The following is a 57671-nucleotide window of genomic DNA, read 5'->3' as shown; positions in this document are numbered from 1 at the left end:
GGCGATTGGGGTGATTGGCGGCGCGCTGGCCGTGGTGTGCTACCTGTTTGTCGGCATTGCCATGCACCGCAAGCCGGATAACACCACGCGTTTCCTGGACTACAGCGTGCTGGTGCCGCGCGCCGTGCCCGGTCTGCTGGCGGGTCTGGCCTTCCTGTGGGTGTTCCTGTTCCTGCCGATGTGGCTGGATAACTCGCTGAAATCCGGCTGGCTTTCCGGGTTTGCCTGGACCGACTGGATGCGTGAAAACGTCATCGTCTGGCTACGCTCGCTGCGCAGCACCATTTTCAGCGTCTGGCTGGCCTATACCGTGGTGTGGATGGCTTACGGGCTGAGGCTTATCTCTTCCACGCTGCTGCAGGTAGGGCCGGAGCTTGAAGAAGCCGCGCGCAGCACCGGGGCGACGCGCGGGCAGATCACCCGCCACGTCACCATTCCGCTCTCTCGCTACGGTCTTATCGGTTCGTGGCTGCTGATGTTCCTGATCTTTGAGCGCGAATATTCAACGGGTGTGTATCTGCTTTCGCCCGGCACGGAGACCATCGGCTCGATGCTGGTTTCCCTCTGGGCCGCGGGTGCCATCGATATCGTGGCGGCGCTCTCTTTCATTAACATCCTGCTTGTCGTGGTAGGTCTGGGCATTGCCCTTCGTTTCGGAGTGAAAATACATGATTGAATTAGCGGTTGACGATCTGCACTTAACCTACGGCGACAATCCTGTTTTAAAAGGTGTCTCCATGAACCTGAAGCGCGGCGAAGTGGTCTCCCTGTTAGGCCCCTCCGGCAGCGGCAAAACCACCCTGCTCCGCGCCGTCGCGGGTCTGGAAAAACCGACCCAGGGGTCGATTGTCATTGGCAACAATAAAGTTTACGACGGCACGCCGCGCAGTGAGGTCCCGGCGGAAGAGCGTAACCTGGGGCTGGTATTCCAGTCCTATGCCCTGTGGCCGCACAAAACCGTGTTTGAGAACGTGGCCTATCCGCTCAAGCTGCGCAAAGTCCCGGCCAAAGAGATCCAGCAGCGCGTGCAGGACGTGCTGGACCAGCTGGGTCTGGGCCATCTTGGCAAACGTCACCCGCACCAGCTCTCCGGTGGGCAGCAGCAGCGCGTGGCGATTGGCCGCGCGCTGGTCTACAACCCGCCGGTGATTTTGCTGGACGAGCCGCTTTCCAACCTCGACGCCAAGCTGCGCGAAGAGGCCCGCGTGTTCCTGCGCGAGCTGATTATCAAGCTCGGGCTATCGGCGCTGATGGTGACGCACGACCAGAACGAAGCGATGTCCATTTCCGACCGCATCCTGCTGCTGAACAACGGCAAAATTGAGCAACAGGGTACGCCGCAGGAGATGTACGGCTCGCCGAAGACGCTGTTTACCGCCGAGTTTATGGGCAGCAACAACCGCCTGCACGGCAAGGTCACCGACGTGCGCGACGGCAGAGCGCGCATCGAAGGAAAAGGCTGGGTGCTGTGGGGCCAGGCGGGCGAAGGGGTACAGAGCGGTAATGACGCCACGGCGGTGATCCGCGTCGAGCGCGTGGCGGTGGTCGAGGGGCCTGGGGAAAATCAGCTTGAGCTGCCGCTGCTCACCAGCATGTACCTCGGCGACCGCTGGGAGTACCTGTTCCGCACGGTGGGAGATGATTTTGTCATTCGTGCGTATGGGCATGAGGTTCGGGATCCGCAGCACTGCCATCTTTCGCTGCCGGAGAAGCATGTTTGGGTGTTCCCGAAAGGGTGATGAGTCAATAATTAATCTGCCATGGCCCGGTTGCGATTCGCTTACCGGGTCTACAAAATAAAGAAATGCGCTGATGCCAGGATTGGTGGCGCTAGTTATTATTGTTAATGCATTCCGACTTAAATATTTACCTGACTCTTCTTTCCATCCCTACGCATAACGGATTAAGGCTCCATATCAAAATGTTATTACAGAGCATATAAAGAAAATTTATGCATCATATCCAGCATTTTTGAAAACTGATTGAACATGCTCCGTCAGTCCAACAAGATCTTCATAGGCGATTGGGCCAAAATCAGGATAATGGTTTTCAATATACTCGTTAACATCTTCCATACCTTCACTGACTCTGAGATTCTTAACAAATGTAGGCAAAATACGATGATTAACACCAGTACCATACTCTTTCGGATGATGGGTCATACACCACTCAACTTTACCTTTATATGATTGAATCGCATCTTCCAGTAAGGCGATAACTTCTGGAACCTCTTTTTCAAAACGAAAACTGGTATAAGGAGGATACTTAGAGCGATCAATTTTTTCAAAATGGTCATTTATCCATTCATCTTCAATACGGCTCTGATAATGTAACCACTCCAGTTTTCCAAGAGAACCAATGAAGTCCAACAAGATTGTTTCTTTCTTACCTATCGGAAACATTATTTTAACCCCTGTAATTTATCAGAGATCGTAACACTTCCCTGATTTATAGATTTGATATGTTTTTCCCAATCTCCTTTAGGAATTGGTTTTAAGGACACTCTTGGATCGTAAACATACTGACCATCGGTATAAACCTGATGAAATGCTTGTTCATGTACAATTTTTCCATTTTCATACACATTTAAGTTGTACGGAGTCGTCGGCCTTGCTTCAATAATTTTCCCGTGCCCGCCAGCTGCATCGAGAAGTTTAGGTGCGATATCTGAGCAATCCGTACAATCTGTATTGCCTATCCAGGCAATAAACTTAGGTTCGTTCATTTTTTCAATAACACTCTGATTGGCTGGATAACCGGGATTTTCAGGGCGAACATTTTCAAGACCGGGGATCTTCTCGTTCTGATAGAAAAGATCATCCAGTGAAGGAGAATCCGGAACCGGCGTAGTTGTCGTCCAGCCATTATTGTTTGACGCTCCATCACCGTTGGTATTACCAGTATGATTTATCCCTCCGGTTGCTACACTATTCTTCCCTGTGTTGGAGGGCACATTTCCAGTTACAGTCTGGTCGCCACCAGTGTTTGATGGTCCCGGGTTGATGACCTGCGTACCACCAGTACTGGTGATCGTCTTACCTGTCAGGGACTCATAGGCCGCTTTCTGAGCATTATTTAACTGACTGAGCTGGGAAGGATCATTGAGCGAGGCCACATAGATCAGATGCAACTGCTCATCTTGTGACAATGTATCCATTGCTGATGTGGATGCACCAATGCCCAGTAAAGCACCCAGACCACTGGCAACCAGGCGATCACGGCAAGCAGAAATTTTCAGACATCCCTGTGCAGCCAGTTTACCGCCCTGTATAACGACACCCAGCGAGTTATTCTCAACCTCCACCTTCGCCGTTTCCGACGCCGTCGCCGCCATGGAGACACTACCATCCGTCACTGCTGCGCCCGCCAGACCACCTGCGATACTCACGAGGCTACTGACCAGCCGTTTCTCCTCTGCTGCCAGGTCACTGGATTTTTTATCGCCATACAGCGCGCTGACCAGATGGTCGGTCATCGCCGAGGCCGTAATGGCACCCATGGCACCGGCCTTCAGACCAGCAGCACTGCTCCCCCCACTCAGCTGCGTCAGCGCCGCAGCCACAATACCGTGCAGCGCGGCACGGGCTGTCGGATCTTTCTGCTCCTTGACCAGGGTCGCCAGAAGAGGGGCCGCCCCCGCTGCCGCACCTGCCTTCAGGTTACCGCCAAGCGCACCTGCCAGTAATCCCGCAGCTGCGCTGCCCTTAGTCCAGAAGGCACTCCCCGGACCGTACTCGGTATTCTGATATCCGGGCTGCGTCTTCAGGAACGCTTCCTGCTCCTGCGGCGTATCGCCCTGCAGTTTTCCTTCTGACGCCAGCTTCGCGCCCAGCGCCGCATTGGGGGTAAACTTAACGGCTGATTAAACGATCCCGGCACAGTGGCCGGGATCTGTGTCATTTAGACAGTGGTTCAAGGCGAAGAAGATGAGACTTTGCCTTCTCTATAAGCTGTAAAAACTCATCGCATTGAAATTCAAGAATATTACTTTCATCTGGATAAATAATAATATTCACTGATTTCCTGTCTTCTGATAGTGAGATTTCACCCCACTGGACTCGATTAAAAGACAATTCAGCATAAAGATCTTCCCGATCAACTGAACTACCTACGCTATATTCCAACATATGAGACCTCTATTTAGTTGGTGGTTCACGGAAGCCAATTAATCTTGAACCATCAGAATTAAATCGTAATGCTCGTCCATCAGGAGCTGTAGCTTCAACAACAGTAATCCTTTGTTTATTTTCAAAAACCACTCGGGATTCAATCTTAGTATTTGGATTGTTTAATATTTCGTTAACTATATTCTGAGCTTCCTGATTAAGAACTGACGCTTTTTGACTGGAATAAGAATATGCGGAACCTTCTCTTCCGCCATGCTTTTGTAGTGCTCGTCCGGCATCAGTCAATCCATTTCTGTTAGATGCTGAAGCGGCCTCATTAAGGCGATCTTTTGATGGGGCAGTAGAAGCCCTGTTATTCCGAGCATTCTCCTCATCCTGCGGCTCCCAGCCCCCCGGCGTGCCTGATCCCGCTCCCCCAGTTCTGCCTTTTCTTCATCCGTCCAATTTGCGCCAGTATTTGGCTGTTCTTTATCATTAGTCAGCGCTTCACCGATTGCTACACCTGCACCAGTGGCGGCAGCAGTCCCGCCTCCTGGCCCAAACCCACCACCTTCCAGCAATGGATTTCTGCATGCCCACGGCTCCTGTGCACACATTGCGCTGTTCAGCGTGTTATTCTCAACAACAACTCTTTCCTGTGCATTCCGGCAGGAACAACACATTTTTCCCTGTTCAGTCAGTGACTTACAGGGTGTTTTTGCTAAGGTACATCTGCTGCTGCAACTTTTTTCGCTGTTAAGCGTTTCAAGGGGTTAAAGGCTGATAAAACGATCCCAGCCATTGAGCTGGGATCGTTTTATCAGTTACTGTTTGTTAAATGCTCGTTTCGCCTCATTTAAATTCGAAGAGTTTGCCCCGCCAGAAAAATCTGGATCAGCCGATTGTACAGGGTCATCTTCCCACCCACATACAGGGCAAATTTCATAACAACCCAGCTCATCAATTGTTTTATTTCCACAGCATGGACAAGGATAAGAGCCATTATTCATCATTGTTTTTTCCAATATTCGAGACCTTTCTCTGGTTTAAACATTGTACGCGGTACACCATTTATATCTTTTGAAGCAAAGACATTAGTCGCAGGATTGTAATACAGCGTGTCTCCGTTAGGGCGAGTTTTAGTTAAGGTACCTTGCGGTGGGGTTGTCATAAAATTATGGGCAGCATCAACATATTGCTTAGCATTCTGATACTCAGGAAATTCTTTCCCATGTTTTGTCCAGTGTCCATAGGCATTACCCACAGGTTTTGCTTTCTTGGTTTCTGTCCAAATCTGAGTATCTTTAGATTTACCACCAATCGGAACAGCCCCAATCCCAAGACCAGCAGTTCCAGGAAGCGGCTTACCATCTTCGTCAAACAACACCCCAGGCCTGGCAATGTTGTAGACTTTTGGGAGGCGGTCGCCGTGCTCTTTCTCAAGCTCTTCCTCATCATGGCCAGGACTCAGCGTGTTATTCTCAACCTCCACCTTCGCCGTTTCCGACGCCGTCGCCGCCATGGAGACACTGCCATCCGTCACTGCTGCGCCCGCCAGACCACCTGCGATACTCACGAGGCTACTGACCAGCCGTTTCTCCTCTGCCGTCAGGTCACTGGATTTTTTATCTCCATACAGCGCGCTGACCAGATGGTCAGTCATCGCCGAGGCCGTAATGGCCCCTATGGCACCAGCCTTCAGGCCATCCGCACTGCTCCCGCCACTCAGCTGCGTCAGCGCCGCAGCCACAATACCGTGCAGCGCGGCACGGGCTGTCGGATCTTTCTGCTCCTTGACCAGGGTCGCCAGCAGAGGGGCCGCCCCCGCTGCCGCACCTGCCTTCAGGTTACCGCCAAGCGCACCTGCCAGTAATCCCGCCGCGGCACTGCCCTTAGTCCAGAAGGCACTCCCCGGACCGTACTCGGTATTCTGATATCCGGGCTGCGTCTTCAGGAACGCTTCCTGCTCCTGCGGCGTATCGCCCTGCAGTTTTCCTTCTGACGCCAGCTTCGCGCCCAGCACCGCATTGGATTCCCGCGCTTTCTGCTCCGCATACTTGCCGTAAGCATCCAGCGCAGAGGTGGCCAGCGCCGCGCCTTCGCTCTGGACCGCCAGGTTATCCCTGACCTTCTGCACATCACCGTTCACGTCCACGCCGTGGTGGGCGTCAGCCGTATCACGGTTCAGGTCAGCAATATCCTGTTTCTGTCCCGCCGGGTTGCGAATGACAATGCTACCGCCACTCACCGCTGATGAGGTCGTGCCGGTGTGGCTCTCTTTTGCCTGGCCCGTACCGATGGCCGGTGCCAGGTTGCGGTTTTCACCGTTCCCGCTGCCGCCCGCGCTGCCGGAAAGCGCCACCGTGTAGCCGTTGCCGCTGGTCTGGCTCTCGTTGTGGAGATTACTGAAACCCAGCGTACCGGTGTCGAGGCTATTTTTATCTGCAGACGCCGTGGATGCAATCACCGCGCCGTCAAGCTGGGTATGATTTCCGGTGGTGACGGCAAAGCCGCCCTTGCCTGCGAATATCCCGCTCTGTTCAGCGACGCTCTTACCATTCTGGGTGATATTCTCACCGATGCACTGACGCTACCGGAAAAGGCACCATAACACAGTGGCGGTATGCACAGACTGAGGGACGCGCCTGACGAAGACTGCTTGCTGTCATAACTGGCTGTATCCTGCACGCTGCTGATGGTGAGATCGCGTCCGCTGTTCACCGTAAGCTGTTCATCAGCATGGACAACGCTGTTCGTATTGCGCTGTGACTGGCTGTTTTCCTTACCCTTATACTGTGACGCTCCCAGCTCCACCGAGATGCCGTTTTGTGCACCAATCAGGCTCACACCGACACCAACGCTGAACTGGCTAACGCTGTTTTTACTCTCAGAGAGGGTTGTGTTCTGGGAGGCAGACAACAGAATATCGCGCCCCGCATCCAGCGCCACGTGTTTACCCGCGATCTGTACCCCCATACCGGCAATGTCATTTCCGGCACGAACAGAGACATTCTCGCCGGCATTAATGGTGGTGCCCTGCGTGTCGGTACTGTGGTAACGACTGTCCTGAGAGGACGTCCCCGCCGTTAAAGACACTTTAGCCTTGACGAGCGACGAGTCCGACATAGTGCCCTGCGCTGCGGGCAGCCGTCTCTGCGGCTTTAGCAGCCTCAACAGCCCAGCCGCCAGCAGATGCCGTCACACCATACTGGGCGCTGCTGCTGTGGTTTTCACCGTCGCGGGTATCCCGGCTCCCCCCCATGAGGTCATTTTCGCCACTGAGTGAGACCGATTTACCGGCACGGATATCCGTACCTGACAGGGAGAGACCGTTACCGGCCTGCGCGACAAGGGTCTGCCGGGTTTTCGGGGAGATTAAGGTCGCACCGGAAAGGGTAATGGTATGAATAGTGAAACAGGGTCCGGCGCCGGTAACAGGCAGCGGTCTGGCGGGCGCGGGGCGAGGAATACTCCGCTCCAGCTCCTCACGCTGTTGCTGGCTCTTTAATAACAGTTCCTCCTGCTGCTGACGCACTGTGTCCCGGTCAGCAGGAGTAAGGGGGGCTGCATGGCTCAGAGAACAAAAATAAAACGAGCAAAAAAAGACGGCTTTGCTGTAATAGCGCATATTAAAGGATAATAGTTTTTGTTTTCCTCAATATGCCAGCTCTGGCGCAATAGGGAATAGTCTCAAAAAGAGGGCTACTATAATTGGTAGTAATATTTGCGTTAAGTTTAAAAAAACCGTTATGACGAAGTGCGTCATATCGGAATTTTTTATTATTGCCTGATTGTTTCTTCTTTCAAAAAATTTTAACCACCCCTTCCAATAGTTAGATATAAACATGAGCTAGCAGCGTAGATTAAATTATCCGTTGCATTCATCGTGCTGCAAATTCTGATGACACCTGATAACTCAGTGCTGAATATGGAGGCATGCGTGATAACTTCGTTGAAGCGATCAAACAACAGCATGACGATACCTGGATGGAAAAGGATGGGCTGGTTAAAAAAATAGACAGAGGAGGATCACATCAAGAAATTCTGGAGCGGGCGAAGGGAATCGAACCCTCGTATAGAGCTTGGGAAGCTCTCGTTCTACCATTGAACTACGCCCGCTTTGAGGTGCGTAAGGCATTATAGACCTTACGCACCTTCATACAAGCCTCTTCACAACTAACCGGCGATTAAATAATCACTTAGCACTTCGGTTTGCTGCCGGGCGCAGGAAGATAGCGCTGCGGATCGATGGCCGTCGCCTTGTAGCGAATCTGGAAATGCAGCTTCACTGAATCCGTACCGGTGCTGCCCATGGTGGCAATCTTCTGCCCGGCTTTGACGTTCTGCCCGTTGTTGACCAGCATCGTGTCGTTGTGCGCATAGGCCGTGATGTAGTCTTCCCCATGCTTAATCATGATCAGGTTACCGTAGCCGCGCAGCTGGTTACCCACGTAAACCACCTTCCCGGCTCCGGAGGCATAAACCGGCGTACCGCGCGCAGCGGCGATATCAATACCCTTGTTGCCACCTTCAGAGAGTGAGTAAGGGGCGACCACTTTACCGCTGGCAGGCCAAATCCAGCAGCGCTGTCCAACCGGCGGCCATGACGATTGCGGCACCTGATAGGACGGCGTCACTTTGGCGGTTTTGCCTTTCGAAGAGGATTTTTTACCGGAGGACGATCCGCCGCTAACCTTCAGCTGCTGCCCCACCTCGATGGTGTAGGGCGGAGAAAGGTTATTCAGCCGCGCCAGATCCTTCACGCTGGTTCCCGTTGCGCGCGAAATCCGGTACAGGGTGTCCCCGCGTTTGACGGTGTAGACCGAACCGGAATAGCTTCCCGTATCCGAAGATTTGCTCCCTGAACAGCCCGCCAGTAATAGCGTCAGCGTCAGGCAAAAAATAGCGGTAAGGGGTTTTCTCGTCAGGCTTCCTGCAAACAAAACAGATCCTCGGTCAGCGTGAATGGCGCACTATGATAACAGCCAAAACGAACAGGGGTCATGCCCTTTTCCGCTCTACGAGCCAAACCGTTCGTATAAGAATGCAGTATAATGCTTCGGCTGATGGTGCTGAACCACTCGGCAATTTGGCACTGGAGCATCAATGAGTATTCAAGAACACGTTATTTTGGTAAACGACCAGGGAATGGTGATTGGCACTCAGGAAAAATATGCCGCACACACGTTACATACCCCGCTGCATCTGGCGTTCTCTTCCTGGCTTTTTAACGCAAAAGGCGAATGTCTGATCACCCGACGCGCCTTAAGCAAAAAAGCCTGGCCCGGCGTCTGGACCAACTCCGTCTGCGGCCACCCGCAGTCGGGCGAAGAGACAGTCCAGGCGATAATCCGCCGCTGCCGCTTCGAAGTGGGCGCAGAACTGACCGATATCACCGCCGTCGCCCCTGAATTTCGCTATCGGGAAACCGACCCGTCCGGGATCGTGGAAAATGAAATTTGCCCGGTATTCGCCGCCCGCATCACCAATGACGTGACGATAAACGAAGATGAAGTGATGGACTATCAGTGGGTTGAGCTTGATGCGCTATTCCGCGCGCTGGACGCGACGCCCTGGGCCTTTAGCCCATGGATGGTCATGGAAGCGACAACCGCCCGCGAAAAACTTAAAGCCTTCGCGGCGCAATAAAAAAGCCCCTTTCGGGGCTTTTTTTACATCTTAACGTCTTACTTGACCGGGCGCATCGCCGGGAACAGGATCACGTCGCGGATGGTGTGGCTGTTGGTGAACAGCATCACCATACGGTCGATACCAATACCCAGACCCGCCGTTGGTGGCAGGCCGTGCTCCAGCGCGGTCACGTAGTCTTCGTCGAAGAACATCGCTTCGTCGTCACCAGCCGCTTTCGCGTCAACCTGATCCTGGAAGCGCTGAGCCTGGTCTTCCGCATCGTTCAGCTCGCTAAAGCCGTTGCCGATTTCACGGCCACCGATGAAGAATTCGAAGCGGTCAGTGATCTCCGGGTTCTCGTCATTACGACGCGCCAGCGGAGAGACTTCCGCCGGGTACTCGGTGATGAAGGTCGGCTGAATCAGGTGCGCTTCGGCCACTTCTTCGAAGATCTCGGTCACGATACGGCCCAGACCCCAGCTCTTCTCAACCTTGATACCGATGCTTTCGGCGATCGCTTTCGCAGAATCGAAGTTATCCAGATCGGCCATATTGGTTTCCGGACGGTACTTCTTGATCGCTTCGCGCATGGTCAGTTTTTCGAACGGCTTGCCGAAGTCGAAGACTTCTTCACCGTAAGGAACCTGCGTGGTGCCCAGAATATCCTGCGCCAGGGTACGGAACAGGGATTCGGTCAGCTCGATCAGATCTTTGTAATCCGCATACGCCATATAGAGTTCCATCATGGTGAACTCTGGGTTATGACGAACGGAGATCCCTTCGTTACGGAAGTTACGGTTGATTTCGAACACGCGGTCAAAACCACCAACCACCAGACGCTTCAGGTACAGTTCCGGCGCGATACGCAGGTACATGTCCAGGTCTAGGGCGTTGTGATGGGTGATGAACGGACGCGCAGACGCGCCGCCAGGGATCACCTGCATCATTGGGGTTTCCACTTCCATAAAGTCGCGGTTCACCATGAACTGGCGGATACCGGCCATGATCTGGGAGCGAATTTTGAAGGTCTTGCGGGATTCATCGTTAGAGATGAGATCCAGGTAGCGCTGACGATAGCGCGCTTCCTGATCCTGCAGGCCGTGGAATTTGTCCGGCAGCGGGCGCAGGGCTTTGGTCAGCAGACGCAGCTCGGTGCAGTGGATAGACAGTTCACCGGTTTTGGTTTTGAACAGTTTACCTTTCGCGCCCAGAATATCGCCCAGGTCCCACTTCTTGAACTGCTCGTTGTAGATGCCTTCCGGCAGATCGTCACGGGACACGTACAGCTGAATGCGGCCGCCAACGTCCTGCAGGGTCACGAAGGAGGCTTTACCCATGATACGACGGGTCATCATGCGGCCCGCAACGGCCACTTCAACGTTCAGCGCTTCCAGCTCTTCGTTCTCTTTCGCGTCGAAGTCAGCGTGCAGTTGGTCTGAGGTGTGGTCACGACGAAAATCGTTCGGGAACGGCACGCCCTGCTCGCGCAGCGCTGCCAGCTTCTCGCGGCGGGTTTTCAGTTCGTTGTTAAGATCGACTACCGCGTCAGCGCCCTGTGCTTGTTGTTCAGACATGTTGGTTCCTCATAACCCTGCTTTCAAACTTGCTTCGATAAATTGGTCCAGGCTGCCGTCCAGCACCGCCTGCGTGTTGCGGGTTTCAACCCCGGTACGCAGGTCTTTGATGCGGGAGTCATCAAGGACGTAAGAACGGATCTGGCTGCCCCAGCCGATGTCAGACTTGTTGTCTTCCATCGCCTGTTTCTCAGCATTTTTCTTCTGCATCTCCAGCTCATAAAGCTTCGCTTTCATCTGCTTCATGGCCTGGTCTTTGTTCTTATGCTGGGAACGGTCGTTCTGGCATTGCGTTACCAGCCCGGTTGGAATGTGGGTAATACGCACCGCAGATTCCGTACGGTTAACGTGCTGGCCGCCCGCGCCGGATGCGCGGTAAACGTCGATACGCAGGTCCGCCGGGTTAATTTCGATATCAATATCTTCATCCACTTCCGGGTAAACAAACGCGGAGCTGAAGGAGGTATGACGACGGCCGCCGGAGTCGAACGGGCTCTTACGCACCAGGCGGTGAACGCCCGTTTCGGTACGCAGCCAGCCGTAGGCGTAATCACCGATGATCTTAATGGTCACGGATTTAATACCGGCCACTTCACCTTCTGACTCTTCGATAATTTCGGTTTTGAAGCCGCGCGCTTCGGCCCAGCGCAGATACATACGCATCAGCATGCTGGCCCAGTCCTGCGCTTCGGTACCGCCGGAACCTGCCTGAATATCGAGATAGCAGTCAGCGCTGTCGTATTCGCCGGAGAACATGCGACGGAATTCAAGCTGCGCCAGCTTCTCTTCCAGCACGTCGAGTTCTGCTACAGCTTCGTTAAAGGTTTCTTCGTCGTCGGCTTCGACGGCCAGCTCCAGCAAACCGGAAACATCTTCCAGCCCCTGGGCCATTTGATCCAGCGTATCTACGATAGCTTCGAGAGAGGAACGCTCTTTACCCAGCGCCTGTGCGCGTTCAGGTTCGTTCCAGACGTCCGGCTGTTCCAGCTCGGCGTTTACTTCTTCAAGACGCTCTTTCTTGGCATCGTAGTCAAAGATACCCCCTAAGAACGTCAGAGCGCTCCGTGAGGTCCTGAATACGGTTTTTTACCGGATTAATTTCAAACATGGTCTGTTTTCTTTTATGGACTTGTCAAAATGCGGTGATAAGAGCGGGATTGTACCGAATCCACGCCCTTTTTTATAGAGATTACTGCCGCTAAATTGGCCAGATATTGTCGATGATGATCTGAAGGGTGCGGTTACCGCGAAACTCGTTGATGTCCAGTTTGTACGCCAGCTCGACCTCGCGCACGCCGTTGTCCGGCCATACCGCCGTGTCAACGTTAAAGGCAATGCCGTCCAGCAGCGGGCCGCCGCCGACCGGCTCAACCATCACCTTCAGATGACGTTCGCCGACGATGCGCTGCTGCAGCAGGCGGAAACGGCCATCGAACAGCGGTTCCGGGAACATCTGCCCCCATGGACCGGCATCGCGGAGCATTTGCGCCACGTCCATCGTCATCTCAAGCGGTGAAAGCTCGCCATCGGACACCACTTCACCCTGCAGCAGGGCCGGGTCAATCCAGTCGGTGACCAGCTCGCCGAACAGGCGCTGAAACTCGTCGAATTTCGCCTCTTCCAGCGACAGGCCTGCCGCCATCGCATGGCCGCCGAACTTGATCATCAGGCCCGGATACAGCGTATCGAGACGCTCCAGCGCGTCGCGCATATGCAGGCCCTGAATCGAGCGGCCAGAGCCTTTCAGCGTGCCGTCGCCCGCGGGGGCGAAGGCGATCACCGGGCGGTGGAAGCGCTCTTTGATGCGCGACGCCAGAATGCCGACCACGCCCTGATGCCACTCGGGATGGTACATTGCCAGGCCGCCCGGCAGCGTATCGCCGCTGCGTTCAAGTTTTTCACACAGGGTCAGCGCTTCGGCCTGCATTCCCTGCTCAATCTCTTTACGTGTCTGGTTCAGGGCGTCCAGCTCGTTGGCCAGCACGCGCGCCTCACCGAGGTTGTCGCACAGCAGCAGCGCGACGCCAACGGACATATCGTCCAGTCTTCCGGCCGCGTTCAGGCGTGGACCGAGGGCAAAGCCCAAATCGCTTGCCGCCAGCTTGAGCGGGTCGCGGTTGGCGATTTCCAGCAGCGCCTTGATCCCCGGACGGCACTTGCCCGCTCGGATACGGCTTAAGCCCTGCCAGGTCAAAATACGGTTATTGGTATCGAGCGGGACCACGTCCGCGACGGTACCCAGCGCCACCAGATCGAGATATTCGGCCAGGTTCGGTGCGGCAATACCGCGGGAGTCGAACCAGCCCTTATCGCGTAATAGGGTACGCAGCGCCAGCATCAGATAAAACGCCACGCCTACGCCCGCGAGGGATTTCGACGGAAAATCACAGTCGCGCAGGTTGGGGTTAATAATCGCGTCGGCGGCAGGCAGCGTTTCACCGGGGAGATGGTGATCGGTAACCAGCACCGGGATCCCCAGCGCGTGGGCATGATCGACCCCCGCATGGGAAGAGATCCCGTTATCGACGGTCATGATCATCTGCGCACCGCGGGCGTGGGCCTGATCGACCACTTCCGGGCTGAGTCCGTAGCCGTCTTCAAAACGGTTCGGCACCAGATACGTGACGTTATCGCAGCCCAGCGCGCGCAGGCTGAGCACGCTCAGCGCGGTGCTGGTTGCGCCGTCGGCGTCGAAATCCCCTACTACCACAATACGCGTGTTCTCACGCAGGGCGTTGTAGAGCATTTCAGTGGCTTTTTCGATGCCGTTCAGCTGCTGCCAGGGCAGCATCCCTTTTACGCTACGTTCAAGATCCTCAGCACGACGCACGCCGCGGCTGGCGTAGAGGCGCTTCAGCAGCGGCGGGAGATCGTCCGGCAAATCAATCGGTTCAACCGCCTCGCGGCGGCGCAATTTTATCGGGGCTTTCACGCGGATTATTTACCACTAACCTGTTTCTGGTGCGCGTCGAGGAACTCTTTCATCTCTTTTGGTCCCTGATAGCCCGGAACGACGTACCCGTTGCTCAGGACAATCGCTGGCGTACCGCTCACGCCAAACTGCACGCCCAGCGCGTAGTGGTTAGCGATATCAATGTCGCAGGAGGCCGGCTTAACGCCTTTGCCGTTCATCGCGTCGTCAAACGCTTTGTTGCGGTCTTTTGCACACCAGATGGCCTTCATGTCCTGCTCCGGCTGGCTCTGCACGCCCGCGCGCGGGAAGGCCAGGTAACGCACGGTAATACCCAGCGCGTTGTAGTCTTTCATCTCTTCATGCAGCTTGTGGCAGTAGCCGCAGGTGATATCGGTGAAGACGGTAATAACGTGTTTTTCCTGCGCCGCCTTATAGACGATCATCTCTTTTTCGAGCGCGTTCAGGTTTTTCATCAGCAGCTGGTTGGTCACGTTGACCGGCTGCGCGCCGCTCACGTCGTACATTGGCCCCTGAATAATGTGTTTACCGTCTTCGGTGACGTACAGCACGCCGCTGTTGGTCAGTACCGTTTTCATCCCGGCGATCGGTGCTGGCTGAATATCGCTGCCGGTGACGCCAAGCTTAGCGAGCGACTGTTTGATAGCGGCGTCGTCAGCATGGGCGAAACCGGTAAAGGAGGCTGCCAGCAGGGTGAATAGCGCGAAACTCTTTTTCATAGTTGATCCTGTTACAATTCGTCGGCACTCACGCACGAGGGTGGTGCTGTTGGTGTAGCTGCCGCAGGCGTTCCGTCGCGACATGGGTGTAAATTTGCGTCGTGGAAAGATCGCTATGTCCCAGCAGCATCTGCACCACGCGTAAATCCGCGCCGTGGTTGAGCAGATGCGTCGCGAAGGCATGACGCAATACGTGCGGCGAAAGCTTTTCACTGTCGATACCGGCCAGTGTGGCGTAATGCTTGATGCGATGCCAGAACGTTTGCCGCGTCATCTGCTGTGCGCGCTGGCTCGGAAACAGAACGTCGATAGACGCGCCGTTGAGCAGCCACGGGCGACCGTGCTCCAGATACGTTTCCAGCCAGTAAACCGCCTCTTCGCCCAGCGGAACCAGCCTTTCCTTGTTTCCTTTACCGATGACGCGCACCACGCCCTGACGCAGGCTGATGTCGCTCATCGTCAGGCCAACCAGCTCCGAAACGCGCAGGCCGGTAGCATACAATAGCTCAAGCATCGCTTTATCGCGTAACTCCAGCGGCAGGTCAACAGCCGGTGACTGTAATAATCTCTCAACTTGTGCTTCGCTGAGATCTTTCGGCAGCCGCTGCGGGAGCTTAGGGGATGCCAGCAGCGCGCTGGGATCGTCTTCGCGGATCTTCTCACGGTAGAGATGCTGGAACAGCCGACGCATGGCGCTGAGCAAGCGTGCAGAGCTGGTGGCTTTGTATCCCCCTTCTACACGTTCACCGAGCAGCGCCTGCAGGTCGTCGCTTTGCGCGCTCGCCAGCGAGAGCTGCCGACGGGCCAGCCACTCCACCAGCATGGTAAGATCGCGCCGGTAGGCGCTGAGCGTATTCTCGGCCAGATTTTTTTCCAGCCACAGCGCGTCGAGAAACTGTTCAACGAGTGCGAGATCCTTTTCCACATCAGCCCCTTTGATTCTGCAGTCAGGCCATTATGCCTGATTGTGACCGGTTTCTGGTACACTACGCGCAAAGTCAAAGCATGAATTGAGATAGTTACGCGATGAATATTGGTCTGTTCTATGGTTCCAGCACCTGCTACACCGAAATGGCGGCAGAGAAAATTCGCGACATCATTGGCCCGGAACTGGTGACGTTGCATAACCTGAAAGATGACGCGGTCGCGCTGATGGAACAGTACGATGTACTGATCCTGGGCATCCCAACCTGGGATTTTGGTGAGATACAGGAAGACTGGGAAGCCATCTGGGATCAACTCGACTCAGTCAATCTCGACGGCAAGATCATTGCCATGTACGGCATGGGAGATCAGCTGGGTTACGGGGAATGGTTCCTGGACGCACTCGGCATGCTGCACGACAAGCTGGCGCCGAAAGGGGTGTCTTTCATCGGCTACTGGCCAACCGAAGGTTACGAGTTCACCAGTAAAAAGCCGATTATTGCCGACGGCGAGCTGTTTGTTGGGCTCGCGCTGGATGAAACCAACCAGTACGATCTTAGCGATGAACGCCTGCAAAACTGGTGCGAGCAGATTCTGGGCGAAATGGCAGAAAAGTTTAGCTAACGCCTATTACCCCTGCGTCGTCTGTTGCAACAGCATCCGGCGCAGGTCTCGCCACTCGGCAGCATCCATACTGTCAGCCGCCAGCCAAAGATGCTGGCAACGCCCGCCGTCCACCTTGCGTAACCGTAACATCATGCCGCAGTTGAGCATCCAGGGCATCCCGAGAATATCCCACTCTTTTCCCTGCCAGCGCAGGCGGGAATCCATCAGTAATTTAATCTCTCCCTGACGGGCATTAATACGACGCTGGCTGCGTACGCTGTCAAAAACGACAAACGACAGTAACAGCAGCCACAGCGGCGTATAGCTCAGCGGCCACGGCATCAGTAACACAAAGGCCGCAACCAGGCCGTGGAGCAATAAAGACATCCACTGCGAGCGCCACGAGACGCGAAGATCAGATTGCCACAGGACCACGTTCCCGATTCCGTGTTTGAATTAATTGCACCATCCGTTGCAACTCGGTGTCGGCGGGTTTGCCGTGGTTCATCAGCCAGTTGAATAAATCCGGATCGTCAGATTCAAGCAGGCGAACAAACAGACGCTTATCGTCGTCGCTTAAGGTGTCATACTCATATTCGAAGAAAGGCATGATGGAAATATCAAGTTCACGCATGCCGCGACGGCACGCCCAGTGAATACGGGCCTTGTTGTTAATATCCATGTTCAGTTTCCTGCATTACGTTTGGCACAGTCGGTACCCCATTCGGTGTTCTTTATTTCTCTACGGGGACACCAGCTAGTGTAACGTGTTTTTGACCGTTTCATTACTGGAATATTGCGATCAACAAGCAGGCTTCCAGAATAATCCCTACAAACACAGCGGATTACACTATTTTGCGTGGCGCTACGCAGAACCGGTTTATGGCACAAATGGCCTGTTGAAAGCGCTTGCATTGCCTGCAGGCTCTTTTACCATTAGGCATTATCAAAGCGTTAAGCAATTCAGGATATCGTTATGGCCTTTACACCATTTTCTCCTCGCCAGCCCGCCGCCTCTGCGCGTCTGCCGCTGACGCTTATTTCTCTTGATGACTGGGCGCTGGCAACGCTCACCGGTGCCGACGCCGAAAAATATCTGCAGGGCCAGGTGACCGCCGACGTCAGCCAGATGACCGAACACCAGCACCTGCTGGCCGCCCATTGCGACCCAAAAGGCAAAATGTGGAGCAACCTGCGTCTGTTCCGCCGTCAGGACGGCTTTGCCTTTATTGAGCGCCGCAGCCTGCGAGACGCCCAGCTCAAAGAGCTGAAAAAATACGCGGTCTTTTCCAAAGTCACCATTGCCGCAGACGACGAACATGTCCTGCTGGGTGTGGCCGGCTTCCAGGCGCGTGCGGCGCTGAAAAACCTGTTCAGCGAACTGCCGGATGCCGAAAAGCCGCTCGTCAGCGAAGGCGCCACCTCAATCCTGTGGTTTGAACACCCGGCGGAGCGTTTCCTGTTAGTCACGGATGCGGCAACTGCCGAACGCGTGACCGAAGCGCTGCGCGGCGAAGCGCAGCTTAACAACAGCCAGCAGTGGCTGGCGCTGAACATCGAAGCGGGTCTGCCGATCATTGACGCTGCAAACAGCGCGCAGTTTATTCCTCAGGCAACGAACTTACAGGCACTGGGCGGCATCAGCTTTAAAAAAGGCTGCTACACCGGCCAGGAGATGGTCGCGCGTGCGAAATTCCGCGGGGCAAACAAACGCGCGCTGTGGACGCTGGCGGGACATGCCAGCCGCGTCCCTGAAGCGGGTGAAGATTTAGAGCTGAAGATGGGTGAAAACTGGCGCCGAACCGGCACCGTATTAGCCGCCGTACAGCTGGATGATGGACGTCTTCTGGTGCAGGCCGTTATGAGCAACGACATGGAAGCTGACAGCGTGTTCCGCGTGCGCGATGATGTGAACACGCTGAGCATCGAGCCGCTGCCGTATTCACTGGAAGAGTGATGCTGTATCGCCCGGTGGCGCTGCGCTTACCGGGCCTACTTATCCCGTAGGTCGGGTAAGGCGAAGCCGCCACCCGACGAAAAATTACACCTGCCCCACGTACAAATAAATCGCCAAAAAGTGGCACACGCTGCCGCCCAGCACAAAGCCGTGCCAGATAGCATGGTTGTACGGAATGCGCTTGCAGACGTAGAAAATGACGCCGAGCGAATACACCACGCCGCCTAAGGCCAGAAGCGTTACGCCCCCTATCGACAGTTTGATTGCCAGCTGGTACACCACGATCAGCGACAGCCAGCCCATGGTCAGATAGGTGACCAGCGACAGCACCTTAAACCGGTGCGCGATGGTGAGCTTAAACAGGATCCCGAGCAGCGCCAGGCTCCAGATAATGATCATCAGCCCGCGCGACAGCGGTGAGTTGAGCCCCACCAGCAGAAACGGCGTATAGGTACCTGCAATGAGAAGATAGATAGCGCAGTGGTCAAATTTCTTGAGCCACATCTTGGCCCGCTGATGCGGGATCGCGTGATACAGCGTCGAGGCCAGAAACAGCAGGATCATGCTCCCGCCATAGAGGCTGTAGCTGGTAATGGCCATTGCGCTGGCATTGGCATCGACCGCCTGCACCAGCAATAACACTAAACCGACAATCCCAAACACCAGGCCAATGCCGTGGCTGATGCTGTTGGCTATTTCCTCAGCCAGCGAATATCCCTGTGCGATTAATGGTCTGCTCACCATACAAAACTCCGGGAAAACAAAAGATGATTATTCATCGCATCACTATGCTAACTGAGAATGATTCCAGTGAACACCTGTTAGCTAAAATAATTTCACTTCAGGATTTATACCTAAAAATCATAGGTATAAATGAATTTTTCACCTAACATTTGTTCACATTAAAATTTAACCATTAAGAATCAAGAGCATAAAAATGGATCCTGCCGTCTGGCCGCATGTTATGATGGATACATGAGGTCTGAATAAGAGTTATGCCATTGTGAGTATGTTCACCCACTCCGCCATTGCCAGTCTCAATAACCTGGAGATGATGGTCTACAACTATGTCATTAAAAACCGTGACAAAGTCATGTACATGACCATCCGCGAGCTGGCGGATGCGGCGGGTGTCTCGACGACCACTATCCTGCGCTTTTGCCGCAAGCTTAACTGCGAAGGCTACTCGGAGTTTCGCGTGCGCTTTAAGCTCTATCTCGAGCAGAATGAACCCCAGCAGGCGAACTTTGGCGCCAGCGAAATTATCAGCTTCTTTAAAAGCGTAAATAATGAAGAGTTCGACGCGTTATTAGATAATGCGGTCGATATTATTTTATCGTCGGAACGCATTATATTTGTCGGCGCAGGAACGTCAGGCTCGCTGGCAAAATATGGCGCACGTTTCTTTTCTAATATCGGAAAATTCAGTAACCATATTGATGACCCTTATTTCCCGGTCACCAATGACATGGCGAAAAATGCGCTGGCGATTGTGCTCTCCGTCTCGGGTGAGACCGAGGAGATCCTGCGCTTCGCCAGCCAGTTTAGCCTGCATCACTGCAAGGTGCTCTCCATTACCAGCCACGAGCACTCGCGTCTCGCAAAACTGGCGGACTTTAATCTCTCCTGGCACGTTCCCCAGACGCGTATTGCAGGCGTCTACGATATCACCACGCAAATTCCCGTCATCTATATTCTGGAATCTCTCGGCCGTAAGCTGGCGAAGAAACTTGCAGAATAAAACATCCTGTTTTTTTGATGTGACAAATCACATTATGCCCAATTTGTTATATCGTGACATTTAATTTCGCTTTGCTAGACTCGATGCCAATAAGCCATTTATTGAGAATAGCAGCGATGAAAAAATTGACCTTACCAAAAGATTTTTTATGGGGTGGCGCGGTTGCCGCTCACCAGGTTGAAGGCGGCTGGAACAAAGGCGGCAAAGGGCCAAGCATTTGCGACGTATTAACCGGCGGCGCACACGGCGTGCCGCGCGAAATCACGCAGGACGTGGTGCCGGGAAAATACTATCCCAACCATGAAGCGATTGATTTTCACGGCCATTACAAGGAAGACATCAAGCTGTTTGCCGAGATGGGCTTCAAGTGTTTCCGCACCTCGATTGCCTGGACGCGTATCTTCCCGAACGGTGACGAAACGCAGCCAAACGAAGAAGGGCTTAAGTTCTACGACGACATGTTCGATGAGCTGCTGAAATACAACATCGAACCGGTGATCACCCTCTCCCACTTCGAAATGCCGCTGCACCTGGTGAAGGAGTACGGCAGCTGGACCAACCGTAAAGTGGTCGATTTCTTTGTGCGCTTCGCGGAAGTGGTCTTTGAGCGCTACAAAAACAAGGTCAAATACTGGATGACCTTCAACGAAATCAACAACCAGCGCAACTGGCGCGCCCCGCTGTTCGGCTACTGCTGCTCGGGCGTGGTCTATACGGAACATGAAAATCCGGAAGAGACCATGTACCAGGTCCTGCACCACCAGTTTGTGGCCAGCGCCCTGGCGGTGAAAGCCGCGCGCCGCATCAACCCGGAGATGAAAGTCGGCTGCATGCTGGCGATGGTGGCGCTCTATCCGTACTCCTGCAAACCGGAAGACGTGATGTTCGCCCAGGAGTCCATGCGCGAGCGCTACGTCTTTACCGACGTCCAGCTGCGCGGCTACTACCCGTCCTACGTGCTGAACGAATGGGAGCGTCGTGGCTTCTCCATCAAAATGGAAGCGGGTGACGAGCAGATCCTGCGCGAAGGCACCTGCGACTACCTGGGCTTCAGCTACTACATGACCAACGCGGTGAAGGCGGAAGGCGGCACCGGCGATGCCATTTCCGGCTTCGAAGGCAGCGTGCCGAACCCGCACGTGAAGGCGTCCGACTGGGGCTGGCAGATTGACCCGGTGGGCCTGCGCTATTCTCTGTGCGAACTGTACGAGCGTTACCAGAAGCCGCTGTTTATCGTTGAAAACGGCTTCGGTGCCTACGACAAGGTGGAAGAAGACGGCAGCATCAACGATGACTACCGCATCGACTACCTGCGTGCCCACGTGGAGGAGATGATCAAAGCCGTCACCCACGATGGCGTCGATCTGATGGGCTATACGCCATGGGGCTGTATCGACTGCGTGTCGTTCACCACCGGCCAGTACAGCAAGCGCTACGGCTTTATCTACGTGAACAAGCACGACGACGGCACGGGCGACATGTCGCGTTCCCGCAAGAAGAGCTTCGAGTGGTATAAAGGCGTGATTGCCAGCAACGGCGAGGCGCTGTGATTTTTTGCCCGGTGGCACTGCGCTTACCGGGCCTACACGAATAGGAGGCCGGGCCGCCACCCGGCTTATTTCCCGCCCGCTAACTCAATAAAACTCCCCGTCACGTACGACGCCTTTTCGCTCAGCAGCCAGACAATCGCCTGGGCGACCTCTTCCGGCTGGCCGCCGCGCTGCATCGGCAGTAACGCTTTCACGCGGTCCACTCGCCCCGGTTCTCCGCCCGAAGCATGAATATCGGTATAGATCAGGCCCGGACGGACGCAGTTGACGCGAATGCCCTGCGCCGCCACCTCCAGCGACAGCCCCGTTGTCAGCGAATCCACCGCCCCCTTGGACGCGGCGTAATCCACATATTCACCCGGTGCGCCCAGGCGGGACGCCGCGGAAGAGACATTCACTATCGCCCCGCCCTTGCCGCCATGTTTGAAGGACATGCGTTTTACCGCTTCCCGGCAGCAGAGGAAGTAGCCCGTAACGTTGGTCGCCAGGACGCGGTTAATACGCTCGGCGGAGAGATTCTCGATGGTGGATTGCTCAAACAGAATCCCCGCATTATTGACCAGCGCGGTCAGCGGCTCGCCTTCACGATCGAGGCTTTCAAACATCGCCAGCACCTGAGCTTCATCACTGATGTCTGCCCGAACGGCAAAGGCTTTACCGCCCGCCTCAACAATCTGGTTGATCACATCCGTTGCGGCCTTAATGTTGTGATGATAGTTCACCGCCACGGTGTAGCCTTCGCGGGCCAGCTGCAGCGCAGTGGCCTTCCCTATGCCCCGGCTGGCGCCGGTCACAAGTGCAATGCCCATTTTCTTCTCCCAATAAAAAAGCCGGGTGGCGGCTTCGCCTTACCCGGCCTACGTTACTACATCAGCAATGTTACTGGTATTCGCTCATCGGCACGCAGGAGCAGAACAGGTTACGGTCGCCGTAGACATCATCAAGACGCTTCACGGTCGGCCAGTATTTGTTCGCCACGCCTGCCGGGAAGACGGCCAGCTCGCGGGAATAGCCGTGGTTCCACTCGGCCACCAGCTCGTGCTGGGTGTGGGGAGCGTTGACCAGCGGGTTATCTTCCAGCGTCCACTCGCCGTCCTGCACGCGGTCAATTTCCATGCGGATGGCCAGCATCGCGTCGATAAAGCGGTCCAGCTCGGCTTTACTTTCGGACTCCGTTGGCTCCACCATCAGCGTGCCCGCAACCGGGAACGACATAGTAGGCGCGTGGAAGCCGTAGTCGATCAGGCGTTTGGCAATGTCCAGCTCGCTAATGCCGGTCTGCTCTTTCAGCGGACGAATATCGAGGATGCACTCGTGCGCCACGCGACCGTCGCGGCCGGTATAGAGCACCGGGTAGGCAGACTTCAGGCGCGTCGCAATGTAGTTGGCGTTCAGAATGGCCACCTGGCTCGCCTGCTTCAGCCCTTCCGCGCCCATCATGCGGATGTACATCCAGCTGATTGGCAGGATAGAGGCGCTACCGAACGGTGCCGCAGAGACCGCGCCCTGACGGGTCAGCATGCCTTCGATCTGAACCACGCTGTGGCCCGGCACAAACGGCGCCAGGTGCGCTTTCACGCCGATTGGCCCCATGCCCGGGCCGCCACCGCCGTGCGGGATGCAGAAGGTTTTGTGCAGGTTAAGGTGCGACACGTCTGCGCCGATAAAGCCCGGAGAGGTAATGCCCACCTGCGCGTTCATGTTCGCGCCATCGAGGTATACCTGACCGCCGAACTGGTGCACCACTTCGCACACTTCACGGATGGTCTCTTCGTACACGCCGTGGGTGGACGGATAGGTCACCATGATGCAGGAGAGCTTGTCGCCCGCCTGTTCGGCTTTCGCGCGCAGGTCAGCCAGGTCGATGTTGCCGTTCTTATCGCACGCGACCACCACGACTTCCATGCCCGCCATCTGGGCTGAAGCCGGGTTGGTGCCGTGAGCGGAGCTTGGGATCAGGCAGATATCGCGATGGCCTTCGTTGCGGCTTTCGTGATAGTGACGGATTGCCAGCAGGCCGGCATATTCACCCTGCGCGCCGGAGTTCGGCTGCATGCAGAGCGCGTCGTAACCGGTCAGCTTCACCAGCCAGTCGGAAAGCTGGTTAATCATCACGTGATAACCTTCCGCCTGCTCCGGCGGGCAGAACGGGTGCAGCTCGGAGAATTCAGGCCAGGTGATCGGGATCATCTCTGCTGCAGCATTCAGCTTCATGGTGCAGGATCCCAGCGGGATCATCGCCTGGTTCAGCGCCAGATCCTTGCGCTCCAGAGAGTGCATGTAACGCATCATCTCGGTCTCGCTGTGGTAGCGATTAAAGACCGGGTGCGTCAGGATGGCGTCGTTACGCTGCATGCTGTCCTGAATGGAGCGGCTGTCGAGCGCAACTTCTTTGTCGAGCGCGTCAATGTCCAGACCGTGCGCGTCACCCAGCAGCACGCTGAACAGGTTCAGGATATCGTCACGGGTGGTGCTTTCATCCAGCGTAATGCCGACGGCGTTGTGGATGTCGCTGCGCAGGTTGATCTTTGCCGCGTCCGCGCGGGCCAGCACGGCCGCTTTGTCCGCCACGTCCACGCACAGCGTGTCGAAATAGTGGGTATGGCGCAGCTTAAGACCTTTTTGCTGCAGGCCGCAGGCCAGAATATCGGCCAGGCGGTGAATGCGGCTGGCAATGCGTTTCAGGCCTGCCGGGCCGTGGAACACGGCGTACAGGCTGGCGATGTTTGCCAGCAGAACCTGCGAGGTACAGATGTTGGAGTTCGCTTTCTCGCGGCGGATATGCTGCTCGCGGGTCTGCATCGCCATGCGCAGCGCGGTATTACCGGCAGCGTCTTTGGAGACGCCGATAATGCGGCCAGGCATGGAGCGTTTGAATTCATCCTTCGCGCCGAAGAACGCCGCGTGCGGGCCGCCGTAGCCCATCGGCACGCCGAAGCGCTGCGCTGAGCCGAATACGATATCCGCGCCCTGTTTGCCCGGGGCCGTCAGCAGCACCAGCGCCATAAAATCGGCGGCAACGCTGACAACAACCTTGCGGGATTTCAGCTCGGCAATCAGCGCGCCGTAGTCGTGCACTTCGCCGGTGGTGCCCACCTGCTGCAGCAGCACGCCGAAGACGTCCTGGTGATCCAGCACTTTGTCAGCGTCATCGACGATCACGTCAAAGCCGAAGGTTTCCGCACGGGTGCGCACCACGTCCAGCGTCTGCGGATGCACGTCCGCCGCCACGAAGAAGCGGTTGGCATTTTTCAGCTTGCTCACGCGCTTCGCCATCGCCATCGCTTCGGCGGCGGCGGTCGCTTCATCCAGCAGAGACGCAGAGGCGATATCCATACCGGTCAGATCCAGCGTTACCTGCTGGAAGTTCAGCAGCGCTTCCAGACGACCCTGGGACACTTCTGGCTGATACGGCGTATAGGCGGTGTACCAGCCCGGGTTTTCCAGCATGTTGCGCAGGATCACCGGCGGCAACTGCACGTTGGTGTAGCCCATGCCAATGTAAGACTTATAGCGCTTGTTCAGGCTGGCGATAGCCTTCAGCTCCGCCAGCGCGGCGAACTCCGTGGTGGCTTCCCCCACCTGAGGCGGCGTGGCTAGCTGGATGTCTTTTGGCACAATCTGGCCGATCAGTGCGTTTAATGAATCCGCGCCAACCGTCTTCAGCATCTCCTGCTGTTGCTGAGCATCCGGCCCAATGTGACGTTCAATGAAGGCGCCACGGTTTTCAAGCTGGCTTAAAGTCTGTGTCATGAGCGATGGTTCCTGAAACGTGCAGTGAATCGTAGTTATCTGTAACGCTGTTGCCCGGTGGCGCTAACGCTTACCGGGCCTACGTTGATCTCCAGGCCGGATAAGCGCAGCGCCATCCGGCACAACGTTATTCGTCTTCCAGTAGTGCTTCGTACGCGGTCGCATCCAGCAGCGCGGCAACCTGGGATTCGTCGCTGGCTTTGATCTTGAAGATCCAGCCGCCTTCATAAGGCTCGCTGTTGACCAGCTCAGGGGAGTCGCTCAGCGCGTCGTTGACCGCAACAATCTCACCGCTTACTGGTGCGTAGATGTCTGATGCCGCTTTTACGGACTCCGCCACGGCGCAGTCGTCGCCCGCGCTCACGGTCGTGCCCACGTCAGGCAGGTCAACAAACACCATGTCGCCCAGCAGCTCCTGCGCGTGCTCGGTGATCCCGACGGTGTAAGTGCCGTCCGCCTCTTTACGCAGCCACTCGTGTTCTTTGCTGTATTTCAGTTCTGCTGGCACATTGCTCATTGAAGTTCTCCTGATAAAAATAGTTAGGCGACCGGCTTACCGGCGCGAACAAAAATCGGTTTGGTCACGTTGACCGGCATTTCGCGGTTGCGGATTTGCACCACCGCCGTTTCGCCAATGCCCGCCGGCACGCGTGCCAGTGCAATACTGTAGCCCAGCGTCGGTGAGAAGGTTCCGCTGGTGATCACGCCTTCGCGAGGATTGCCGTCAGCATCGGTAAAACGTACAGGCAGTTCGCCGCGCAGCACGCCTTTTTCCTTCATCACCAGGCCAACCAGCTGTTCAGTGCCCTTCTCGCGCTGCATCTCCAGCGCTTCACGGCCAATAAAGTCACGCTCAGCCGGTTCCCACGCGATGGTCCAGCCCATGTTGGCGGCCAGCGGAGAGACGCCTTCGTCCATCTCCTGACCGTAGAGGTTCATGCCCGCTTCCAGACGCAGCGTATCGCGCGCGCCCAGGCCCGCAGGCTTCACGCCCGCCTCCACCAGCGCACGCCAGAAATCAGCGGCCTTTTCGTTCGGCATCGCAATTTCGTAGCCCGCTTCACCGGTGTAGCCGGTGGTGGCGATAAACAGATCCCCCGCCTGCACGCCGAAGAACGGCTTCATGCCTTCGGTGGCTTTACGTTGCTCATCGTTGAACAGAGACGCGGCTTTCGCCTGCGCGTTAGGCCCCTGCACGGCGATCAGCGACAGGTCATCACGGACGGTGATGTCGATGGCATACGGTTCGGCGTGTTGGGTGATCCAGGAGAGGTCTTTTTCGCGGGTGGCGGAGTTTACAACGAGGCGGAAGAAATCTTCGGTGAAGTAGTAGACGATAAGGTCATCAATCACGCCGCCCGAGGCATTCAGCATGCCGGTATAGAGCGCTTTACCCGGCGTCTTCAGTTTGGCGACGTCGTTTGCCAGCAGATAACGCAAAAACTCCCGGGTGCGGCTACCGCGCAGATCGACAATCGTCATGTGGGACACGTCGAACATACCGGCATCGGTGCGCACCGCGTGGTGCTCATCAATCTGCGAGCCGTAGTGCAGCGGCATCATCCAGCCGTGGAAGTCCACCATGCGGGCGCCGCACAACACGTGTTGTTCGTACAAAGGAGTCTGTTGAGCCATCTTGTCCTCGTTGAAAAATTCACCGTGAAACCCGGTATCGGCCCCGCGTTCGGGCACCGACGCAAACGTTCTCTTTTACCTGAACTTACCACCGAAAACGGCGGTTAACCATAAGGCAAAACAGGTCATCACATTAGCTTATGACCAAAAAACGCTGAAAAGCCTACAGAGTTATCCACTGGAAAAATGCGATTAACCCCGCACAAAATTAACAATGATCTAACAGGATTTAGCACATGGTGATATTTCGTGCGGAAAAACGGGCCGAATTTCCGTAACGAGAAAAACACGACATTAGATTATCTAATGCGAAAAATGACGTGAAATTAGAATATTTCAAACGAGGGAATTTCCCCGGCGCAGAGGCCGGGAAAAGAAAGTGTGACAGGGGTCTACATTAACGCAGCCAGTCCGGGAGGTCGTTCAGACCCATCGCCTGACGGAGGAGTTGGGGTTTAACACCCGGAAGGGTGTCAGCAAGCTTAAGGCCGATGTCGCGCAGCAATTTCTTCGCCGGATTTGACCCGGCAAACAGCTCGCGGAAGCCCTGCATACCCGCCAGCATCATTGCCGCGCTGTGCTTGCGGCTGCGCTCGTAGCGACGCAGGTAGAGATGCTGGCCGATATCTTTGCCTTCACGATGCAGGCGACGCAGCTCTTCTACCAGCTCCGCCGCGTCCATAAAACCAAGGTTGACGCCCTGCCCGGCCAGCGGATGGATGGTATGCGCCGCATCGCCCACCAGCGCCAGACGGTGCGCCGCAAACTGGCGCGCGTAGCGGCCGGTTAACGGGAATACCTGATGCTCGCTTTCAAGCGTGCACAGGCCAAGGCGGTTATCAAAGGCCACGCACAGCGCCTGGTTAAAGGCCTCCGGCGTCGCCTCATGCATCTGCTGGGCTTTTTCCGGCACCAGGGACCAGACAATTGAGCACAGGTGCGGATCGGGAAGCGGCAGGAACGCCAGTATGCCATCGTTGTGGAAAATCTGGCGCGCGACGCCGCCGTGCGGCTCTTCGGTACGGATCGTCGCGACCAGAGCATGATGGCGGTAATCCCAGTACGTCAGCGGGATATCGGCTTTATTACGCAGCCAGGAGTTGGCACCGTCAGCACCGACCACCAGACGCGCGGTCAACATGTCGCCACTCTGCAGGGTGATAAACGCCTCGTTTTCGCCCCACGCCACCTGCTGGATCTGCGCAGGCGCAATCAGCGTCACGTCGCTGCACTGCTGTGCTTTCTGCCAAAGCGCGTGGTGGATCACCGCGTTTTCAACGATGTGCCCCAGATGGCTATAGCCCATGCTTTCATCATCAAAAGCAATATGACCAAAGCTGTCTTTATCCCACACTTCCATGCCGTGATAGCAGCTGGCACGGTGTGCCACAATATCTGACCAGACGCCAAGGTGCGTCAGCAGCTTTTCGCTGGCCGCATTGATCGCCGAGACGCGGAGTTCAGGCGGCGCATCCGATGCAACGGGCTGAGGCTGCTTTTGCTCCAGCACCGCCACGCGCAGGCCGCTGCCCTGTAATCCGCAGGCCAATGCCAGTCCAACCATTCCGCCGCCAACGATGGCGACATCAACATTTTGCACGGTGATAACTCCTTAACGCGCGACCCAACCCAGGGTCCGCTGCGCCAGCACGTCACGTGCCGGAATGAATAATTCCATCGCCATCAGCCCAAGGTTGCGACCCGCAACCAGCGGTGCCCAACGATTGGCAAAAAGATGGACCAGACCATCGGTCACACCGATGGTGGCCTCTTTATCCGCCTGTCGGCGCGTCTGGTAATGACTCAGCACCGAATACGCCCCACAGTCTTTTTGCTCGCCCCACGCCTGCGCCAGAGATTCGGCCAGGCTCATGACATCGCGTAAGCCAAGGTTGAAACCTTGCCCCGCGATGGGGTGCAGCGTCTGCGCAGCGTTACCGACAAGCGCCAGACGATGGGAGATAGACTGAGAGGCTGTCGTCAGCGAAAGCGGGTAGACCGTCCGCTTGCCGGCATGGGTAATACGCCCCAGCCGCCAGCCAAAGGCTTTCTGCAGCTCGGTACAAAAACGTTCGTCGGACCAGGCCTTAACCTCTTCCGCCTTATCCTGCGGGTGACACCAGACCAGGGAACAGCGCCCGTCCGACATCGGCAGCATCGCCAGCGGGCCATGCTGCGTAAAGCGCTCAAAGGCCCTGCCGTTGTGGTCAGCTGCGGTAGCGACGTTCGCAATGACCGCCACCTGCCCGTAAGGCTGCTGGCGCCACTCCACGCCACACTGGGTGCCGAGCGACGAGCGCGAACCGTCCGCAGCGACCAGAAGCTGGCCTTCAAGGACGGTACCGCTTTCCAGGGTCACGCTGACCGACGCGTCACTCCGACTCACGCTGGCCACGCGCGCGGGACAATGCAGCGTGACGCCCGGCGCGTCCTGGAGCAGGCGGAACAGACGTAATCCGACGTCGTGCAGCTCAACAACCTGACCCAGGGCATCAATCCGGTAATCCTGCGCGTCCAGCGTGACAAAGCCTGCATGGCCGCGATCGCTGACGTGAACGGTCCCGATCGCCGTAGCACGGTCGGCAATCGCCTGCCAGATCCCAATGCGGGAAAGCTGCTGGCAGGTGCCCTGCGCCAGCGCAATGGCGCGGGCATCAAAACCGGGGTGGTTCGACGCCTCTGGCGCAACGGCTTCTACCAGGTGCACCGGAAGCTGGCCCTGCGTCATATGCGAAATGGCCAGCGCCAGCGTGGCCCCGGTCATGCCGCCGCCCACGATAATCACGCTCATGCGCGCGCCGCTGCCATCAGCGCCTCGATATCGTCAGCGTTTTTCACGACGCTGGCGGTCAGGTTTTCGTTACCGGTTTCGGTAATCACGATATCGTCTTCAATACGAATGCCAATCCCGCGGTATTCTTCTGGCACGTCGGCATCCGGCGCGATGTAGAGACCCGGCTCCACGGTTAACACCATGCCCGGCTCCAGCACGCGCGAACGGTCGGTGCCGTATGCGCCAACGTCATGCACGTCCAGCCCCAGCCAGTGGCTCAGGCCGTGCATGAAATACGGTCGGTGCGCATTTTCAGCAATCAGGGTGTCGACATCCCCTTTCAGGATCCCGAGCCTGACCAGACCGGTAATCATGATGCGCACCACTTCGCCGGTCACTTCCTGCATGGAAGTCCCCGGACGATACAGTTTGAGCGCTGTCTCAAGGGATTCGAGAACAATGTCGTAAATCGCGCGCTGTGCCGGCGAGAATTTACCGTTTACCGGAAAGGTACGGGTGATGTCCCCCGCATAGCCCTGATATTCGCAACCGGCGTCAATCAGCACCAGATCGCCGTCGCGCAGCGCACTTTCGTTTTCGGTGTAGTGCAGAATGCAGCCGTTTTCCCCGCCGCCGACAATGGTGTTGTAGGAGGGATAGCGCGCGCCGTGGCGGTTAAATTCGTGGTGAATTTCGCCTTCCAGCTGGTATTCGAACATCCCGGGACGGCATTTCTGCATGGCGCGGGTGTGTGCCAGCGCGCTGATTTCGCCCGCGCGGCGCATCACATTTAGCTCTTCCTCAGACTTGAACAGGCGCATCTCATGCACCACCGGACGCCAGTCCGTCAGCGTGGCCGGTGCGGACAGGTTCTGGCGCGAGCCTTTGCGCAGCTTATCCAGCGCGGTGAAGACAATCTCATCGGCGTAGGCATATTCGCCCTGCGCGTGATAGAGCACGTCGAGGCCGTTAAGCAGCTGGTAGAGTTGCTGGTTGATTTCGCTAAACGCCAGCGCACGGTCAACGCCCAGCTTCGCCGGCGCGGCCTCCTGGCCCAGGCGGCGGCCAAACCAGATTTCGGCCGTCAGGTCGCGCACGCGGTTGAATATCACGCTGTGGTTGTGGGTGTCATTGCTTTTAATCAGCACCAGTACCGCTTCCGGCTCGTTAAAGCCGGTGAAGTACCAGAAATCGCTGCTCTGGCGATAGGGATATTCGCTGTCAGCGCTGCGCGTCACTTCAGGCGCAGCAAAAATTAGCGCGGCGCTGCCCGGCTGCATTTTCGCCAGCAGCGCCTGACGGCGGCGCGAATACTCTTGACTCGAGATAACCATGACACCCTCCTGTGCGTTATTTTTCTTAATGTAAGGTTGGCTTACGAACTTCCGGTGCGGTCGGCTGTGAGCGCGTAAAGTTGTCGTGGCACAGCAGTGCCGCCACGCGCACGTACTCGATGATCTCTTCGAGAGACATTTCCAGCTCTTCCTGGTCTTCGTCTTCATCGTAGCCAAGCTGGGCAATGTTGCGCAGGTCGTCGATCGCTTCACCCGCTTCGCCGGTCACTTTATCCAGTTTAGGCTGCGTGACGCCCAGCCCCAGCAGATAGTGGTTTACCCAGCCGGCCAGCGCATCGGCGCGATCGAACACGCTGACGTCGTCGCCGTCAGGCAGATAAAGCTGAAAAAGGAAGCCATCGTCTTCCAGCGAATCGCTGATGGCGGCGTGCATTTTACGCAGCGCTTCCGCCAGCTCGTGACCAAACGCCAGCCCTTCATTCGTGAGGTCGTGGATCAGCGGCTGCCAGGAGCTGTCGCTGTTTCCGCCGCACAGCATGCCACTGATCAGACCGTGCATTTCGGCAGGGGTTAAACCGACTCCCTGCTGGTTCAGTAACTGGTTTAAATCCTTGTAACCAGGCATTTCGTTCTGTATAGACATGCGCATTCGTCATCATTGGGGGGAAGTTTCATGATATGCTACCACTTTGGACCCTGGTGATACCAGAAAAGGGCTTGTATCTTCACATCAGGGTAGCTATAGTGTCGCCCCTTCGCAGCCCCCGGGGCCGTAAGCGAAGGCAGCGCAGTCAATCAGCAGGAAGGTGGCATGTCTGCACAACCCGTCGATCTCCAGATTTTTGGCCGTTCACTGCGAGTGAATTGTCCGCCTGAACAAAGGGATGCTTTGAATCAGGCTGCGGACGATTTGAATCAGCGGTTGCAAGATCTAAAAGAACGCACTAGAGTCACAAATACTGAGCAGCTGGTTTTCATCGCCGCGTTGAACATCAGCTATGAACTGACTCAGGAAAAAGCGAAGACCCGCGACTACGCGGCAAGCATGGAGCAGCGCATAAAAATGCTCCAGCAGACCATAGAACAAGCATTGCTTGATCAAGGTCGCAATCCCGAAAGACCGGGACCCAAGTTTGAATAACACTTCTCAGTTGACTATGGTAGAGTAACTGTGAAGACAAAATTTCTCTGAGATGTTCGCAAGCGGGCCAGTCCCCTGAGCCGATATTTCATACCACAAGAATGTGGCGCTCCATGGTTGGTGAGCATGCTCGGTTCGTCCGAGAAGCCTTAAAACTATGACGACACATTCACCTTGAACCAAGGGTTCAAGGGTTACAGCCTGCGGCGGCATCTCGGAGATTCCCTCTTTCTTCTTCTACCGACTACCATGACTCAATTCCCTGAAGTTTCGCCTTCACGCCAGGACATCCGTCAGCTCATTCGCCAGCGCCGTCGTGCGTTAACTCCAGAACAGCAAGCGCATTTTGCCCAGCAGGCCGCCGCCCGTATGATGGCGTATCCCCCTGTCGTGATGGCGCGCACGGTTGCCCTGTTTCTGTCATTCGATGGCGAACTGGACACCCAACCGCTGATAGAGCAGCTCTGGCGCGCCGGAAAAAAGGTGTACCTGCCGGTGCTGCACCCGTTCAGCGAAGGCAACCTGCTATTTTTGCACTATCACCCGCACAGCGAGCTGGTGATGAATCGTCTGAAAATCACCGAGCCGAAACTCGACGTGCGCGACGTGCTCCCGCTGTCACAGCTGGACGTGCTGATTACGCCGCTGGTGGCGTTTGATGAGCAGGGACAGCGCTTAGGTATGGGCGGCGGTTTTTACGACCGGACGCTGCAAAACTGGCAGCAGTATGGGTTGCAGCCGGTAGGCTACGCGCATGATTGCCAGGGCGTGGAGGCGTTGCCGGTGGAGAAATGGGATGTGCCGTTACCGGCGGTGGTGACGCCCAGCAAAATCTGGGTCTGGTAGGATAAAGCCGGGTGGCGGCTGCGCCTTACCCGGCCTACATAAATCCTCAAACATTGTAGGTCGGGTAAGCGTAAGCTCCCCCCGACACCACAGACCGCACCATCAGTAAAGCAGACGCGCGCGAATCGTCCCTGGAATGGCCTTCATGCTCAGCAACGCTTTCTCGGCCACATCGTCATCCGCTTCGATATCAATGACCACATAGCCCATCTGCGAGTTGGTCTGCAGATACTGCGCGGCAATGTTGACGCCCTGCTCGGCAAAGATCTGGTTGATCGCGGTGAGCACGCCTGGACGGTTTTCGTGGATGTGCAGCAGACGACGACCGCCGTGCAGCGGCAGAGACACTTCCGGGAAGTTCACCGCAGAGAGCGTAGAACCGTTGTCGGAGTATTTGCTCAGCTTACCTGCCACTTCCAGACCGATATTCTCCTGCGCTTCCTGCGTAGACCCGCCGATGTGTGGCGTCAGGATCACGTTGTCGAACTCGCACAGCGGAGAGGTGAACGGATCGCTGTTGGTGGCGGGCTCCGTTGGGAAAACGTCGATGGCCGCCCCTGCCAGATGCTTACGCTTCAGCGCATCGCACAGCGCAGGGATATCGACCACCGTGCCACGCGCGGCGTTAATCAGCAGTGAGCCCGGCTTCATCAGCGCCAGCTCTTCTGCGCCCATCATGTTTTTGGTGGACGCATTTTCCGGCACGTGCAGACTTACCACGTCACTCATGTTCAGCAGGTCAGACAGGTGTTGAACCTGGGTGGCATTGCCCAGCGGCAGCTTGCTTTCGATATCGTAAAAATAGACATGCATACCGAGAGATTCCGCCAGAATCCCCAGTTGGGTACCGATGTGGCCATAGCCGATGATACCCAGTTTTTTCCCACGGGCTTCGTAGGAGCCCGCAGCCAGTTTGTTCCAGACGCCGCGGTGTGCTTTGGCGTTAGCCTCCGGAATGCCGCGCAGGAGCAGCAGCAGTTCGCCAATCACCAGCTCCGCCACGGAACGGGTGTTGGAGAACGGGGCGTTGAAGACAGGAATACCGCGTTTCGCAGCAGCATTCAGGTCAACCTGGTTGGTACCGATGCAGAAGCAGCCGATAGCCACCAGCTTTTCCGCCGCGGCAATCACATCTTCAGTCAGGTGAGTACGGGATCGCAGGCCAATGAAGTGGGCATCACGGATGGACGCTTTCAGCTCTTCGGTATCGAGCGCGCCTTTGTGAAATTCGATGTTGGTGTAACCTGCCGCACGAAGGCTATCGATTGCTTTTTGATGCACGCCCTCGACCAGCAGGAATTTAATCTTGTCTTTCTCCAGTGATACCTTTGCCATTTACCCGACCCTGTTTTTGTCTGAACTGATGTTGTGCTGGATATAAATCCGCTGTAGCCAACATATCAAAAAAAACTATTGCAGCAATATGAACGTTTGCGTCAGTACGCTGAAGGAAAGTCATACAGCGCAAAATGGCAGAGGAAAATGCTATGGAAATTTACAAACGCGGAAGGATCGGCAAAAGAGGCATAAAAACGTGACACAAGTCACCGAATTTAGCGTTTCAAAAATTTTTTAGCGGGGGGAGGACTCCCCCCGTCAGATCATTTTACGATGGTTTTCACGCCGTCAGCGGTGCCGATCAGCGCCACATCCGCGCCACGGTTGGCGAATAGCCCTACGGTCACTACGCCTGGAATGCCGTTGATGGCGTTTTCCAGCGCAATCGCGTCAAGAATTTCCAGACCGTGAACGTCGAGGATCACGTTGCCGTTGTCGGTCACTACGCCCTGACGATATTCCGGACGACCGCCCAGCTTGACCAGCTGACGGGCAACCGCGCTGCGGGCCATCGGGATCACTTCAACCGGCAGCGGGAAATTACCCAGAATGTCCACCTGCTTGGAGGCGTCGGCGATGCAGATAAACTTGTCCGCAACGGAGGCGATGATTTTTTCGCGCGTCAGCGCCGCGCCGCCGCCTTTGATCATCTGCATGTGGCCGTTGATTTCATCCGCGCCATCAACGTAAATCCCCAGACGATCCACTTCGTTAAGATCGAAAACGGTAATGCCGAGGCTTTTCAGCTTTTCCGTGGAAGCATCAGAGCTGGAAACCGCGCCCTCGATCTGCCCCTTCATCGTGCCCAGCGCATCGATAAAGTGTGCCGCGGTTGATCCCGTACCGACACCGACAATGGTACCCGGCTGTACGTACTGGAGAGCGGCCCATCCTACTGCTTTTTTCAGTTCATCCTGCGTCATGATCGTTTTGCCTGTGGTGTGAAAACTCAGGGCGCATTATAGAACACGTCGAATGGAATTCGTCTGCCACAAAGGGAAAATTGTGTCATAGTGCAGAATAAGCAAAATTAAGGAGCCAGCCAGAGCAATGAAACGTCCGGACTACAGAACACTACAGGCACTTGATGCAGTTATTCGTGAACGAGGCTTTGAGCGCGCGGCGCAAAAGCTTTGCATCACGCAGTCCGCCGTCTCTCAGCGTATCAAACAGCTTGAAAACATGTTCGGCCAGCCGCTGCTGGTGCGTACCGTGCCGCCACGTCCAACAGAGCAAGGGCAAAAGCTCCTCGCTCTGCTGCGTCAGGTTGAACTGCTGGAAGACGAGTGGCTGGGTGACGAACAAACGGGCTCTACGCCGCTGCTGCTCTCTCTGGCGGTCAACGCCGACAGTCTGGCAACCTGGCTGCTGCCGGCCCTGGCACCGGTCCTCGCAGACTCCCCTATCCGCCTGAATTTGCAGGTTGAAGACGAAACCCGCACCCAGGAGCGCCTGCGTCGCGGTGAAGTGGTTGGAGCGGTCAGTATTCAGCCTCAGGCGCTGCCAAGCTGCCTTGTCGATCAGTTAGGCGCCCTGGACTACCTGTTTGTGGGTTCAAAAGCCTTTGCGGAACGCTACTTCCCCAACGGCGTCACCCGCGCGGCGCTGCTGAAAGCCCCTGCCGTGGCCTTCGACCATCTGGACGATATGCATCAGGCGTTCCTGCAGCAAAACTTCGACCTGCCGCCGGGCAGCGTGCCGTGCCATATCGTGAACTCGTCAGAAGCCTTCGTGCAGCTTGCACGCCAGGGCACGACCTGCTGCATGATCCCGCATCTGCAGATTGAGAAAGAGTTGAAAAGCGGTGAGCTGATTGACTTAACGCCGGGGCTGTATCAGCGTCGGATGCTCTACTGGCACCGTTTTGCGCCGGAAAGCCGCATGATGCGCAACGTCACTGACGCGCTGCTGGCGTACGGGCATAAGGTATTGAGACAGGATTAAAAAGAAAAGCCGGGTGGCGGCCACGCCTTACCCGGCCTACAGATTACTGAGCCGGTTTCGGCTGTGCTGCAACAGGTTCAAGCTGGAACACCACATCCACCTGATCGTCGAACTGGATTGTCGGCTGCTCGTAAGTTTCCTGAGCGGATACCGGCGCTGCGTCAGCCTTCATCATACGAACCATTGGGCTTGGCTGGTAGTTAGAGACGTGGTAACGCACGCTGTAAACCGGACCGAGCTTGCTCTTAAAGCCAGAAGCCAGCTGTTCCGCCTGGTGAATGGCATCATCGATCGCCGCTTTACGCGCTTCGTCTTTGTACTTCTCCGGTTGCGCAACGCCCAGCGACACTGAACGGATCTCGTTCAGGCCCGCCTTCAGCGCACCGTCCAGCAGCGAGTTAAGCTTATCCAGCTGACGCACGGTCACTTCAACGGTACGCACCGCACGGTAGCCTTTCAGGATGCTTTTGCCATTCTGGTAGTCATAATCGGGTTGAGTACGCAGGTTCGCAGAGTTGATATCTTTTTTACCGACACCGTTCTGCTCGAGGAAAGAGAGGTATTGCGCAACGCGATCGTCAGCCTGCTTCTTGGCCGTCGCTGCATCTTTCGCCGCCACATTCACCTCAATTGCCAGGGTTGCAACATCGGGTACCGCGTCCACGCTTGCGGTGCCTGACGTGACGATGTGCGGGCCATCCGGCAATTCGCTTGCCTGCACCGACACCGCACCGAAACTCACTAATGCCGCCAGGGCCATCACTTTAAACTTCACTGTCATTCCTCCATGTTGCGAAGAGTGCCCCAATAACAGGGCGCATGCCAGCAAGCTTAGCGGGTCTTATTCAGTTGTCCATAAGACAAGGATTAGTTGAACAATTCCTGGACATGATGAATCCCCTCTTTCGCCAGCTGGAAAGCGATAAACCACATCACCAGGCCGACCAGGGTATTAATGATGCGCTGGGCTTTAGCCGTACGCAGGCGGGGCGCCAGCCATGCCGCCAGAATGGCGAGACCGAAGAACCACAGGAAAGAGGCACTGACCGTACCGAGCGCAAACCAGCGTTTCGGCTCAACGTCCAGTTGACCGCCCAGGCTGCCCAGCACGACGAAGGTGTCGAGATACACATGCGGGTTAAGCCAGGTCACCGCCAGCATGGTGACGATAATCTTCCAGCGCCCCTGCTTCATGACCTCCGCGCTCGCCAGTTCGAGGTTGCTGCTCATTGCCGTTTTCAGCGCGCCGAATCCGTACCAGAGCAGAAACGCCACGCCGCCCCAGGTGACCAGCGCCAGCAGCCACGGAGACTGCATCAGCAGCGCGCTGCCGCCAAAAATCCCGGCACAGATCAGCAGCAAATCGCTTACCGCGCACAGCAGGGCAATCATCAGATGGTACTGGCGGCGGATGCCCTGATTCATCACGAACGCATTTTGCGGGCCGAGGGGAAGGATCATGGCTGCACCTAAGGCAAGCCCTTGAAAATAATAAGATAGCATGATGATTTCTCGCAGAGTTGTTCTGGAAGCTGACTATACTGCGCGAATCACATTAGATGAAATGGATAATATTAATTGGGTATTAGCGGAGCTTATGAAGGTAAAGCCCGGTGGCGCTAGCGCTTACCGGGCCTACAACGTCGGGGGATTACTCGGCGGCTTTCTCGCGTTTAAGATTCACGTCCATCTGCGGATACGGGAAACTGATGCCATTGGCGTCGAAGTCGCGCTTAATGCGTTCCAGCACGTCCCAGTATACGTTTTGCAGATCGCTGCTTTTGCTCCAGATACGCACCACAAAGTTAATGGAGGAAGCGCCGAGTTCATTCAGGCGAACCGTCTGCTCTTTGTCTTTCAGAATGCGATCGTCTGAAGCAATGATATTGGTAATCAGCGACTTCACCTGATCGATGTCGGAGTCGTATGCCACACTGATAATCAGTTCGTTACGACGCACCGGCTCACGGGAGAAGTTGATAATGTTGCCCGCGATAATTTTCCCGTTCGGCACGACCACGATGCGGCCATCGACGGTACGCATAGTCGTTGAGAAAATCTGCACCTGCAGCACGGTTCCGGCAATGCCGCCAAGGTCAACGTATTCGCCGGAGCGGAACGGACGGAAGGTCACCAGCAGCACGCCTGCCGCCAGGTTTGAAAGCGAGCCCTGCAGTGCCAGACCAATGGCCAGACCGGCCGCACCGAGAACGGCAATGACGGAGGCGGTTTGCACCCCCACACGGCCCAGCGCGGCAATCAGCGTGAAGGCGATAATGCCGTAGCGCACCAGTGCGGAGAGGAAGTCTGCCACCGTGGCGTCAATGTGACGGGCCAGCATTACGCGGTTAACCGTATTCGAGACAATACGCGCCACGATCATCCCGACGATGATGATGGCTATCGCCGCGACGATGTTCACGGCATAGCTCAGCAGCAGGGCCTGGTTGCGCACCAGCCAGTTACCGGCGTTATTGATGCTGTCTACAACATCGAGTTGTTCCATTTATTCTTCCTTTTGTTAAACCAAAACACAAAATCCATCCCCCATGGAGACAGGCAGGTCAGTAAAGGGTAAACAAAAAGCACCGGTTTTGCCAAACAGATCACAAAAACAGGGCTGGCAGGGTATTGAAAAAGCATAAAAAAAGGCCCGCATTTGCGGGCCTTCTGATGCTGTTAGCAGCTCAAATTACAGAACGTCGATCGCGTTCAGTTCTTTGAAAGCCTGCTCCAGACGGGTCACCATGGACGTCTGCGCTGCGCGCAGCCATACGCGTGGATCGTAGTATTTCTTGTTCGGCTGGTCTTCGCCTTTCGGGTTGCCCAGCTGGCCCTGCAGGTAAGCTTCGTTCGCTTTGTAGTACTGCAGGATACCGTCCCAGGTTGCCCACTGGGTGTCGGTGTCGATGTTCATTTTCACAACGCCGTAGCTTACGGAGTCTTTGATTTCCTGAGCAGAAGAACCGGAACCGCCGTGGAAGACGAAGTTCAGGCTGTTGTGCGGCAGGTTGTGTTTCTTGGAAACGTATTCCTGAGAATCACGCAGGATGGTTGGGGTCAGAACTACGTTACCTGGTTTGTAAACGCCGTGTACGTTACCGAAGGACGCTGCAATGGTGAAGCGTGGGCTGATTTTGCTCAGCTCGGTGTAAGCGTAATCAACGTCTTCTGGCTGGGTGTAAAGTGCAGAAGCGTCCATGTGGCTGTTGTCCACGCCATCTTCTTCACCGCCGGTGCAACCCAGTTCGATTTCCAGGGTCATGTCCATTTTGGCCATGCGCGCAAGGTACTTAGAGCAGATTTCGATGTTTTCGTGCAGTGACTCTTCAGACAGGTCGATCATGTGAGAAGAGAACAGTGGCTTACCGGTTGCCGCGAAGTGTTTTTCACCCGCGTCCAGCAGACCGTCGATCCACGGCAGCAGTTTCTTCGCGCAGTGGTCAGTGTGCAGGATAACTGGAACACCGTAGTGTTCAGCCATCTGGTGAACGTGGTGCGCACCAGAGATAGCGCCCAGGATTGCAGCACCCTGAGGAATGTCAGTTTTCACGCCTTTACCTGCGATGAACGCAGCGCCGCCGTTAGAGAACTGAACGATAACTGGAGCTTTAACTTTAGCAGCAGTTTCCAGTACGGCGTTGATGGAGTCGGTACCCACGCAGTTAACTGCTGGCAGAGCGAAGTTGTTTTCTTTAGCTACCTGGAACACTTTCTGTACGTCATCACCAGTGATAACGCCAGGTTTTACGAAATCAAAAATTTTAGACATGTTGCTTAGTCCTGTATCTTCGGCCGTTAGAAAAGGTGCGAGCTCTTAAAAGCGCGCTGAAAATTGGGCAGGTTTCCCTGCCCTTGAATGGCTTACTTCTTAGCGCGCTCTTCGAGCATTGCTACTGCTGGCAGTACTTTGCCTTCCACGAATTCGAGGAATGCGCCGCCACCAGTGGAGATGTAGGAGATCTTGTCAGCGATACCGAACAGGTCGATTGCTGCCAGGGTGTCACCACCGCCTGCGATAGAGAACGCTTCGCTGTCTGCGATTGCGTTAGCCACGATTTCAGTCCCTTTGCGGAAGTTCGGGAATTCGAACACGCCAACAGGACCGTTCCACAGGATAGTTTTTGCGTTTTTGAGGATTTCAGCCAGTTTCTGTGCAGAAACGTCGCCCAGGTCCAGAATCTGCTCTTCGTCTTTGATGTCGTTTACAGATTTCAGGGTCGCGGTTGCGGTTTCGGAGAACTCGGTCGCGACGCGAACGTCAGTTGGAACCGGGATATCACAGGTACCCAGCAGGCGTTTGGCTTCGTCAACCAGGTCTGCTTCGTACAGGGATTTACCGACGTTGTGGCCCTGAGCGGCAACGAAGGTGTTCGCGATACCACCGCCAACGATCAGCTGGTCAGCGATTTTAGACAGAGAATCCAGAACGGTCAGTTTGGTAGAAACTTTAGAACCACCAACGATAGCGACCATCGGACGAGCAGGCTCTTTCAGTGCTTTACCCAGCGCTTCCAGTTCGTCAGCCAGCAGAGGACCGGCACACGCTACGTCTGCGAATTTACCGATACCATGGGTAGACGCCTGAGCACGGTGAGCCGTACCGAATGCATCCATCACGAATACGTCGCACAGTGCAGCGTATTTTTTGGACAGGGTTTCGTCGTCTTTCTTCTCGCCTTTGTTGAAGCGAACGTTTTCCAGCACAACCAGCTCACCGGCTGCAACGTCAACGCCGTCCAGGTAATCTTTCACCAGGCGAACCGGGTTGGACAGTTTGTCTTTCAGGTAATTAACCACTGGCAGCAGAGAGAACTCTTCGTTGTACTCGCCTTCAGTTGGACGACCCAGGTGGGAGGTGACCATCACTTTCGCGCCCTGCTTCAGAGCCAGCTCGATGGTTGGCAGAGATGCACGGATACGCGCGTCGCTGGTCACTTTGCCATCTTTAACCGGTACGTTCAGATCGGCACGGATGAAAACGCGTTTACCAGCCAGATCCAGATCGGTCATCTTAATTACAGACATGGTGAATCCTCTCGTTGATTCTTAAAGTTTTGCAGACGCACGATGCGCCTTACCTGAAACCTTGAGCAGCCATTGCTAACGTGGTGTCGAGCATTCGGTTAGCAAAGCCCCATTCGTTATCACACCAGACCAGCGTCTTGATAAGGTGTGCGCCACTGACCCTCGTTTGCGTGCCATCGACGATGGCGCTGTGCGGGTCGTGGTTAAAATCTACTGAGACCAACGGTAATTCCGTATAGTCAACTATACCATGAAATGCCCCCTGTGCCGCTTTTTGCAGCAACAGGTTGACTTCACAGGCTTTTACCGGTTTTTTCACCGTCACGCTAAGGTCGATCGCGGTGACGTTGATCGTCGGGACGCGCACGGCAATCGCCTCAAAACGATCGTTGAACTGCGGAAAAATTCGGGTAATCCCAGCAGCCAGCTTTGTATCCACCGGAATGATTGACTGGCTCGCTGCACGCGTGCGCCGTAAATCCGGGTGGTAAGCGTCAATGACCTGTTGATCGTGCATGGCGGAGTGAATCGTGGTCACGGTGCCGGACTCAATGCCATACGCATCGTCTAACAGTTTGATGACCGGAATAATGCAGTTGGTGGTACAGGAGGCGTTGGAAACAATGCGGTGTTCGGCTTGCAGCTCATGCTGGTTGACGCCAAACACGACGGTCGCGTCGAGGTCGTTACTGCCGGGATGGGAGAACAGGACTTTTTTCGCACCTGCCGCGAGATGCGCTTCGCCATGTTCGCGGTTGCCATACACACCGGTACAGTCAAGCACCACATCCACACCCAGTTCACGCCAGGGAAGCCCGGAGATGCTGTTCTCATGCAGCACACGAATAGCGTCATCACCCACAAAAAGCTGATCTCTTTCCTGGCGCACATCCCAGGCAAAGCGTCCGTGGCTGGTGTCATACTTCAACAAATGCGCCATACCCGCAGCATCCGCCAGTTCATTGATTGCCACCATGGTCATTTCCGCCCGACGTCCGGATTCATACAAAGCACGAACCACATTACGCCCGATGCGACCGAAGCCGTTAATCGCTACGCGTACGGTCATAGATCTCCTGCAAAGCAATCCCTGAGTTTGAGGTGGCTGAAAGAGTAATCCAGCTACGCCCGAAGGGGAATCCTTGCTGTCACAAACTGCGATTGATTGGTCATTTGTCGAACATTTAATCGACTGAAACGCTTCAGCAAGAATAAGCGAATCGGGGAATAAAAGGAATGTCTGTCCAGATGAATAAGCGAGCTATATGACTTGCGTCACATTTTAGGTGGAATAATGCTTACAAAAAAGCCGGGTGGCGCGCTAGCGCTTACCCAGCCTACTTTCGAGCCATTTGTAGGCCCGGTAAGCGTAGCGCCTCCGGGCAAAATGGTGATTACAGCAGTTCTTTCGCCTTCGCGACCACGTTCTCAACGGTGAAGCCGAACTCTTCGAACAGCAGTTCTGCCGGAGCAGATTCACCGAAGGTGGTCATACCGACGATAGCGCCGTTCAGGCCCACGTATTTGAACCAGTAGTCAGCGATACCCGCTTCCACTGCCACACGCGCGGAAACCGCTTTAGGCAGTACGGATTCACGGTAAGCAGCATCCTGCTTGTCGAACGCGTCGGTAGACGGCATGGAAACCACGCGCGCCTTCACGCCTTCGGCAGTCAGTTTTTCCCATGCGGCAACAGCCAGTTCAACTTCAGAACCGGTAGCGATGAAGATCAGCTCTGGCTGGCCCGCGCAATCTTTCAGCACATAACCGCCGCGCGCGATATTCGCCAGCTGCTCTGGGGTACGTTCCTGCTGTGCCAGGTTCTGACGGGAGAGGATCAGCGCGGTAGGACCGTCCTGACGCTCAACGCCGTATTTCCACGCCACCGCGGATTCAACCTGGTCACATGGACGCCATGTGCTCATGTTCGGGGTCACGCGCAGGGAAGCCACCTGCTCTACCGGCTGGTGAGTTGGGCCGTCTTCGCCCAGACCGATGGAGTCGTGGGTATAGACCATCACCTGACGCTGTTTCATCAGCGCCGCCATACGCACGGCGTTACGCGCATATTCAACGAACATCAGGAAGGTAGAGGTGTACGGCAGGAAACCACCGTGCAGGGAGATACCGTTGGCAATCGCAGTCATACCGAATTCACGTACACCGTAATGGATGTAGTTACCGGCAGTGTCTTCGTTGATTGGCTTAGAACCGGACCACAGGGTCAGGTTAGATGGCGCCAGGTCAGCGGAGCCGCCGAGGAATTCAGGCAGCAGAGGACCGAACGCTTCAATGGCATTCTGAGACGCTTTACGGCTCGCGATTTTAGACGGGTTCGCCTGCAGCTTAGCGATGAATTCGTTCGCTTTCGCGTCGAAGTCAGACGGCATGTCACCTTTCATACGGCGGGTGAATTCAGCCGCTTCCTGTGGGAAGGCTTTCGCGTAAGCAGCGAACTTCTCGTTCCATGCCGCTTCTTTCGCCTGGCCTACTTCTTTTGCATCCCACTGAGCATAGATCTCAGATGGGATTTCGAATGCAGGGTATTTCCAGCCCAGCGCTTCGCGGGTCAGGGCGATTTCCGCATCGCCCAGCGGCGCGCCGTGGGAGTCGTGCGTACCCGCTTTGTTCGGAGAACCGAAGCCAATGATGGTTTTGCACATCAGCAGGGACGGTTTGTCCGTCACAGCGCGCGCTTCTTCTACTGCACGTTTAATCGAGTCAGCATCGTGGCCATCAACGCCACGCACAACGTGCCAGCCGTAGGCTTCGAAACGTGCAGCGGTGTCGTCAGTGAACCAGCCTTCAACGTGACCGTCGATGGAGATACCGTTGTCGTCATAGAACGCAACCAGTTTACCCAGCTTCAGGGTACCTGCCAGGGAGCACACTTCGTGAGAAATGCCTTCCATCATGCAGCCATCGCCCATGAACGCGTAGGTGAAGTGGTCAACGATGTCGTGGCCAGGACGGTTGAACTGCGCCGCCAGGGTCTTCTCAGCAATCGCCATACCCACAGCGTTTGCAATACCCTGACCCAGCGGGCCGGTGGTGGTTTCTACGCCAGCGGTGTAGCCCACTTCCGGGTGACCTGGAGTTTTGGAGTGCAGCTGACGGAAGTTTTTCAGCTCTTCGATAGGCAGATCGTAGCCGGTGAGGTGCAGCAGGCTATAGATCAGCATAGAGCCGTGGCCGTTTGACAGCACGAAGCGGTCGCGGTCAGCCCATGATGGGTTCTGCGGGTTGTGGTTCAGGAAATCGCGCCACAGAACTTCGGCGATATCAGCCATACCCATAGGGGCCCCTGGGTGGCCGGATTTGGCTTTCTGTACTGCGTCCATGCTCAGCGCACGAATAGCATTAGCAAGCTCTTTACGTGAGGACATTTTAACTCCAGATCGGACTGTTAAAGGCCATGCCCTTGACGACAGCGCGTTTTGGGCTACGCCGGAAAAAAGTGCCAACAATGTAACCCAAGCCGCAAGTCATGTACATGGAGCATTCTTTTGCTTGTTAAGAAATCTCTGGATCATGCTCGCATGTTGCGCAATCTGCTCGCCCGGCCCTGTAGATATTCCTTATACTTAGCCCGACACCGGCTTCGCTGACGGTGCACTTTTCGGATTTTATTCAGATTAACGAGTACGGAAGCAACCTCATGAAAATGCGTGCAATAGTGCTGGCCCTGGGTACAACGCTCCTGCTGAGCGGCTGTCAGAATATGGACTCTAACGGTCTGATGACGTCAGGCGCAGAGGCCTTTCAGGCCTATTCCCTGAGCGATGCGCAGGTAAAAGCGCTGAGCGACCAGGCCTGTAAAGATATGGACGGAAAAGCCACGCTTGCGCCGGCTAACAGTACCTACACGCAGCGTCTGAATAAGATTGCTTCCGCGCTGGGCGATAACATCAACGGCCAGCCGGTGAACTACAAGGTGTACATGGCGAAAGACGTCAACGCCTTCGCGATGGCAAACGGCTGTATCCGCGTTTACAGCGGGCTGATGGACATGATGACCGACAACGAAGTGGAAGCGGTCATCGGCCATGAAATGGGCCACGTTGCCTTGGGCCACGTGAAGAAAGGGATGCAGGTAGCCCTGGGCACCAATGCCATCCGCGCAGCGGCAGCATCTGCAGGCGGTATCGTTGGCAGCCTGTCGCAGTCACAGCTGGGCGACGTAGGTGAAAAGCTGGTGAACTCTCAGTTCTCCCAGCGTCAGGAGTCCGAAGCGGATGACTACTCCTACGATCTGTTGCGCAAACGCGGCATTAATCCATCCGGTTTAGCCACCAGCTTCGAAAAACTGGCCAAGCTGGAAGCGGGACGTCAAAGCTCTATGTTTGACGATCACCCTGCCTCAGAAGAACGCGCACAGCATATTCGCGACCGTATGGCCGCAGACGGAATTAAATAATTTCAGAAGGAGGCAGTTTTGCCTCCTTTTTATTTCGCATGAATTGTTAACTTAACAGCACGTATCGATAACACCCCTGAAAGCCCCGCCAAATCTGCCCTGTCACATCGAAACACCTGGTCACATAATTATTGCAAAGGTCACTTTTTCCGGTAATTATCCCCCCTGCAGTTATTCAATTAATATATCCAGACAGAGACGTTCCCTCCGTGAAAAAAGAATTATCATTAATTGCTTTAAGTTTATTTGCCGCATTACCTGCCGCTGCAAGCCAGCAATCCGACAGCCAGGGTTTTATTGACGACAGCCATCTGGACCTGTTTTTACGCAATGCGTATATCAGCCGTGATTATCATCAGGGCCAGCAGGACAAAGCCGAATGGGGTCAGGGGATCATCGCCACGTTTGCATCCGGCTATACCGAAGGACCGGTTGGCTTTGGTGTGGACGGTATTGCTCAATACGGCGTGCGCCTGGACGGCGGCCGCGGCAAGAGCGGCGCGGGCGGCATCGACTTCTTTAAGCAGGAAGACGACGGCCGGGCAAAATCCGATCTGGCAAAGTTTGGCGCAACCGCCAAAATGCGCATCTCGAATACCGTACTGAGCTACGGGAATCAGCGACCAGAATTGCCTATCGTGAATGCCGACAGCTCCCGCCTGCTGTTTGAAAGCTATACCGGCACCATGCTGACCTCAAAAGAGATCGATGGTCTGGAAATCAACGCCGGTTATTTCACGGACGAGCAGCGTAAAAGTGACGACCGCCACGACAGCGGGCTGAAGAGCCTCTCCTTCGGCGGCGCGAGCTACCAGTTCAACGACCAGTTCAGCGGCGCGCTTTACGCCTCTCACAATGAAGAGGTGATGAACAAGCAATATCTGGGCCTGAACTTCAAACAGCCGTTCAGCACCGGGCAGCAGCTGGTGCTCGACTTCAACGGTTATAACTCCCGTCTGGACCAGAGTTATGCGGACAGCCTCGACACGGGCCGCAGCAACGCTATCTGGAGCCTGGCGGCGAGCTACATCTGGGATATTCACACGTTCAAAGTGGCGTACCAGCAGAGCAGCGGCAGCACCGGCTACAACTACGGCGGCTACCGCGACCAGGGCGGCGTGGGTGATGGCGGTAACACCATCTGGCTGGCAAACTCCTACTGGTCTGATTTTAACGGCGAAGATGAACGTTCCTGGCAGGCATCCTACGGTCTGGACTTTGGTGGCCTTGGCCTGCCGGGTCTCAGCTGGACCACCGCCTACGTGCGCGGGGACAACATCAAAACCGCAGAAACCAGCAACGGCAAAGAGCACGAGTGGTTTAATCAGATCCAGTACCAGGTGCAGGAAGGCCCGGCGAAGGATCTGAAACTGAAACTGCGCTATTCCGTACTGCGCGTCTCCAGCAACGCCAGCGATTATAACGTGGGCGGGGACGAGATCCGCGCTTACGTGGAATACCCGTTTAACGTCTTTTAAAGGCAATAAAAAACCTCTCCAGGGAGAGGTTTTTTATTACGCCAGAAGAGGCTTATTCGCCTTTTTTGGCTGCCTGGATGTAGAGCATTTCCAGAGCCAGGGTCGCTGCGGCCAGCGCAGTGATCTCGGACTGGTCATACGCAGGCGCCACTTCCACCACGTCCATCCCGACAATGTTAAGATCCTTCAGGCCGCGCACCAGCTTGATGGCACGGTCTGAGGTCAGGCCGCCGATCACCGGCGTACCGGTACCCGGTGCAAATGCCGGATCCAGGCAGTCGATGTCGAAGGTCAGATACACAGGCATATCACCCACGATCTGCTTCACCTGCGCGAGGATGTCATCAACACCGCGATCGTTAACCTGACCCGCATCCAGCACGGTGAAGCCGTTGTCTTTGTCGAATTCAGTGCGAATACCGATCTGCACGGAGTGGTTCGGGTCGATCAGACCTTCGTTCGGCGCGGTGAAGAACATGGTGCCGTGGTCAAACTCACAGCCGTTGGCGTAGGTGTCGGTGTGGGCATCGAAGTGCACCAGCGCCATTTTACCAAAGTGCTTCGCGTGGGCGCGCAGCAGCGGCAGGGTCACGAAGTGGTCGCCGCCGAAGGAGAGCATGCGCTTACCGGCAGCCAGCAGCTTCTCGGCGTGGGCCTGCAGCTTTTCGCTCATCTCACGCGCGTCGCCAAAGGCGTACACCAGGTCACCGCAGTCCACCACATTCAGACGCTCGCGCATGTCGAAGTTCCACGGGAAGCGGTTGTGCTCCCAGGCCAGGTTAGTGGAAACCTGACGGATCGCCGCCGGGCCATGGCGGCCACCCGCACGGCCTGACGTTGCCATGTCGAACGGCACGCCGGTGATCACCCAGTCCGCATCACTGTCGTACGGCTGGAAGTTCATCGGAAGGCGTAAAAAACCAAACGCGTTAGATACCAGAGAGTTATCGTACTGATGACCTAAAGTGCTCATGTCCTGTCCTCGTATCATAGATAGACGATCGTTGCTAAAGGTGAAAAAAAATCCCTTCCGCGTCGTTAAGCCCGACGAGGAAGGGATCGTTTCATATCGTAATGCTGTATGGCGCTAAGAATAGCGCCTGAATCCATTAAATTCAAGCGACTCATAAATACAACATATATAGACAACCCATCCTATTCATCAAATAAAATCATAGCCATAAAAATATTATAATCTTTACAATCCATATATTTTCCAAGTGAATATTTAATTCATCCCACCATCTATTTCGCCCTTGTAATTCAAAGGAAAAAACGCCTCATACCATATTCATACATACATAAACAGCATGAGACAGTCTCAATTCGGAATTTATTTAGTTTCATCCTGTGGTTTTCTCTTTTTTTACTCCCTACAATCCCGCCGCTTTATTAAAATTTATGTCTAAATGGAATTATCTATGAACAAATATTTAAAAATTGGTCTTTTTACCATTCTGGCGGGAGCGGGTTCTGCAGCAGCGGCAGAAGATGGCACAATTACCTTTGACGGAACGATCAGTGACGCCACCTGTATTATTACAGGCGGTGACGCACAGGGTGAATCCACCTCTCCTGATTTCACCGTGCATCTGCCAAGCGTCAGCACCACCGCGCTGGCCACTGCGGGTCAGCGCGCGGGAGACACGCCATTCTTCATTAAACTGAGCGGCTCAAATTGCACCAACAACAAAGTCGCCAGCGTCTTCTTCGAACTGGCACAGAGCACCAATATCAACACCGCGACCGGTAACCTGAAAAACACCGTTACCACGGGTGGTGCCGATAAAGTTGAAATCGGTCTGTTAGATTCCAGCAAAGCTGTTTTGGATTTGAATACCGCAAACAATAACCCGAAAACAGCAGTCATTTCGGGTAATACCGCTCGCTTCGACTACTGGGCGCAGTACGTTGCCACCGGCGGTGCGGCAACAGCCGGTAAAGTCACCACTGACGTCATTTATTCCATTAAGTATCAGTAAGACCTTTGAGCAGTGGGAGTGATCCCACTGCTTTCCCTGCCACATTTAGGAACGTTGAGCCTGATGGTCAGTAATATTCTCAAAGTAATGTTAATGGTGACATTGACGTGGTTCCCCTGCGCCAACGCCACTATACAAATTTTAACAACTCGTGTGGCATTCAATGCAAACGAGAGTGAACAAACCGTTCGCGTAAATAACCTCAGTAAAAACCCGGAGCTGGTGCAGGTCTGGCTTTCCAGCACCGACAAAACCGATGGGACGGAGAAGGAGAATCTTCCGTTCTTTATCAACCCTCCCGCTGCGCGCGTTAACGTTCAGAAAGGGAAAGTTTTCCGTATATTCCAGACAGAGGAAGCCGCAGGAAAATACCCGAAAGATCGCGAAACCCTGCTCTGGCTAAACGTATTGGATATTCCACCTGAACTGCCGGAAGAGGCGGATCGGAATCAGATAAAAATGGCGTTCCGCACGATGATCAAATTTTTCTATCGCCCTGCGGGCCTGAAAGGCAATCCCATGCAGGCGGGCGACGATCTGAAGTGGGAACTGCGTAAAGTGGCAAAGGGCTACGACGTGGTGGGAACCAATAACTCGCCTTTCCACGTGAGCATGACGAGCGTGTGGCTAACGAATGCCGACAATAAAGACATTGAGATCCCCGGTGACATGATTGTCCCTTATGGAACGCTGGTTTATCACTTTCCGCAGGTGAGCGCAGTGAGTGGACGCGGCATATTTAAATACAATTATATCACTGATTTAGGCGCATATATTAAGCGCACCTATAACTTTTAACTTTTTATACGTTCTACCTTTCGGAAGGTCAAATGTCCGCACGCCATAATAAATACAGGCTTCTCAAAAAAGCGAAAAGTACCCTTGGCCAGATAATGATTCTGGCATTGTGCATTTCAGGCCAGGTTAACGCAGAAACAGAAAAAAAAGCGGTAAACTTTTCTCGCGGCTTTATGAATTTCTATGACAGTGGATTAGACCTTAGCCAGTTCGACGGGGTAGATAAAATCCAGCCAGGTGATTACAAACTGGAAGTATTTAGCAACTTGCGGAAATTAGGAACCTGGCCCATTTCATTTATTCCGGCAAACAATACGCAGGGCGTAAATGCCTGCATGACGCCGGAAATGATTATCCGCTTTGATGTCGATACCAGCAAACTGCCGGAAAACTGGAAGACGGGCCGCTGCCTGATCCTCGAAACGCTTATCCCCGGCGCGACCGTCACCTACAACCAGGATGATGAGCGCCTGGATGTCACCGTTCCGCAGGCGATGCTGCTCAATACACCAGAGGGTTATATCAGCCCTGAACTATGGGATGACGGTGAACCTACCCTCATGGCCTCCTACGCGCTGAGTGGTTCAAGCACGCGCAACCGTGAGTTAGGTGAAACCAGCAACTATCTCTTTGGTAACCTGCAAACCGCTATGACGCTCGGAGCGTGGCGTTTTGTAACCTATGACACCCTGAACCTCGGCAATGATATTGAGGATGAAGGGGTCGATCATCTGCAGGCATTTGCCAGCCGGGGAATTGCGGCCTGGCAATCTGAAGTGGTGCTGGGCGATCTCAACACCAGCGGGGAGATGTTTGATACAACGGCTATTCGCGGCGTCAGACTCGCCACCGACGATCGCATGCTGCCGGATTCCGTGCGCAGCTATGCGCCTGTCGTTCGTGGTTTTGCCAACAGCAACGCGACGGTCACCATCAAGCAGTCTGGCAGTACCCTCTATGAAAAAGTGGTTCCCCCTGGCGAGTTTGCCATCAGCGATCTCTATGCAACGGGCTACAACGGCGATCTGGAAGTCACCGTCAAAGAGACCGATGGCACCATCAATACCTTTACCGTCCCCTACTCCAGCGTTCCGCAGCTGCTGCGCGAAGGCTATTTTCGCTATTCGGTCTCCTCGGGTGAAATCCGCAACACATTTCTTGCCGATGATCCGTGGATGACGGAAGGCACGCTTCAGTACGGTTTGCTTAATAATCTGACCGGTTACGTAGGCGCTCAAACCGCGTTTGATGGCGATTACAACGCCCTGCTGGGTGGTGTGGCTATCAATACCCCGCTGGGGGCATTAGGCCTGGACGTTACCCGCTCTTATACGAACTTTAACTCCAGCACCGGGAGCGATGACTGCGGCTCACTGTGTGACATGTCCCTGCGTATCAGCCTTGCTAAAAATCTTTCCGAAACCGGGACAAATTTCAGCCTGGTGGGTTACCGCTACTCCAGTAAAAATTACTACTCGCTGTCGGATGCCGTCAGCGTGAAGCAGGCGCTGGAGCATGGTAACGACCGATATTTACCCGAACGCTATCGTGAACGCCTGGAAGCAAACATCAACCAGATGCTGCCTGCGGGTTGGGGAAGTTTCTACGTCAGTGGTTTCATCGGCAACATCTGGAACGATGAACTGGGCCGCACGGAAAAATCCAACTACGCGCTGGGATACAACAACCGGTTTGGCTCGTCGACCTGGGGCATTTCGCTTGGCCGAACCAACAATGAAGACGGTGGTCACGACGATACGATCTACCTGAGCGTATCTATGCCGCTCGGCCATCGTTATGAAAAACAGGCTCGCCTGGGAGCAAACTTTAGCTACAACAGTGATGAGGCCACCATCCGCACCTCGCTCAGCGGCTCGGCCGGCGAGCGATCGCAGTATGGCTTTAGCGGCTATTTCAGCGAGTCCAGCAGGCCGGAAACCAACTTCGGTACCAACCTGTCTTATGTGGGCGATAGCGCTTCCGGCGGCGTCGCGTTCAGCCAGTCCCTCCATAGCTTCATGGGCGGTTTGAACATGAACGGTGGCGTGGTTGTGCACCGTGGCGGTATCAATTTGACCCCAACGTTAGGCGACACCATTGGCGTGATAGAGGCCAAAGGCGCTGAAGGGGCAAGAGTTTACCCTGATTCAAATGCGGTCATTAAAGATAACGGCTACGGGATTGTCGGCTATCTGACGCCTTACAGATACAACGATGTCTTCATTGATCCAAAAGGTACATCAATGAGTGTCGATGTAGAGGATACGCGTAAGAGCATTGTGCCAACCGCCGGTGCCGCCGTGCATATCAAAATGGAAACACAGCAGAAGCAACAGACCTTTGTGCGCTTCACACATGCCTCCGGGCAAAAGATCCCCTTCGGCGCATCCATTACCGATGGTAGCAATACCACGCTCGGTATGGTCGGACAGGGTGGCCTGGCAATGCTGACCTTACCTGAACCTGGCAAGCCGATCGTTATTAAATGGAATAGTAATAAGGTGATGAACGCGTGCTCAGCAGAAGTCAATCACCTTTCTGATAACAGAAACACCCGCAACATGAATAAAGCCGCCTCCTTTAATGCAATAGATATTCTCTGCAAAGGCCTTTAACAGAAAATGAATAAATACATTACTACTCTGCTTTATCTCGTTTTATTATCCGTTTTATGGATGTTTACCCTTGAAGCAAAAGCCTCAGCGTGCAGACTCGAAGGCGTGGAAAAGGTTTTAAATATTACAGACGACATTACGTTAAACCCTGCGGATAAAGGCTCCACTGGAACGGTCTTATGGTCGAAAACGTATACTGCACCTAACATCAAATATATCTGTGATGAATCAACGCAAACGCAGTGGCACACCGCTTACAGCCGAAATTATCTCTCTTCCTCGGTAGATAAAGTCTATACAACCGAAATTCCGGGTATCGGTATTCGGATGAAATGGCCAGCCAACGCAGGAAACACCTGGGTGCCGGGTAACTCCGGCTCTCCGGTGACCTGCAGCCCGAGCTGTTCTATCGACAACAGCACCGTATTGGTAGAATTCGTGCAGATAGGTAATATTAATCAGGGAGAATCCGAGATCCCTGCCGGCGAAATGGTTAACGTAAAAGTCAAACCTTTGCTCACGCCAGAGGATGCGCTTCGTATTCTTACTATCAATTTCTCAGCGCCAATTAAAGTAAATACGCGTTCATGTTCCATTTATCCCTCGTCGACCAACGTCGATTTGGGGACCTACAGTATTGCTTCATTCCAGAATACGCTAAATTATCAAGGTGATAAAAAGGACTTTTCTATTACCATCACATGCCCGGAACAGGCACAAGTTGGCTTAACTTTCTCTTCCCTGATCACTACCAAATTCGCATCAATGAACGGTCTTTTGGGCGTCGAGACCGGCGAAGGCTACGCGAAAAATTTCGCGATAATGGTTTACGAAAAATCCAGCCCTTATGTCTCATCGGCCCTTGTTCTTGGAAAAGAATACCCTTTCCAGGTTTCATCCCGCTTAACTAAAAACTATCAGGCCCAGATATTCGTTCCTGCCGAGGTTAATCGCGAAAACTCATTAAGTGCTGGCAGGGTGGTCGGCGCAATTCAATACACCATGGCTTTAAGATAATTATCAAGGAGAGATTCGTGCTTCAGCGTTTTTCAAAATATGCACTTTTATTAGTGCCGTTCATTCCTGTGGCTCACGCTACGGCGGCACTCCCTGGTCAGCAAAATAAACAGGAACTGGATCGTCTTGAAAGACAAACCAGCCAGGCATTAATAGAAGAAGCCAAGCGGACCGAGCAGTTAATCCAGCAACAAAAAAAAATGCGCGAAGCCGGAGATGAAACCCTGGCCAGCAGCGACTCGAACTGGAAATTTCAGGTCAATCATATTGTCATCCTTGATGATACGCAGTTTGACAACTCACCGCAGCGTCAGGCGATTATCGATCGCTATGAGGGCAAAATGCTCGGTCGAACAGAAATATTTGAACTGGCCAAAGAACTGACCGATTTTTATATTTCTCGTGGTTATGCCACGACGCTGATTGGTGTTGAGCCCGGTAATATCAAAACGGGCACACTCTCTCTGCGGGTGATGTGGGGAAAAATACACGATCTTAAGGTTAACGGGCAACCGCCGTCCTTCCGTGAACGCACGCGCATGTTCACTGCCTATCCTTTTGCGAAAGACAAGATTCTGAACATGCAGGATGTCGATCAAATGGTCGAAAACCTGCTGCGCGTTTACCCTAACGACAATATTGAAATTCAACCGTCTGTTATAAACAGCTATTCCGATCTTAATCTGCTGCACGTGCCTGCATTCCCTCTTTCGGTCACCGCGGGTCTTAACAACTCTGGCTTTAAGGCTGACGGCTGGCAGCAGTATTATGGCAGCGTAACCGCTAAAAACATTGCCGGCATCAATGATATTTTCAACGTTTATTATTCATGGAATAACCTGAAGAATAACCAGGATAATCAGGATTCGTGGTCAACGAGTTACAGCATCCCACTGGGTTATTGGTCGTTTGACGCGCTTTATTACAAATCCAGCTACGACAAAACGCTTGCCGGCAATAACGCCAGCTACGCTTCTGACGGAGATTCTGACCGTGCTTCTCTGCGTGTCAGCCGCATGCTCGGCCGTAACGCCACGGGTAAAACCAGCTGGTGGGCAAAAGTTGAAAGACGTAATAGCAACAACAGCATTGAAAACCAGCGTATAGACGTCAGCTCTAAAACCTATACCTCCATTTCGTCGGGCGCTACCTGGGTCGGCGCTCTGATGAACGGCTGGTTCTATGGCGATGTGGGCGTGACGGCAGCGGTTCCCTGGTTTGGTTCCGCCTGGAAAAACGATGCCGACCTTAAAGGGTTTGACCTTGATTACGTCAAGTACAACGGCATTGCCAGCTGGACGCGTCCGCTTTTTCAGTCTGGCCGTTTAGGTGGCGTGTATGAACTCAACGCAGGGTTCCAGTACACCCCGAACGTACTGGTTAGCGATGCAAAATTAACGCTGGGCGATGAATTCACCGTACGCGGCTTCAAGGACGATAGCCTGCTGGTTGATAGCGGCGGCTGGATCGCCAATACCCTGCAGTTTCCATTCGATGTTGGCGTCGGCGGTATCTATCAGCTTATTCCCTATGTAGGTTATGACCTGGGCTTTGCCAAAGATAATTGCCCGAAAGGCGTCAACGTATGTGATAGCCAATTCATGATGGGTGGCTCTGTCGGGATTAAAGCTACCGGTAGCCATTTTTCAACGTATGTCCTCGCGGGCTGGCCTATAAAAAAACCAGATTCACTGGAAGAGAATACCGTCGATAACACGGTCGTTTATTACAAGATGGAAGTAACGTTCTAATTTAAGGAATTTTTATGAGCAATAATAAAACCTCAAAAACGAAGCTAACCGTAGGGAATTTGCATAAACACCTTTGCCCACTTTTTATTTCAATAGCGGGTATTCTCGCAGCTAATGCCGAAGCCGCAACGGTGCCGGATGCCAGCCAGAGTAAAGGGCCAACAATGGGTCAGGCGGCTAACGGCACACCAGTCGTGAATATCACCGATCCGAATGCGAAAGGCGTCTCGCATAATAAATTCGACCAGTTTAACGTTGATAAAAATGGCCTTATTTTTAACAACAGCATGCAGGATGGTGTGTCTAAGATCGGGGGTTACACGGTTAAAAACGCCCAGCTTGAGCATGAAGCAAAAGCAATTATCAGTGAAGTGACGGGAGCCCAGGCGTCCTATATTAACGGGACGATGGAAGTCTTCGGCAGAAAAGCGGACGTGATCGTTGCTAACCAAAACGGTATTAGCGTTAACGGCGCCACCACCATTAATGCCAACAGCCTGACGCTGAGTACCGGTAAGGTGCAGATGAAAGAGGACGGCAACTATAAACTAGCTGTTGAAAAAGGCACCGTGTCTCTCACAGGACAAGGCATTTCTACCGAAGGGCTAAGCTACTTCGACATTGTCAGCCGAAGTGCAAAACTGGAAGGTGAAATTGCCGGCCAGGCGGACGTTAAGGTAGTTGCCGGGCAGAACGATTACGATCTCTCCAGCCGCCAGCACACGACTCGCGCCACGGGTGACGGCCATACGCCGGATGTCGCGATTGACGGTCGGGCGATGGGGTCAATGTACGGTGGTAAAATTCAACTTATCAGCACCGAATCCGGCGCAGGCGTCCGTCATGAGGGCAGTATTATTGCCACGGGTGACATTGAGATCAGTGCGAACGGCGACGTGACGCTGACAGGTTTACGCAGCGATAAAAATGTCACTGTCAGCGGCAACAATATTGCCCTGAACAAAAACAGCAGCGGCACCGGAAGTACAGAAGCGCAAAATAATATTATCCTGCATGCGCTCTCTGGCATGACGGTGAATAACGACGTTATCTCCCGTAACGGCACAATCCGAATTGATGCCTCAACCCTGCTGCAAAATACGGCTGCTATCATTGCGCAAAACAGTGCCACAACAGCGGTACCCGCCATTCAGATTAATGTTGCCGGGCAGTACACCCTTTCCGGAAAACTAAAAGCGCTGGATGCTAACGGCGCTGTCATTTCCGGTGGCGTCGTGACGTTAAAAAATGGCGATTTTGTCGTCATCCAGAATGGCCAGCAGGTGCCCTTCAGCACCCTCGTCTCCGATGCGGAGATCGTCAGCAACAGTGGTAATGTCAACATCACCGCGGGCAGCATGACTAACAATGAAGGCGTTATTCTCGCGAAGAAAGGGACGCTGCAGTTCAACCTGACCGGTGCGTTTGAAAACAAGGGTTCCGTCAGCGCCACAGGGGATATCTGGATTGCATCAGGTTCAATGAAGAACAATGGCATCCTGTATGCCAGCAACGCCCAGACGCTGTCTGTCGGCCATCTCGACAACGCAGGCCGCCTCTACGCGGATAAAAACCTGGTTATGACCGCCAGCGCCCTGAACAACAGTGGTCATATTGGCGCTAATAGCGGGGAGATGCGCATTAAGGTCAACGGTGAGGTTTCAAACAGCGGCACCCTGAGCGGTAACGATGCGCTGATCTTCATTGATGCCGACGGCAACATCGTCAACGACGGCACCATTGCCAGCAACAAGCATGACGTGACGCTGGCATCCGGCGGCGACACGCTCAGCAATACCGGACGTATTGCAGGACGTAATGTCTCCACCCAGACCCGTAAAGCCAGTGCAACCGTCAGTAACAGCGGCACCATCAGTGCCAGCGAGAAACTGGCCATCGCAACCGCGAATCTGAAAAACCAGGCCGGCACGCTGAGTGCGACCACTGACATGCAGCTTGATGTCAAAAAAGAGCTACAGAATAGTCAAAAAGGCAGCATTATTGCCGGGAAGAACCTCACCATAAAGGGTGACGGCGCGCTGGCAGTACACAATGACGATGGGCTGATCCAGGGCGATAATATCAATGCCAGCGGAATTTCCAGCCTCTCTAACACCCAT

General features: G+C 54.8%; 52 protein-coding genes, 1 tRNA gene and 1 other RNA gene (2 of these 54 cut by a window edge). 19 read left to right on the top strand and 35 right to left on the bottom strand.

Features of this window, described 5'->3' with window-relative positions; genetic code table 11:
- Both ACOTXI_RS19805 and ACOTXI_RS19800 read left to right on the top strand, forming a co-directional pair.
- Positions 1 to 676, top strand: partial view of an ABC transporter permease gene (locus ACOTXI_RS19805; protein WP_023294491.1) — the 3' portion only. Its footprint begins 1094 nt before the window's first position; 676 of the gene's 1770 nt are visible here — the last part of the coding sequence; its start codon lies beyond the left edge, outside the window; the stop codon is at positions 674 to 676.
- Positions 669 to 1739 carry an ABC transporter ATP-binding protein gene (locus ACOTXI_RS19800; RefSeq protein ID WP_008499694.1) on the top strand — a complete coding sequence of 357 codons (1071 nt, stop codon included), beginning with the start codon at positions 669 to 671 and terminating at the stop codon, positions 1737 to 1739. The genes ACOTXI_RS19805 and ACOTXI_RS19800 overlap by 8 nt, the downstream gene beginning before the upstream one ends.
- 210 nt (positions 1740 to 1949) lie before the next feature.
- Here ACOTXI_RS19800 and ACOTXI_RS19795 read toward each other — a convergent pair whose 3' ends face one another.
- The 9 genes from ACOTXI_RS19795 to actS form a co-directional block, all read right to left on the bottom strand.
- Positions 1950 to 2402 carry a hypothetical protein gene (locus ACOTXI_RS19795; protein WP_008499695.1) on the bottom strand — a complete coding sequence of 151 codons (453 nt, stop codon included), beginning with the start codon at positions 2400 to 2402 and terminating at the stop codon, positions 1950 to 1952.
- Entirely contained in the window at positions 2402 to 3562 is a 1161-nt protein-coding gene (locus ACOTXI_RS19790) for a VENN motif pre-toxin domain-containing protein (RefSeq protein WP_102000885.1), read from the bottom strand. The genes ACOTXI_RS19795 and ACOTXI_RS19790 overlap by 1 nt, the downstream gene beginning before the upstream one ends.
- Positions 3563 to 4136: 574 nt before the next feature.
- The gene (locus ACOTXI_RS19785) at positions 4137 to 4412 is read right to left on the bottom strand and encodes a hypothetical protein (protein ID WP_126287432.1); all 276 of its coding nucleotides are present in this window, start codon (positions 4410 to 4412) and stop codon (positions 4137 to 4139) included.
- A 518-nt stretch (positions 4413 to 4930) separates the two neighbouring features.
- On the bottom strand, positions 4931 to 5116 hold the full coding sequence (locus ACOTXI_RS19780; RefSeq protein WP_071530933.1) for a CPCC family cysteine-rich protein: 186 nt from the start codon (positions 5114 to 5116) through the stop codon (positions 4931 to 4933).
- Positions 5116 to 6573 (bottom strand): VENN motif pre-toxin domain-containing protein, encoded by a 1458-nt coding sequence (locus ACOTXI_RS19775; protein ID WP_008499699.1) that lies wholly within the window; start codon positions 6571 to 6573, stop codon positions 5116 to 5118. The genes ACOTXI_RS19780 and ACOTXI_RS19775 overlap by 1 nt, the downstream gene beginning before the upstream one ends.
- Complete coding sequence (locus ACOTXI_RS19770; protein WP_084831970.1) at positions 6570 to 7232, bottom strand: hemagglutinin repeat-containing protein; 663 nt, start codon at positions 7230 to 7232, stop codon at positions 6570 to 6572. The genes ACOTXI_RS19775 and ACOTXI_RS19770 overlap by 4 nt, the downstream gene beginning before the upstream one ends.
- Positions 7204 to 7641: a hypothetical protein gene (locus ACOTXI_RS19765; protein WP_181008251.1), complete on the bottom strand. Its 438-nt coding sequence runs from the start codon at positions 7639 to 7641 to the stop codon at positions 7204 to 7206. The genes ACOTXI_RS19770 and ACOTXI_RS19765 overlap by 29 nt, the downstream gene beginning before the upstream one ends.
- Positions 7642 to 8151: 510 nt before the next feature.
- A tRNA-Gly gene (locus ACOTXI_RS19760) sits at positions 8152 to 8225 on the bottom strand.
- 80 nt (positions 8226 to 8305) lie between these two features.
- A complete protein-coding gene (gene actS, locus ACOTXI_RS19755) occupies positions 8306 to 9049 on the bottom strand; it encodes an amidase activator ActS (protein WP_023294504.1) in 744 nt (247 codons plus the stop codon).
- Between the two features lie 163 nt (positions 9050 to 9212).
- Here actS and idi point away from each other — a divergent pair, with 163 nt between their 5' ends.
- A complete protein-coding gene (gene idi / locus ACOTXI_RS19750; RefSeq protein WP_039265495.1) occupies positions 9213 to 9755 on the top strand; it encodes an isopentenyl-diphosphate Delta-isomerase in 543 nt (180 codons plus the stop codon).
- A gap of 38 nt (positions 9756 to 9793) precedes the next feature.
- On the opposite strand, the gene lysS is transcribed toward idi, so the two are convergent.
- The 5 genes from lysS to xerD all read right to left on the bottom strand — a co-directional run bounded on the left by lysS (position 9794) and on the right by xerD (position 15887).
- A complete protein-coding gene (lysS, locus tag ACOTXI_RS19745; RefSeq protein ID WP_023309094.1) occupies positions 9794 to 11311 on the bottom strand; it encodes a lysine--tRNA ligase in 1518 nt (505 codons plus the stop codon).
- Positions 11312 to 11320: 9 nt separating this feature from the next.
- Positions 11321 to 12419, bottom strand: a protein-coding gene (gene prfB, locus ACOTXI_RS19740; protein WP_095908218.1) for a peptide chain release factor 2 whose coding sequence is annotated in 2 segments (ribosomal slippage) — positions 11321 to 12343 and positions 12345 to 12419 — 1098 coding nt in all. Because the reading frame shifts where the segments join, the coding sequence is not laid out codon by codon here.
- A 90-nt stretch (positions 12420 to 12509) separates the two neighbouring features.
- A complete protein-coding gene (gene recJ / locus ACOTXI_RS19735; RefSeq protein ID WP_008499707.1) occupies positions 12510 to 14243 on the bottom strand; it encodes a single-stranded-DNA-specific exonuclease RecJ in 1734 nt (577 codons plus the stop codon).
- A 5-nt stretch (positions 14244 to 14248) separates the two neighbouring features.
- Positions 14249 to 14962: a bifunctional protein-disulfide isomerase/oxidoreductase DsbC gene (gene dsbC, locus ACOTXI_RS19730; RefSeq protein ID WP_058653964.1), complete on the bottom strand. Its 714-nt coding sequence runs from the start codon at positions 14960 to 14962 to the stop codon at positions 14249 to 14251.
- 28 nt (positions 14963 to 14990) lie between these two features.
- The gene (gene xerD / locus ACOTXI_RS19725; RefSeq protein WP_008499709.1) at positions 14991 to 15887 is read right to left on the bottom strand and encodes a site-specific tyrosine recombinase XerD; all 897 of its coding nucleotides are present in this window, start codon (positions 15885 to 15887) and stop codon (positions 14991 to 14993) included.
- 101 nt (positions 15888 to 15988) lie between these two features.
- Between xerD and fldB the strand changes: the two genes are divergently transcribed.
- Complete coding sequence (gene fldB, locus ACOTXI_RS19720) at positions 15989 to 16510, top strand: flavodoxin FldB (protein WP_058653965.1); 522 nt, start codon at positions 15989 to 15991, stop codon at positions 16508 to 16510.
- Positions 16511 to 16516: 6 nt separating this feature from the next.
- Here the strand turns inward: fldB and ACOTXI_RS19715 are convergent, their stop codons facing one another.
- Together ACOTXI_RS19715 and sdhE are read right to left on the bottom strand one after the other, a co-directional pair.
- On the bottom strand, positions 16517 to 16927 hold the full coding sequence (locus ACOTXI_RS19715) for a protein YgfX (RefSeq protein WP_021242050.1): 411 nt from the start codon (positions 16925 to 16927) through the stop codon (positions 16517 to 16519).
- Entirely contained in the window at positions 16908 to 17174 is a 267-nt protein-coding gene (sdhE, locus tag ACOTXI_RS19710) for an FAD assembly factor SdhE (RefSeq protein WP_006178375.1), read from the bottom strand. Before sdhE ends, ACOTXI_RS19715 begins: the two co-directional genes overlap by 20 nt.
- A gap of 294 nt (positions 17175 to 17468) precedes the next feature.
- Here sdhE and ygfZ point away from each other — a divergent pair, with 294 nt between their 5' ends.
- Positions 17469 to 18449, top strand: coding sequence for a tRNA-modifying protein YgfZ (gene ygfZ, locus ACOTXI_RS19705; RefSeq protein ID WP_058653966.1), 981 nt, complete (start codon positions 17469 to 17471; stop codon positions 18447 to 18449).
- Positions 18450 to 18533: 84 nt separating this feature from the next.
- On the opposite strand, the gene trhA is transcribed toward ygfZ, so the two are convergent.
- Complete coding sequence (gene trhA / locus ACOTXI_RS19700; protein WP_058653967.1) at positions 18534 to 19193, bottom strand: PAQR family membrane homeostasis protein TrhA; 660 nt, start codon at positions 19191 to 19193, stop codon at positions 18534 to 18536.
- A gap of 265 nt (positions 19194 to 19458) precedes the next feature.
- Here trhA and ACOTXI_RS19695 point away from each other — a divergent pair, with 265 nt between their 5' ends.
- Positions 19459 to 20190, top strand: coding sequence for a MurR/RpiR family transcriptional regulator (locus ACOTXI_RS19695; RefSeq protein ID WP_008499714.1), 732 nt, complete (start codon positions 19459 to 19461; stop codon positions 20188 to 20190).
- A gap of 116 nt (positions 20191 to 20306) precedes the next feature.
- A complete protein-coding gene (bglA, locus tag ACOTXI_RS19690) occupies positions 20307 to 21740 on the top strand; it encodes a 6-phospho-beta-glucosidase BglA (protein ID WP_008499715.1) in 1434 nt (477 codons plus the stop codon).
- Between the two features lie 65 nt (positions 21741 to 21805).
- Here bglA and ACOTXI_RS19685 read toward each other — a convergent pair whose 3' ends face one another.
- The 8 genes from ACOTXI_RS19685 to ACOTXI_RS19650 all read right to left on the bottom strand — a co-directional run bounded on the left by ACOTXI_RS19685 (position 21806) and on the right by ACOTXI_RS19650 (position 31839).
- On the bottom strand, positions 21806 to 22549 hold the full coding sequence (locus tag ACOTXI_RS19685) for an SDR family oxidoreductase (RefSeq protein WP_032675464.1): 744 nt from the start codon (positions 22547 to 22549) through the stop codon (positions 21806 to 21808).
- A gap of 70 nt (positions 22550 to 22619) precedes the next feature.
- Positions 22620 to 25493 carry an aminomethyl-transferring glycine dehydrogenase gene (gene gcvP, locus ACOTXI_RS19680; RefSeq protein ID WP_058653968.1) on the bottom strand — a complete coding sequence of 958 codons (2874 nt, stop codon included), beginning with the start codon at positions 25491 to 25493 and terminating at the stop codon, positions 22620 to 22622.
- Positions 25494 to 25620: 127 nt separating this feature from the next.
- Entirely contained in the window at positions 25621 to 26010 is a 390-nt protein-coding gene (gcvH, locus tag ACOTXI_RS19675) for a glycine cleavage system protein GcvH (protein ID WP_008499718.1), read from the bottom strand.
- Between the two features lie 23 nt (positions 26011 to 26033).
- Entirely contained in the window at positions 26034 to 27128 is a 1095-nt protein-coding gene (gene gcvT / locus ACOTXI_RS19670; protein ID WP_058653988.1) for a glycine cleavage system aminomethyltransferase GcvT, read from the bottom strand.
- A gap of 397 nt (positions 27129 to 27525) precedes the next feature.
- Complete coding sequence (gene ubiI, locus ACOTXI_RS19665; protein ID WP_058653969.1) at positions 27526 to 28728, bottom strand: FAD-dependent 2-octaprenylphenol hydroxylase; 1203 nt, start codon at positions 28726 to 28728, stop codon at positions 27526 to 27528.
- Between the two features lie 12 nt (positions 28729 to 28740).
- Complete coding sequence (gene ubiH / locus ACOTXI_RS19660; RefSeq protein WP_058653970.1) at positions 28741 to 29919, bottom strand: 2-octaprenyl-6-methoxyphenyl hydroxylase; 1179 nt, start codon at positions 29917 to 29919, stop codon at positions 28741 to 28743.
- Positions 29916 to 31229, bottom strand: coding sequence for a Xaa-Pro aminopeptidase (gene pepP, locus ACOTXI_RS19655; protein WP_087855344.1), 1314 nt, complete (start codon positions 31227 to 31229; stop codon positions 29916 to 29918). Before pepP ends, ubiH begins: the two co-directional genes overlap by 4 nt.
- A gap of 31 nt (positions 31230 to 31260) precedes the next feature.
- Positions 31261 to 31839: a YecA family protein gene (locus ACOTXI_RS19650; RefSeq protein ID WP_025912457.1), complete on the bottom strand. Its 579-nt coding sequence runs from the start codon at positions 31837 to 31839 to the stop codon at positions 31261 to 31263.
- Positions 31840 to 32007: 168 nt separating this feature from the next.
- Here ACOTXI_RS19650 and zapA point away from each other — a divergent pair, with 168 nt between their 5' ends.
- The 3 genes from zapA (at position 32008) to ACOTXI_RS19635 (ending at position 33183) form a co-directional block, all read left to right on the top strand.
- Entirely contained in the window at positions 32008 to 32337 is a 330-nt protein-coding gene (gene zapA, locus ACOTXI_RS19645) for a cell division protein ZapA (protein ID WP_006811891.1), read from the top strand.
- A 41-nt stretch (positions 32338 to 32378) separates the two neighbouring features.
- Positions 32379 to 32562: non-coding RNA, 6S RNA (gene ssrS, locus ACOTXI_RS19640), on the top strand.
- Between the two features lie 24 nt (positions 32563 to 32586).
- Positions 32587 to 33183: a 5-formyltetrahydrofolate cyclo-ligase gene (locus tag ACOTXI_RS19635; protein WP_058653972.1), complete on the top strand. Its 597-nt coding sequence runs from the start codon at positions 32587 to 32589 to the stop codon at positions 33181 to 33183.
- A gap of 102 nt (positions 33184 to 33285) precedes the next feature.
- Here ACOTXI_RS19635 and serA read toward each other — a convergent pair whose 3' ends face one another.
- Both serA and rpiA read right to left on the bottom strand, forming a co-directional pair.
- The gene (gene serA, locus ACOTXI_RS19630) at positions 33286 to 34518 is read right to left on the bottom strand and encodes a phosphoglycerate dehydrogenase (RefSeq protein WP_021242062.1); all 1233 of its coding nucleotides are present in this window, start codon (positions 34516 to 34518) and stop codon (positions 33286 to 33288) included.
- 266 nt (positions 34519 to 34784) lie between these two features.
- Entirely contained in the window at positions 34785 to 35444 is a 660-nt protein-coding gene (gene rpiA, locus ACOTXI_RS19625; protein ID WP_003860091.1) for a ribose-5-phosphate isomerase RpiA, read from the bottom strand.
- A gap of 127 nt (positions 35445 to 35571) precedes the next feature.
- Here rpiA and argP point away from each other — a divergent pair, with 127 nt between their 5' ends.
- Positions 35572 to 36465, top strand: a complete 894-nt coding sequence (argP, locus tag ACOTXI_RS19620) for a DNA-binding transcriptional regulator ArgP (protein ID WP_008499727.1) — start codon at positions 35572 to 35574, stop codon at positions 36463 to 36465.
- A 43-nt stretch (positions 36466 to 36508) separates the two neighbouring features.
- On the opposite strand, the gene ACOTXI_RS19615 is transcribed toward argP, so the two are convergent.
- The 7 genes from ACOTXI_RS19615 to tkt form a co-directional block, all read right to left on the bottom strand.
- Positions 36509 to 37240 carry an oxidative stress defense protein gene (locus tag ACOTXI_RS19615; protein WP_008499728.1) on the bottom strand — a complete coding sequence of 244 codons (732 nt, stop codon included), beginning with the start codon at positions 37238 to 37240 and terminating at the stop codon, positions 36509 to 36511.
- A gap of 92 nt (positions 37241 to 37332) precedes the next feature.
- The gene (gene argO / locus ACOTXI_RS19610; protein ID WP_021242063.1) at positions 37333 to 37968 is read right to left on the bottom strand and encodes an arginine exporter ArgO; all 636 of its coding nucleotides are present in this window, start codon (positions 37966 to 37968) and stop codon (positions 37333 to 37335) included.
- A 148-nt stretch (positions 37969 to 38116) separates the two neighbouring features.
- Positions 38117 to 38971, bottom strand: a complete 855-nt coding sequence (gene mscS / locus ACOTXI_RS19605) for a small-conductance mechanosensitive channel MscS (protein WP_008499730.1) — start codon at positions 38969 to 38971, stop codon at positions 38117 to 38119.
- Between the two features lie 186 nt (positions 38972 to 39157).
- Positions 39158 to 40237 (bottom strand): class II fructose-bisphosphate aldolase, encoded by a 1080-nt coding sequence (gene fbaA, locus ACOTXI_RS19600; RefSeq protein WP_008499731.1) that lies wholly within the window; start codon positions 40235 to 40237, stop codon positions 39158 to 39160.
- A 92-nt stretch (positions 40238 to 40329) separates the two neighbouring features.
- A complete protein-coding gene (gene pgk, locus ACOTXI_RS19595) occupies positions 40330 to 41493 on the bottom strand; it encodes a phosphoglycerate kinase (protein WP_008499732.1) in 1164 nt (387 codons plus the stop codon).
- 49 nt (positions 41494 to 41542) lie between these two features.
- On the bottom strand, positions 41543 to 42562 hold the full coding sequence (gene epd, locus ACOTXI_RS19590; RefSeq protein ID WP_058653974.1) for an erythrose-4-phosphate dehydrogenase: 1020 nt from the start codon (positions 42560 to 42562) through the stop codon (positions 41543 to 41545).
- Positions 42563 to 42887: 325 nt separating this feature from the next.
- Positions 42888 to 44879: a transketolase gene (gene tkt, locus ACOTXI_RS19585; RefSeq protein ID WP_021242065.1), complete on the bottom strand. Its 1992-nt coding sequence runs from the start codon at positions 44877 to 44879 to the stop codon at positions 42888 to 42890.
- A gap of 272 nt (positions 44880 to 45151) precedes the next feature.
- Here tkt and ACOTXI_RS19580 point away from each other — a divergent pair, with 272 nt between their 5' ends.
- Both ACOTXI_RS19580 and ACOTXI_RS19575 read left to right on the top strand, forming a co-directional pair.
- The gene (locus ACOTXI_RS19580) at positions 45152 to 45910 is read left to right on the top strand and encodes a M48 family metallopeptidase (protein WP_021242066.1); all 759 of its coding nucleotides are present in this window, start codon (positions 45152 to 45154) and stop codon (positions 45908 to 45910) included.
- Between the two features lie 209 nt (positions 45911 to 46119).
- Complete coding sequence (locus ACOTXI_RS19575; protein ID WP_058653975.1) at positions 46120 to 47388, top strand: OprD family outer membrane porin; 1269 nt, start codon at positions 46120 to 46122, stop codon at positions 47386 to 47388.
- Positions 47389 to 47440: 52 nt separating this feature from the next.
- On the opposite strand, the gene speB is transcribed toward ACOTXI_RS19575, so the two are convergent.
- On the bottom strand, positions 47441 to 48361 hold the full coding sequence (gene speB / locus ACOTXI_RS19570) for an agmatinase (protein WP_008499737.1): 921 nt from the start codon (positions 48359 to 48361) through the stop codon (positions 47441 to 47443).
- A gap of 448 nt (positions 48362 to 48809) precedes the next feature.
- Between speB and ACOTXI_RS19565 the strand changes: the two genes are divergently transcribed.
- The 6 genes from ACOTXI_RS19565 to ACOTXI_RS19540 all read left to right on the top strand — a co-directional run.
- Positions 48810 to 49370, top strand: coding sequence for a fimbrial protein (locus ACOTXI_RS19565; protein ID WP_008499738.1), 561 nt, complete (start codon positions 48810 to 48812; stop codon positions 49368 to 49370).
- A gap of 63 nt (positions 49371 to 49433) precedes the next feature.
- Complete coding sequence (locus ACOTXI_RS19560) at positions 49434 to 50168, top strand: fimbrial biogenesis chaperone (RefSeq protein WP_084831971.1); 735 nt, start codon at positions 49434 to 49436, stop codon at positions 50166 to 50168.
- A gap of 32 nt (positions 50169 to 50200) precedes the next feature.
- The gene (locus tag ACOTXI_RS19555) at positions 50201 to 52783 is read left to right on the top strand and encodes a fimbria/pilus outer membrane usher protein (protein ID WP_053086470.1); all 2583 of its coding nucleotides are present in this window, start codon (positions 50201 to 50203) and stop codon (positions 52781 to 52783) included.
- 6 nt (positions 52784 to 52789) lie between these two features.
- Entirely contained in the window at positions 52790 to 53800 is a 1011-nt protein-coding gene (locus ACOTXI_RS19550) for a fimbrial protein (RefSeq protein WP_421633958.1), read from the top strand.
- Between the two features lie 17 nt (positions 53801 to 53817).
- Entirely contained in the window at positions 53818 to 55551 is a 1734-nt protein-coding gene (locus ACOTXI_RS19545; protein ID WP_058653976.1) for a ShlB/FhaC/HecB family hemolysin secretion/activation protein, read from the top strand.
- A 14-nt stretch (positions 55552 to 55565) separates the two neighbouring features.
- A protein-coding gene (locus tag ACOTXI_RS19540; protein ID WP_058653977.1) for a hemagglutinin repeat-containing protein crosses the window boundary here: on the top strand, positions 55566 to 57671 show its 5' portion. 6153 nt of this gene lie beyond the right edge of the window; the window shows 2106 of its 8259 coding nt (coding positions 1–2106); the start codon lies at positions 55566 to 55568; its stop codon lies beyond the right edge, outside the window.

The sequence above is a fragment of the Enterobacter cloacae complex sp. BZL2005 genome (assembly GCF_049238885.1).
GTDB lineage: Bacteria > Pseudomonadota > Gammaproteobacteria > Enterobacterales > Enterobacteriaceae > Enterobacter > Enterobacter roggenkampii.
This window is presented reverse-complemented; position numbering and strand designations above follow the sequence as displayed.

Coding starts and splice junctions, on each gene's coding strand:
- speB (WP_008499737.1), bottom strand. CDS start 48,361: ATGAGCACTTTAGGTCATCAGTACGATAACTCTCTGGTATCTAACGCG.
- ACOTXI_RS19565 (WP_008499738.1), top strand. CDS start 48,810: ATGAACAAATATTTAAAAATTGGTCTTTTTACCATTCTGGCGGGAGCG.
- serA (WP_021242062.1), bottom strand. CDS start 34,518: ATGGCAAAGGTATCACTGGAGAAAGACAAGATTAAATTCCTGCTGGTC.
- idi (WP_039265495.1), top strand. CDS start 9,213: ATGAGTATTCAAGAACACGTTATTTTGGTAAACGACCAGGGAATGGTG.
- ACOTXI_RS19650 (WP_025912457.1), bottom strand. CDS start 31,839: ATGTCTATACAGAACGAAATGCCTGGTTACAAGGATTTAAACCAGTTA.
- rpiA (WP_003860091.1), bottom strand. CDS start 35,444: ATGACGCAGGATGAACTGAAAAAAGCAGTAGGATGGGCCGCTCTCCAG.
- ubiH (WP_058653970.1), bottom strand. CDS start 29,919: ATGAGCGTGATTATCGTGGGCGGCGGCATGACCGGGGCCACGCTGGCG.
- ACOTXI_RS19800 (WP_008499694.1), top strand. CDS start 669: ATGATTGAATTAGCGGTTGACGATCTGCACTTAACCTACGGCGACAAT.
- ACOTXI_RS19560 (WP_084831971.1), top strand. CDS start 49,434: ATGGTCAGTAATATTCTCAAAGTAATGTTAATGGTGACATTGACGTGG.
- argP (WP_008499727.1), top strand. CDS start 35,572: ATGAAACGTCCGGACTACAGAACACTACAGGCACTTGATGCAGTTATT.
- ACOTXI_RS19555 (WP_053086470.1), top strand. CDS start 50,201: ATGTCCGCACGCCATAATAAATACAGGCTTCTCAAAAAAGCGAAAAGT.
- zapA (WP_006811891.1), top strand. CDS start 32,008: ATGTCTGCACAACCCGTCGATCTCCAGATTTTTGGCCGTTCACTGCGA.
- bglA (WP_008499715.1), top strand. CDS start 20,307: ATGAAAAAATTGACCTTACCAAAAGATTTTTTATGGGGTGGCGCGGTT.
- ACOTXI_RS19550 (WP_421633958.1), top strand. CDS start 52,790: ATGAATAAATACATTACTACTCTGCTTTATCTCGTTTTATTATCCGTT.
- ACOTXI_RS19770 (WP_084831970.1), bottom strand. CDS start 7,232: ATGTCGGACTCGTCGCTCGTCAAGGCTAAAGTGTCTTTAACGGCGGGG.
- tkt (WP_021242065.1), bottom strand. CDS start 44,879: ATGTCCTCACGTAAAGAGCTTGCTAATGCTATTCGTGCGCTGAGCATG.
- sdhE (WP_006178375.1), bottom strand. CDS start 17,174: ATGGATATTAACAACAAGGCCCGTATTCACTGGGCGTGCCGTCGCGGC.
- ACOTXI_RS19780 (WP_071530933.1), bottom strand. CDS start 5,116: ATGAATAATGGCTCTTATCCTTGTCCATGCTGTGGAAATAAAACAATT.
- pgk (WP_008499732.1), bottom strand. CDS start 41,493: ATGTCTGTAATTAAGATGACCGATCTGGATCTGGCTGGTAAACGCGTT.
- ACOTXI_RS19635 (WP_058653972.1), top strand. CDS start 32,587: ATGACTCAATTCCCTGAAGTTTCGCCTTCACGCCAGGACATCCGTCAG.
- ACOTXI_RS19695 (WP_008499714.1), top strand. CDS start 19,459: ATGTTCACCCACTCCGCCATTGCCAGTCTCAATAACCTGGAGATGATG.
- lysS (WP_023309094.1), bottom strand. CDS start 11,311: ATGTCTGAACAACAAGCACAGGGCGCTGACGCGGTAGTCGATCTTAAC.
- fldB (WP_058653965.1), top strand. CDS start 15,989: ATGAATATTGGTCTGTTCTATGGTTCCAGCACCTGCTACACCGAAATG.
- trhA (WP_058653967.1), bottom strand. CDS start 19,193: ATGGTGAGCAGACCATTAATCGCACAGGGATATTCGCTGGCTGAGGAA.
- ygfZ (WP_058653966.1), top strand. CDS start 17,469: ATGGCCTTTACACCATTTTCTCCTCGCCAGCCCGCCGCCTCTGCGCGT.
- argO (WP_021242063.1), bottom strand. CDS start 37,968: ATGCTATCTTATTATTTTCAAGGGCTTGCCTTAGGTGCAGCCATGATC.
- ACOTXI_RS19685 (WP_032675464.1), bottom strand. CDS start 22,549: ATGGGCATTGCACTTGTGACCGGCGCCAGCCGGGGCATAGGGAAGGCC.
- gcvP (WP_058653968.1), bottom strand. CDS start 25,493: ATGACACAGACTTTAAGCCAGCTTGAAAACCGTGGCGCCTTCATTGAA.
- epd (WP_058653974.1), bottom strand. CDS start 42,562: ATGACCGTACGCGTAGCGATTAACGGCTTCGGTCGCATCGGGCGTAAT.
- gcvT (WP_058653988.1), bottom strand. CDS start 27,128: ATGGCTCAACAGACTCCTTTGTACGAACAACACGTGTTGTGCGGCGCC.
- ACOTXI_RS19795 (WP_008499695.1), bottom strand. CDS start 2,402: ATGTTTCCGATAGGTAAGAAAGAAACAATCTTGTTGGACTTCATTGGT.
- mscS (WP_008499730.1), bottom strand. CDS start 38,971: ATGGAACAACTCGATGTTGTAGACAGCATCAATAACGCCGGTAACTGG.
- fbaA (WP_008499731.1), bottom strand. CDS start 40,237: ATGTCTAAAATTTTTGATTTCGTAAAACCTGGCGTTATCACTGGTGAT.
- ACOTXI_RS19580 (WP_021242066.1), top strand. CDS start 45,152: ATGAAAATGCGTGCAATAGTGCTGGCCCTGGGTACAACGCTCCTGCTG.
- gcvH (WP_008499718.1), bottom strand. CDS start 26,010: ATGAGCAATGTGCCAGCAGAACTGAAATACAGCAAAGAACACGAGTGG.
- dsbC (WP_058653964.1), bottom strand. CDS start 14,962: ATGAAAAAGAGTTTCGCGCTATTCACCCTGCTGGCAGCCTCCTTTACC.